This window comes from Chthoniobacterales bacterium (genome assembly GCA_039930045.1).
Classification (GTDB): domain Bacteria; phylum Verrucomicrobiota; class Verrucomicrobiia; order Chthoniobacterales; family DASVRZ01; genus DASVRZ01.
Genome location: JBDSQB010000021.1, coordinates 1 through 56,421, shown reverse-complemented (window position 1 = coordinate 56,421; position 56,421 = coordinate 1). Strand labels below are relative to the sequence as shown.

At 57.5% G+C, this 56,421-nt stretch carries 60 protein-coding genes and 2 tRNA genes; 34 read left to right on the top strand and 28 right to left on the bottom strand.

Translation table 11 applies throughout. From position 1 onward, the window contains the following. Positions 1-204 precede the first annotated feature (204 nt). The 4 genes from ABIT76_15290 (at position 205) to ABIT76_15275 (ending at position 2,332) form a co-directional block, all read left to right on the top strand. Positions 205-546, top strand: a complete 342-nt coding sequence (locus tag ABIT76_15290) for a hypothetical protein (protein MEO7934512.1) — start codon at positions 205-207, stop codon at positions 544-546. Positions 547-759: 213 nt separating this feature from the next. Further along, complete coding sequence (locus tag ABIT76_15285) at positions 760-1,467, top strand: CPBP family intramembrane glutamic endopeptidase (GenBank protein ID MEO7934511.1); 708 nt, start codon at positions 760-762, stop codon at positions 1,465-1,467. A 198-nt stretch (positions 1,468-1,665) separates the two neighbouring features. Further along, entirely contained in the window at positions 1,666-1,938 is a 273-nt protein-coding gene (locus tag ABIT76_15280) for a hypothetical protein (GenBank protein ID MEO7934510.1), read from the top strand. Positions 1,939-2,092: 154 nt separating this feature from the next. Further along, positions 2,093-2,332, top strand: coding sequence for a hypothetical protein (locus ABIT76_15275; GenBank protein MEO7934509.1), 240 nt, complete (start codon positions 2,093-2,095; stop codon positions 2,330-2,332). A gap of 860 nt (positions 2,333-3,192) precedes the next feature. Here ABIT76_15275 and ABIT76_15270 read toward each other — a convergent pair. After that, complete coding sequence (locus ABIT76_15270) at positions 3,193-3,369, bottom strand: hypothetical protein (protein MEO7934508.1); 177 nt, start codon at positions 3,367-3,369, stop codon at positions 3,193-3,195. 173 nt (positions 3,370-3,542) lie between these two features. Between ABIT76_15270 and ABIT76_15265 the strand changes: the two genes are divergently transcribed. From ABIT76_15265 to ABIT76_15220, 10 genes are all read left to right on the top strand, one after another. Continuing rightward, entirely contained in the window at positions 3,543-5,246 is a 1,704-nt protein-coding gene (locus ABIT76_15265) for an ATPase, T2SS/T4P/T4SS family (protein ID MEO7934507.1), read from the top strand. A 15-nt stretch (positions 5,247-5,261) separates the two neighbouring features. Continuing rightward, the gene (locus ABIT76_15260) at positions 5,262-6,341 is read left to right on the top strand and encodes a type IV pilus twitching motility protein PilT (GenBank protein ID MEO7934506.1); all 1,080 of its coding nucleotides are present in this window, start codon (positions 5,262-5,264) and stop codon (positions 6,339-6,341) included. A gap of 95 nt (positions 6,342-6,436) precedes the next feature. Continuing rightward, positions 6,437-8,119 (top strand): GspE/PulE family protein, encoded by a 1,683-nt coding sequence (locus ABIT76_15255; GenBank protein MEO7934505.1) that lies wholly within the window; start codon positions 6,437-6,439, stop codon positions 8,117-8,119. A gap of 77 nt (positions 8,120-8,196) precedes the next feature. Then, positions 8,197-9,480 (top strand): type II secretion system F family protein, encoded by a 1,284-nt coding sequence (locus tag ABIT76_15250; protein MEO7934504.1) that lies wholly within the window; start codon positions 8,197-8,199, stop codon positions 9,478-9,480. After that, on the top strand, positions 9,481-10,068 hold the full coding sequence (locus ABIT76_15245) for a prepilin-type N-terminal cleavage/methylation domain-containing protein (protein MEO7934503.1): 588 nt from the start codon (positions 9,481-9,483) through the stop codon (positions 10,066-10,068). 193 nt (positions 10,069-10,261) lie between these two features. Next, a complete protein-coding gene (locus ABIT76_15240; protein MEO7934502.1) occupies positions 10,262-11,272 on the top strand; it encodes a DNA-directed RNA polymerase subunit alpha in 1,011 nt (336 codons plus the stop codon). Positions 11,273-11,296: 24 nt separating this feature from the next. After that, the gene (gene rplQ / locus ABIT76_15235) at positions 11,297-11,776 is read left to right on the top strand and encodes a 50S ribosomal protein L17 (GenBank protein MEO7934501.1); all 480 of its coding nucleotides are present in this window, start codon (positions 11,297-11,299) and stop codon (positions 11,774-11,776) included. A gap of 173 nt (positions 11,777-11,949) precedes the next feature. Next, positions 11,950-13,491: a glucose-6-phosphate isomerase gene (locus ABIT76_15230; protein ID MEO7934500.1), complete on the top strand. Its 1,542-nt coding sequence runs from the start codon at positions 11,950-11,952 to the stop codon at positions 13,489-13,491. A gap of 23 nt (positions 13,492-13,514) precedes the next feature. Continuing rightward, positions 13,515-16,337 carry a [protein-PII] uridylyltransferase gene (gene glnD / locus ABIT76_15225; GenBank protein MEO7934499.1) on the top strand — a complete coding sequence of 941 codons (2,823 nt, stop codon included), beginning with the start codon at positions 13,515-13,517 and terminating at the stop codon, positions 16,335-16,337. Positions 16,338-16,406: 69 nt separating this feature from the next. Continuing rightward, a complete protein-coding gene (locus ABIT76_15220; GenBank protein MEO7934498.1) occupies positions 16,407-18,950 on the top strand; it encodes an FtsX-like permease family protein in 2,544 nt (847 codons plus the stop codon). A gap of 50 nt (positions 18,951-19,000) precedes the next feature. Here the strand turns inward: ABIT76_15220 and ABIT76_15215 are convergent, their stop codons facing one another. From ABIT76_15215 to ABIT76_15200, 4 genes are all read right to left on the bottom strand, one after another. Then, positions 19,001-19,522: a hypothetical protein gene (locus tag ABIT76_15215; protein ID MEO7934497.1), complete on the bottom strand. Its 522-nt coding sequence runs from the start codon at positions 19,520-19,522 to the stop codon at positions 19,001-19,003. A gap of 225 nt (positions 19,523-19,747) precedes the next feature. Then, entirely contained in the window at positions 19,748-20,314 is a 567-nt protein-coding gene (locus tag ABIT76_15210) for a hypothetical protein (GenBank protein MEO7934496.1), read from the bottom strand. Positions 20,315-20,398: 84 nt separating this feature from the next. Continuing rightward, positions 20,399-21,619, bottom strand: coding sequence for a phospholipase D-like domain-containing protein (locus ABIT76_15205; GenBank protein ID MEO7934495.1), 1,221 nt, complete (start codon positions 21,617-21,619; stop codon positions 20,399-20,401). 325 nt (positions 21,620-21,944) lie between these two features. Next, complete coding sequence (locus ABIT76_15200; GenBank protein MEO7934494.1) at positions 21,945-22,673, bottom strand: hypothetical protein; 729 nt, start codon at positions 22,671-22,673, stop codon at positions 21,945-21,947. Positions 22,674-23,352: 679 nt separating this feature from the next. Here ABIT76_15200 and ABIT76_15195 point away from each other — a divergent pair. Next, positions 23,353-24,393 carry a lipocalin-like domain-containing protein gene (locus tag ABIT76_15195; protein MEO7934493.1) on the top strand — a complete coding sequence of 347 codons (1,041 nt, stop codon included), beginning with the start codon at positions 23,353-23,355 and terminating at the stop codon, positions 24,391-24,393. Positions 24,394-24,413: 20 nt separating this feature from the next. Then, positions 24,414-24,764, top strand: a complete 351-nt coding sequence (locus ABIT76_15190) for a hypothetical protein (protein ID MEO7934492.1) — start codon at positions 24,414-24,416, stop codon at positions 24,762-24,764. Between the two features lies 1 nt (position 24,765). Here the strand turns inward: ABIT76_15190 and upp are convergent, their stop codons facing one another. Next, entirely contained in the window at positions 24,766-25,392 is a 627-nt protein-coding gene (upp, locus tag ABIT76_15185; GenBank protein ID MEO7934491.1) for a uracil phosphoribosyltransferase, read from the bottom strand. A 60-nt stretch (positions 25,393-25,452) separates the two neighbouring features. After that, positions 25,453-25,893, bottom strand: coding sequence for a thioredoxin family protein (locus ABIT76_15180; protein MEO7934490.1), 441 nt, complete (start codon positions 25,891-25,893; stop codon positions 25,453-25,455). 90 nt (positions 25,894-25,983) lie between these two features. Between ABIT76_15180 and ABIT76_15175 the strand changes: the two genes are divergently transcribed. The 15 genes from ABIT76_15175 (at position 25,984) to ABIT76_15105 (ending at position 36,445) form a co-directional block, all read left to right on the top strand. Continuing rightward, positions 25,984-27,912 carry a hypothetical protein gene (locus ABIT76_15175; GenBank protein ID MEO7934489.1) on the top strand — a complete coding sequence of 643 codons (1,929 nt, stop codon included), beginning with the start codon at positions 25,984-25,986 and terminating at the stop codon, positions 27,910-27,912. 14 nt (positions 27,913-27,926) lie between these two features. Further along, positions 27,927-28,373, top strand: a complete 447-nt coding sequence (locus ABIT76_15170) for an Rrf2 family transcriptional regulator (protein MEO7934488.1) — start codon at positions 27,927-27,929, stop codon at positions 28,371-28,373. Then, positions 28,370-29,716, top strand: a complete 1,347-nt coding sequence (locus ABIT76_15165; GenBank protein ID MEO7934487.1) for a replication-associated recombination protein A — start codon at positions 28,370-28,372, stop codon at positions 29,714-29,716. The genes ABIT76_15170 and ABIT76_15165 overlap by 4 nt, the downstream gene beginning before the upstream one ends. Then, a complete protein-coding gene (locus ABIT76_15160; GenBank protein MEO7934486.1) occupies positions 29,713-29,976 on the top strand; it encodes a hypothetical protein in 264 nt (87 codons plus the stop codon). The genes ABIT76_15165 and ABIT76_15160 overlap by 4 nt, the downstream gene beginning before the upstream one ends. 50 nt (positions 29,977-30,026) lie before the next feature. Continuing rightward, positions 30,027-31,220: a metallophosphoesterase gene (locus ABIT76_15155; protein MEO7934485.1), complete on the top strand. Its 1,194-nt coding sequence runs from the start codon at positions 30,027-30,029 to the stop codon at positions 31,218-31,220. Between the two features lie 73 nt (positions 31,221-31,293). Then, positions 31,294-31,704: a VOC family protein gene (locus ABIT76_15150; protein MEO7934484.1), complete on the top strand. Its 411-nt coding sequence runs from the start codon at positions 31,294-31,296 to the stop codon at positions 31,702-31,704. A 12-nt stretch (positions 31,705-31,716) separates the two neighbouring features. Then, positions 31,717-32,256 (top strand): SRPBCC family protein, encoded by a 540-nt coding sequence (locus ABIT76_15145; GenBank protein MEO7934483.1) that lies wholly within the window; start codon positions 31,717-31,719, stop codon positions 32,254-32,256. 23 nt (positions 32,257-32,279) lie between these two features. Beyond that, positions 32,280-32,750, top strand: coding sequence for a VOC family protein (locus ABIT76_15140; protein MEO7934482.1), 471 nt, complete (start codon positions 32,280-32,282; stop codon positions 32,748-32,750). A gap of 24 nt (positions 32,751-32,774) precedes the next feature. After that, a complete protein-coding gene (locus ABIT76_15135; protein ID MEO7934481.1) occupies positions 32,775-33,185 on the top strand; it encodes a YciI family protein in 411 nt (136 codons plus the stop codon). Beyond that, positions 33,182-33,646 (top strand): GyrI-like domain-containing protein, encoded by a 465-nt coding sequence (locus ABIT76_15130; GenBank protein MEO7934480.1) that lies wholly within the window; start codon positions 33,182-33,184, stop codon positions 33,644-33,646. The genes ABIT76_15135 and ABIT76_15130 overlap by 4 nt, the downstream gene beginning before the upstream one ends. Positions 33,647-33,655: 9 nt before the next feature. Continuing rightward, entirely contained in the window at positions 33,656-34,930 is a 1,275-nt protein-coding gene (locus tag ABIT76_15125) for a sigma-70 family RNA polymerase sigma factor (protein ID MEO7934479.1), read from the top strand. 58 nt (positions 34,931-34,988) lie between these two features. Then, a complete protein-coding gene (locus ABIT76_15120) occupies positions 34,989-35,231 on the top strand; it encodes a hypothetical protein (GenBank protein MEO7934478.1) in 243 nt (80 codons plus the stop codon). 16 nt (positions 35,232-35,247) lie between these two features. Beyond that, on the top strand, positions 35,248-35,724 hold the full coding sequence (locus ABIT76_15115) for a hypothetical protein (protein MEO7934477.1): 477 nt from the start codon (positions 35,248-35,250) through the stop codon (positions 35,722-35,724). Between the two features lie 53 nt (positions 35,725-35,777). Beyond that, a complete protein-coding gene (locus ABIT76_15110) occupies positions 35,778-36,242 on the top strand; it encodes an HAD family hydrolase (GenBank protein ID MEO7934476.1) in 465 nt (154 codons plus the stop codon). Further along, positions 36,152-36,445: an HAD-IA family hydrolase gene (locus ABIT76_15105; protein MEO7934475.1), complete on the top strand. Its 294-nt coding sequence runs from the start codon at positions 36,152-36,154 to the stop codon at positions 36,443-36,445. Before ABIT76_15110 ends, ABIT76_15105 begins: the two co-directional genes overlap by 91 nt. Here ABIT76_15105 and ccsA read toward each other — a convergent pair whose 3' ends face one another. From ccsA to ABIT76_15000, 21 genes are all read right to left on the bottom strand, one after another. Then, positions 36,446-38,314: a cytochrome c biogenesis protein CcsA gene (ccsA, locus tag ABIT76_15100; GenBank protein MEO7934474.1), complete on the bottom strand. Its 1,869-nt coding sequence runs from the start codon at positions 38,312-38,314 to the stop codon at positions 36,446-36,448. 226 nt (positions 38,315-38,540) lie between these two features. Continuing rightward, entirely contained in the window at positions 38,541-39,680 is a 1,140-nt protein-coding gene (locus tag ABIT76_15095) for a cytochrome c biogenesis protein ResB (GenBank protein MEO7934473.1), read from the bottom strand. Further along, on the bottom strand, positions 39,673-40,221 hold the full coding sequence (locus tag ABIT76_15090) for a hypothetical protein (protein MEO7934472.1): 549 nt from the start codon (positions 40,219-40,221) through the stop codon (positions 39,673-39,675). Before ABIT76_15090 ends, ABIT76_15095 begins: the two co-directional genes overlap by 8 nt. Then, positions 40,218-40,685 (bottom strand): DUF420 domain-containing protein, encoded by a 468-nt coding sequence (locus tag ABIT76_15085; GenBank protein ID MEO7934471.1) that lies wholly within the window; start codon positions 40,683-40,685, stop codon positions 40,218-40,220. Before ABIT76_15085 ends, ABIT76_15090 begins: the two co-directional genes overlap by 4 nt. Then, entirely contained in the window at positions 40,686-41,309 is a 624-nt protein-coding gene (locus ABIT76_15080; GenBank protein ID MEO7934470.1) for an SCO family protein, read from the bottom strand. An 18-nt stretch (positions 41,310-41,327) separates the two neighbouring features. After that, positions 41,328-42,230: a heme o synthase gene (gene cyoE, locus ABIT76_15075; protein ID MEO7934469.1), complete on the bottom strand. Its 903-nt coding sequence runs from the start codon at positions 42,228-42,230 to the stop codon at positions 41,328-41,330. After that, positions 42,227-43,387 (bottom strand): COX15/CtaA family protein, encoded by a 1,161-nt coding sequence (locus ABIT76_15070; protein MEO7934468.1) that lies wholly within the window; start codon positions 43,385-43,387, stop codon positions 42,227-42,229. The genes cyoE and ABIT76_15070 overlap by 4 nt, the downstream gene beginning before the upstream one ends. Further along, positions 43,285-44,106, bottom strand: a complete 822-nt coding sequence (locus tag ABIT76_15065; GenBank protein MEO7934467.1) for a hypothetical protein — start codon at positions 44,104-44,106, stop codon at positions 43,285-43,287. The genes ABIT76_15070 and ABIT76_15065 overlap by 103 nt, the downstream gene beginning before the upstream one ends. Positions 44,107-44,115: 9 nt before the next feature. Next, positions 44,116-44,262: a hypothetical protein gene (locus ABIT76_15060; protein MEO7934466.1), complete on the bottom strand. Its 147-nt coding sequence runs from the start codon at positions 44,260-44,262 to the stop codon at positions 44,116-44,118. 118 nt (positions 44,263-44,380) lie between these two features. Then, the gene (locus tag ABIT76_15055) at positions 44,381-44,584 is read right to left on the bottom strand and encodes a hypothetical protein (protein ID MEO7934465.1); all 204 of its coding nucleotides are present in this window, start codon (positions 44,582-44,584) and stop codon (positions 44,381-44,383) included. Positions 44,585-44,587: 3 nt separating this feature from the next. Next, complete coding sequence (locus ABIT76_15050; protein MEO7934464.1) at positions 44,588-44,905, bottom strand: hypothetical protein; 318 nt, start codon at positions 44,903-44,905, stop codon at positions 44,588-44,590. Between the two features lie 3 nt (positions 44,906-44,908). After that, the gene (locus tag ABIT76_15045) at positions 44,909-45,763 is read right to left on the bottom strand and encodes a heme-copper oxidase subunit III (GenBank protein ID MEO7934463.1); all 855 of its coding nucleotides are present in this window, start codon (positions 45,761-45,763) and stop codon (positions 44,909-44,911) included. A 25-nt stretch (positions 45,764-45,788) separates the two neighbouring features. Continuing rightward, positions 45,789-47,552, bottom strand: a complete 1,764-nt coding sequence (locus ABIT76_15040) for a cbb3-type cytochrome c oxidase subunit I (protein ID MEO7934462.1) — start codon at positions 47,550-47,552, stop codon at positions 45,789-45,791. A gap of 302 nt (positions 47,553-47,854) precedes the next feature. Continuing rightward, positions 47,855-48,232, bottom strand: a complete 378-nt coding sequence (gene msrB, locus ABIT76_15035; GenBank protein MEO7934461.1) for a peptide-methionine (R)-S-oxide reductase MsrB — start codon at positions 48,230-48,232, stop codon at positions 47,855-47,857. 306 nt (positions 48,233-48,538) lie between these two features. Then, positions 48,539-48,964 (bottom strand): 50S ribosomal protein L11, encoded by a 426-nt coding sequence (gene rplK, locus ABIT76_15030; GenBank protein ID MEO7934460.1) that lies wholly within the window; start codon positions 48,962-48,964, stop codon positions 48,539-48,541. A 113-nt stretch (positions 48,965-49,077) separates the two neighbouring features. Beyond that, the gene (nusG, locus tag ABIT76_15025; protein MEO7934459.1) at positions 49,078-49,647 is read right to left on the bottom strand and encodes a transcription termination/antitermination protein NusG; all 570 of its coding nucleotides are present in this window, start codon (positions 49,645-49,647) and stop codon (positions 49,078-49,080) included. A gap of 19 nt (positions 49,648-49,666) precedes the next feature. Further along, positions 49,667-49,876 carry a preprotein translocase subunit SecE gene (locus ABIT76_15020; protein ID MEO7934458.1) on the bottom strand — a complete coding sequence of 70 codons (210 nt, stop codon included), beginning with the start codon at positions 49,874-49,876 and terminating at the stop codon, positions 49,667-49,669. 47 nt (positions 49,877-49,923) lie between these two features. Further along, positions 49,924-49,996: transfer RNA gene (locus tag ABIT76_15015), tRNA-Trp, on the bottom strand. Positions 49,997-50,065: 69 nt separating this feature from the next. Then, a complete protein-coding gene (gene tuf, locus ABIT76_15010; GenBank protein MEO7934457.1) occupies positions 50,066-51,262 on the bottom strand; it encodes an elongation factor Tu in 1,197 nt (398 codons plus the stop codon). A 138-nt stretch (positions 51,263-51,400) separates the two neighbouring features. Continuing rightward, positions 51,401-51,476, bottom strand: a tRNA-Thr gene (locus tag ABIT76_15005). A 294-nt stretch (positions 51,477-51,770) separates the two neighbouring features. Next, positions 51,771-53,534, bottom strand: coding sequence for a hypothetical protein (locus ABIT76_15000; GenBank protein MEO7934456.1), 1,764 nt, complete (start codon positions 53,532-53,534; stop codon positions 51,771-51,773). 82 nt (positions 53,535-53,616) lie between these two features. On the opposite strand from ABIT76_15000, the gene ABIT76_14995 reads away from it, so the two are divergent. The 3 genes from ABIT76_14995 to ABIT76_14985 form a co-directional block, all read left to right on the top strand. Beyond that, entirely contained in the window at positions 53,617-53,943 is a 327-nt protein-coding gene (locus tag ABIT76_14995) for a hypothetical protein (protein ID MEO7934455.1), read from the top strand. A gap of 49 nt (positions 53,944-53,992) precedes the next feature. Next, on the top strand, positions 53,993-54,727 hold the full coding sequence (locus ABIT76_14990) for a hypothetical protein (protein ID MEO7934454.1): 735 nt from the start codon (positions 53,993-53,995) through the stop codon (positions 54,725-54,727). Positions 54,728-54,915: 188 nt separating this feature from the next. Then, the coding region (locus ABIT76_14985) for a delta-60 repeat domain-containing protein (protein MEO7934453.1) at positions 54,916-56,421 on the top strand (1,506 nt) is incomplete at its 3' end.

The window sequence follows — 56,421 nt, the reverse complement described above, 5'->3', positions numbered from 1 at the left end:
CGTCCAAATGATGCCACCGCAATCGCCTAACCAAGCGCTGCAGCGAACACTCCGGGCGTGTCACGAGCTGTGCTGTCGCACATCTCCCGCCACTTTCCTACGTGTCGCTGAGCTTGTTACGTTAGGCCCATCTCCGCACCTCTTATGAATAGATCGGTTACACCAAAAGCTGCGATTGTGATTTCGCTTCTGTATTCTTTATTTATGCTCATCTATCTGGCTTTCCCGGATCCTTACACGCCGTTTGTTGCCAAGCTTCCGGCCTTATTTTTCATCTACGGCATACTGTCTGCACCATCTTTCCTTTTCTACGGTATTCATCTTCGCAAGCCGCTTGCTGTGGACTACCCATTTCGCGCCACCGTTCTTTCTATTGCTGCTTTTCTATTTCTGCTTTGTTGGGTTGCCTGGACTCCGACGATTATCAAAGCCGCCCGATCGGATGCTTTAGGTGCGCTCTACGCCTTTGTCGTTCCTATATCACAAGTTTTGGTTTGGATTTTGGGTGCTATCTCACTAAAGGTTGCCTCTCGGACTTCTGCCTAGAGATATGACACTTTGGCCTAACCAAGCGATGCAGCGACACTCCGGGCTCGTCACGAGTTCTGCTTACGCAGTCCTCGCGCCGTTCCCTGCGTGTCGCTGATCTTGTTCTCGTTAGGCGACTCAGATAATACGCAATGAAGTATTTCCAGGTCATTTTGACCGTTGCGGCTTGGATGTCGATAGGTTGGCTCTTGCGCCTACCTATTGCTCGGCGTGCCTGTGGTGATTGCGTTCCAGCTATTTATCCATCGCCAGCCGCTACGGACGCTTTGGGTTCGCAACTCCCCGAGGTTCCATCTCGACGCGCTTGGCGTCCTCTTTGCTTTGCTCTTGATGATCTCGCCAGCATACGAGTTAGTCACCACTGCGGCCAGGGCACCGTTGATGATCAAGCTTTACTTGGTCTGTTCCTTAGTTGGGGCAGTTGGTGTTGCTTTCGCTTTGAGGCATATCCGAGCGGCGCTTTCCGGCCGGGCTCTCTGGCCTTTCGGGGCAGCTCTTTTGGTCGGCACACTTACGTTTGCGCTGTGGGCGGTCAGCCACGGTCGTTCCGCATCCATCCCTGCAAACAAGCTATTGCCTTTTCTGAAGATCTTTTTGGGCTATCTGGTGGTTTCCTTCGTCATTGAGGAGGTGGCGTTTCGCGGTGCCTTTGACAGCCACGTTTACCAACCCATCGAAGGCAGACGACACGAGTGGTTATCCGCCGTTTTCATTTCGGCGCTTTGGGGGATATGGCATTTGCCGCTCGTGCCTCTGCATGGGATTGCGGAGTTGGTGGTGGTGGTTCCGATCATAGTCCTTAGCCACTGCCTCGACGGCGTTTTTATTTCCCTTTGCTGGCGGCGTAGCGGCACACTACTGCTTCCTTCGGTTTACCATTCCTTGATCGATGCTTACCGAAACATTCTCAACGGGTAGGGCGGAGGCGCCTAACCAAGCGCTGCAGCGAACACTCCGGGCTTGTCACACGCTGTGCTTGCGCCCATCATGCGTCCATCCCTCTGCTTCGCTGAGCTTTTACTCGTTAGGCCTCTTTCTCCGCATAGCCGAATCCTAGTTGAATCACTTGCCGAATCACTCACTACAACCTACTCTCAGAATTCACATCGTTTTCCTATGTCACCATTTGCGTTGCTTCTTGTCCTTCAGATTCTCGCCTCCATCATTCTTCTCATCCTCGGTGCCGTTCGTTCGGGGCTCGGCACCGCATTTATTTCGGTCATCGTCGCTGCAACCTTGCTCGGCGTCTGCCACAAGATCGGCCAGATAATTCCTCGCTTCAGCGGCGCACTCTTTGTTGTGGCCATTGGCCTCAGCGCGCTGGCGTTGTGCATCGGCTTCATCAAGGTGAAGGCAGTGGCCACACCAATCGCAGGCCCCACTGCCTAACCAAGCGCTGCAGCGAACACTCCGAAGCTGTCACACGACCTGCTTGCGGAGTCCGTCCGCCATCCTCAAAGCGCCGCTGAGCTTGATACGTTAGGCGACTACGCTTAGTCCGGGATACACTCACGCCAGAATCATCCATCACACACCAACAACTATGAAACAGATTATTCATTGGATTCCAGCAGCTTTCTGCGCTTTCCTTTCGCTGATGCCGCTCCTCGCTTCTAGCACCATCCCAGATTCTGGATGGTGGCGACCAGCGTTTTATGCCTTCCTGCCGATGTGCTTCGTCTTCGGCGGTACCGTTTCGTCGCAGTTGCAACGCGAGATTCGCGATCTACGGGCCCAAGTTGCTGAGCTTCAACAAAAGCAGGCTCACCCAACCGTCGCCTAACCAAGCGATGCAGCGAACACTCCGGGCTCGTCACGAGTTCTGCTTGCGCAGCCCTCGTGACGTTCCCTACGTGTCGCTGAGCTTTGACTCGTTAGGCCACATTGAGCATTTGTAGATTTATGAAACCTTTAATCAAGCAGACATTGGCAGCATCCGCGATAGCCACGTTGTGTGTGTGGTTTATTTGGAAGTCGAACGGCGCATCGGACATTAAGACGCGTCTTATCATATTTGCGAGCGCGTTCGCGGCTGTCTATTTTTTGATCAGCCTTTTGATCCACAAAGTAGTTCGGAAGTAGAGATGACCATGTGGCCTAACCCCTATGAAAGGTGTCAAGTTAAGGTTGATGTGAGAGGCGGAGTTGTTGGTTAGTTTTGGTGAGTTAGTTTGGTGTGACCGGAGAGCTGTTACCCCCCCTAGAGGAGGGGTTCGGGGAAATGCCAGCAGGGAATGTAGAATAGGAGAGAAGGCTGGCTATGCGCTACGCGCGCTGTGGTTCCCCGTTCTCTTCCAAGTGCCGCAGGTTTATTTTCATTCTTCTAGTGGTGTGTGGTTTTCAGTGTGTCTTTGTGGCGGCACCCGCTGCGAAAGAGTCTCGTTGGTCTAACAACGGTCTATCCGCGCATGACTCTGTGGTTGGTATGTTAGTCAGCGCAATATGACCTATCCAGTCGGTATCAGCGGATCACGGGCGTTGTTTAATCTATAGCGTCGAACTCTCCTGCCGGATGGTTCAGGTTAGGCTGCAAACTAACGCCACGACCCAAAGGTGGCGCGAAGGTGTATCTAGCGTTTGGTCGATGACTCGATAGGCGATGTTAGGTGGAAAGAGGTTTAATCTCGAAAGGTTAGTTTTTGGTTAGAGGGTGAGGCCGAGTTGTCCTGCGCTGCATTGGCCGGTGTGGAGCCGCCAGAGATGGACGGCCCGTTGCCGCGCAACGGCCACGATGGCTTTCTTGCGTTGGTAAAACAAAGAAGGATTGAAGGGTTGTTGATGGTGGAGGGTGCCCCAAAGGGTGTGCGAGAGTTTGAGCATGATGGCGACGGCGGCCTCTTTCGTTTGTGGAACTGGTCGGACTGGAGATGCTCGGTGAGCTGAGGTGGTCTGCGGCTCAAGGAGGATTTTTTTGCCAATTTGCATTTCGTCCTTCGCATCCGTTGACACGAAGAGGGCCGCTCCGTAGGTTTTGGGCTCAAACCCTCCCCCTTGTGCTCAACGACGAAGATTACGTAGTTCAAATCCTCCAGGATGTCGGTCTGGTTTCCCGCAATCAACTGGAGGCCGCCCGTGATGCCGTGGCCAATGGAGGCAGCATGGTCGAATATCTCGTCGATCAAAAAATCGTCACCGAGGAGGACATTTCCCGCACGCTCGCCGCTCAGTCGAGCATGGAATTTTACGATCTCACCCAGAGTCCGATCCAGCCCGAGGTGATCGCGGAATTGCCAGCGGACATCGCCCGGCGTTACCACGTCATTCCTGTCGCGAAAAACGACCAGATGCTCGTCATCGCCACGAGCAATCCGCTCGGTTTCGAGACCTTCGATTCGCTGATCCATCTGCTCCATCGCGAGATCGAATTTGTCTGCGCGACCGAGGGCCAAATCAAAAACGCCCTCATTCAATACTACGGTTCCGCCGACGACGCTTCGGCCAGCATCGAGGGAAAACTGGGCATCTCCCTCGACGGCGACGACACCGTCTCCACCGTGGGCGAGGGGGCCGAGGGCGATGGCGGCGACGCGCCGATCATTAAGATGGTCACGATGCTCATCGTCGAGGCCTACAAAAACCGGGCGAGCGACATTCACCTCGAGCCCATGGAAAAAAGCTTCCGCGTGCGCTTCCGGGTGGACGGCCAGTTGATGGAAATGCAGAGCCCGCCGAAGAAATTGCAGTCGGCCATCATCAGCCGCCTCAAGATCATGACCGGCTCCATGAGCATTGCGGAAAAGCGCCTGCCGCAGGACGGCCGCATTCAGGTGAAAATGGGCAAGAATCAGATCGATCTGCGCGTTTCCACCGTGCCCACCAACCATGGCGAAAGCGTCGTCATGCGTATTCTCGACAAGTCGAGCCTCACCCTCGGCCTGCCCGAACTTGGCTTCCTCACCGACGACCAGGAGGAAATGGAAGCCCTCATTGCCTTGCCCGACGGCATCGTGCTCGTCACCGGCCCGACGGGTTCTGGCAAGACCACCACGCTCTACGGCTGCCTCAATTACATCAACCGGCCCGACCGAAAAATCATCACCGTCGAGGACCCGGTCGAGTACCAGCTCAATGGCATCAATCAGGTGCAGGTGAACACCGACGTGGGCATGACCTTCCCCGCCGCGCTCCGCTCCATGCTGCGCCAGGCGCCGAATATCATCATGATCGGAGAGATTCGTGACTTGGAAACGGCCAGCATCGCCATCAATGCCTCGCTCACCGGCCACTTGGTTTTCAGCACCTTGCACACCAACGACGCCCCGAGCGCCGTCGCCCGTCTCGTCGATATCGGAGTCAAACCCTTCCTCGTGGCGAGTTCCATTCGAGCCGTGCTCGCCCAGCGTTTGGTGCGGAAACTTTGCCCCGCCTGCAAGACGTATCACACCCTCACCGACGTCGATTATCGCGCCCTGCGCCTCGATCCGCGCCAGGTCACCGACGCGACGGTGATGGAACCTGTGGGTTGTCCCGAATGCCGTCGCCGGGGTTATCGCGGACGCATGGGCATCTTTGAAATCTTCAAAATTGACGACGAAGTCCGCCGCATGGTGAACGACCGCAGCTCCACGATTCAGTTGCGCAAACGCGCCCGCGAACTCGGGATGCGCACCCTGCGCGAGGATGGCGTGCGCAAGGTTTTGGCCGGACTCACGTCCGTCGATGAGGTCGTGACCACCACAATGTCGGACGCAGATTAGGCTCTAACTCCGCTCATGTTTCCCCTCGTCATCGAAGACCTACTGCGAATGGTCTGCGAGCGCGACGCATCGGACTTGCATATCTCTGTGGGCGCGCCGCCCGTCCTGCGGATTCACGGTGAACTCGTGCGGCTCGACCTGCCTTTCGTTAACGCGGAGGACGCCAGCCGGTTCGCCACCGACCTCGCCAACGGTGACCAAGTCGCGCAACTCAACTCGCACTCGACTGTGGATTTTGCCTTTGCCATGGAATCCGGGGACCGCTTTCGATGCAGCATTTTCCGGCAGAAAGGCGTCATCGGTCTCGTTGCGCGCCTCATTCCGAGTCAGATCCGAACCTTGGAGGAAATCGGGCTGCCGCCGAGTGTGGGCGGATTGCTGGATCTGCCGCGCGGCCTCGTGCTCGTCGCCGGTCCGACAGGCTCGGGAAAAACGACGACGCTGGCGTCGATGCTCGACGTGATCAATCGCACGAAGGCGTGTCACATCGTTACCATCGAGGACCCGATCGAGTACTATCATTCGCATCAGCGGGCGATCGTCAACCAGCGTGAGATCGGCGTGGACGTGCCGAATTTCGCCGAGGCCCTGCGCCGCGCCCTGCGGCAGGACCCGGACGTGATTCTCGTCGGCGAAATGCGCGACCTGGAGACGATTGAGGCCGCCATCACCGCCGCCGAGACGGGACATCTGGTGTTTTCCACCGTGCATACCACGGGCTCGGCGCGAACCGTGGACCGGCTGATCGACGCGTTTCCGCCCGAGCAGCAGGAGCAGATTCGAGTGCAACTCAGCATCAACCTGCGCGCGGTGGTTTCCCAATTATTGCTGCCGAAAAAAGACGGCACGGGCCGGGTCGCGGCGTTTGAAGTGATGATCAATACGCCATCCATCGGCGCATTTATCCGCGAGGGAAAAACCTTTCGCATCACGAACGACATCCAGACCGGCGCGAAGCTCGGGATGAACACGCTCGACTCGCACTTGGTCCAGCTCTATCTCGACGGCACGATCAGCCAGGAGGAAATGCTCGGCAAAGCGCAGGACGTGAGCGGCCTGAAACAACTCCTGCAAGGCCGCGTGCCGCAGTGTTAGACGAATCTCAGATTTCTTTGCAAAATGCTTTTCGAGACTGGCAAAAAACCTATTCTGCGGGAAGTTAGTTTTCACCCCTCCGCCAACAGAACATTATGAACGCAAAAATGGTCACCGACATGCTCGTCGAAAACGGCGTCATGACTCGCACCCAGTCGGAGGACATCCTCCAGGAAGCCGCCCAAAGCGGCAAACCCGTCGAGCAATTGCTGGTGGACTTCGGTTATTTTCAGAGTTCCGCAGAATTTCTCACCAAGGTCGCCGAAAACCTCGGCACGGAATATTACGACCTGACGGAAGTGGTCATTCCCCATGAGACATTGCGCCTGCTCCCGGCGGGTCTGGCCCGGCTCCATGGAGCGCTCCCTCTGGGCGAGCAGGACGGTGCGATTTTGGTGGCGCTTTCCGATCCGCTGAATGGCGACACGGTCGAGGAATTGCGCTTTGCGGCAAGTCGCGACATTCGAGTGGTGGTGGCCGATCCGGACAAGGTGGATGAGCTGATTTTAACGAGCTACGGCTCCGATTCGGCGTCCATGAGCGACATCATGGCATCGTTTGGCGGCGAGGAACTGCAACTTCTGGAAAATGTCGGTGCCGGCGGCGGCGAGGCTGAAGCGAATGCAACTCCGATCATCAAGTTCGTCGATTTGATTCTCTATCAGGCGATTCAGGATCGGGCGAGTGACATTCATTTCGAGCCGTTTGAGTATGAATTTAAGATTCGCTACCGGGTGGATGGCGCGCTCTACGAAATGGCACCGCCGCCGCGTCACTTGGCGCTGCCGGTGATTTCGCGTCTGAAAGTGCTGGCGAACTTAAACATCGCCGAACGCCGCCTGCCGCAGGATGGCCGCATTCAAAAGACCATCGCCGGACGCGCGGTGGACATGCGTGTCTCGACTTTGCCCACGCAATTTGGCGAGAGCGTCGTGCTCCGTGTGCTGGACAGATCGTCGGTGAATCTGGACTTGGAAACGCTCGGAATGCCCGATGCGCTCTACCAATACATCCTCAAGACCATCGAGAAACCGAACGGCATTTTCATCGTCACCGGCCCGACGGGTTCTGGAAAAACGACCACGCTCTACTCTTGCCTGCGCCGGATCAACACGATTGATTCCAAACTCCTGACTGCCGAGGACCCTGTCGAATACGACATGGAAGGCATCATGCAAGTGCCAGTAAACGACGCCATCGGACTCAGCTTCGCACGTGTGCTGCGGGCGTTTTTGCGTCAGGACCCGGATCGCATCATGGTCGGGGAAACCCGCGACTTGGAGACGGCGCAGATTTCCATTCAAGCCTCGCTCACCGGTCACTTGGTACTGACCACGTTGCACACCAACGACGCCCCTGGTGCAGTCGCCCGTCTGATAGACATGGGAGTCGAGCCGTTTCTGATTTCTGCCGCGCTCGAAGGCGTGCTGGCGCAGCGTCTCATCCGGAAAATTTGTCCGCAATGCCGCACTCCGTATGAGCCGAGCGAGGCTCTGCTCGCCCAGCTCGGGCTCTCGCCGCACGACATCGGCGACAAGAATTTTTTCTACGGCAAAGGCTGCGATCACTGCAACAATACCGGCTACAAAGGCCGCAAGGGCATCTACGAATTGCTCGATGTCACCGACCCGATTCGCGAAATGATCAACCAGCGCGCGCCGTCGCTCGTCCTACGGCAGAAAGCGATCGAACTCGGCATGGTCACCCTGCGCGAGGATGGCCTGCGAAGCATTTTTGACGGGGAAACTACCATTGAGGAAGTCGTCAAATACACCTAAGAAAAGAACCTTTTCACCATCGACATTCCCGCAGAAAAAGTTACCTTGCACCCAGCTGCTTCACCACCCCCTAGAATATGGCCAGATTTAATTACGTCGCCCTCGATGCCCGCGGACAGGAAAACACCGGAGTCATAGACGCCGCCGACTCCAACGACGCCGTCGCACAACTCCGGCAGTCTGGATATTTCCCCACCAGCGTCCTCGCGGAAGGCTCGGCCGGTGCCTCCAGCAAGGCAGTCAAGAAAACGGCGACGAAAATCGCCCAGACGTCCGCTGCCTCGAAAACTAAAAAGCCGCTCTTCAAAAAGAGCACGATCAAGCCCAAGGTGCTGATGATTTTTACCCGTCAGCTCGCCACGCTGATCGACGCCGGACTTCCACTGTTACGTGGCCTGACGGTGCTCGCCAAACAGGAGCGCGACCCAGTTTTGAAGGCGACCATTACCCAGCTCGCTGACACTGTGCAGGGCGGCAGCACCTTCTCGGAAAGCCTCGCTGGTCACCCGAAAATTTTCAACAAGCTCTACGTCAATATGGTGAAAGCAGGCGAACTCGGCGGCGTGCTCGAACTCGTTCTCATCCGTCTGGCGGAGTTCCAGGAAAAGGCGCAGAAGATCAAAAACAAGGTCGTCGCGGCCATGTTTTATCCGGTCATCGTGCTCTTCATCGCCGTCGCGATCATGGGCTTCCTGCTCGTATTCATCGTGCCGAAGTTCGAGCAGATCTTCCGGGATATGTTGAACGGCAAGCCGCTCCCCGGTCTGACAGTTTTCGTGATCAATTGCAGCAATCTGCTGAAGGATCACATCTTAATCATCATCCCTGCCGTCGTTGGCTTGGTGATTGGCTATAATTTCTTCGCAGGAACTCCAGCAGGAAAAGTCATTCTCGACCGGATCAAACTCAAAATGCCGCTCTTCGGCGACCTGATTCGCAAGACGGCCATCTCCCGTTTTACCCGCACTTTGGGAACGCTCGTCACGAGCGGTGTCCCCATTTTGCAGGCGTTGAACATCACCCGCGAAACCGCCGGCAACCAAGTCATCGCGGACGCCATCAACAAGGTTCACGACTCCGTCAAGGAAGGTGAATCCATCGTGCAGCCCCTCGAGGCGAGCGGCGTGTTTCCACCGATGGTTATCAGTATGATCGACGTCGGCGAGGAAACGGGGCAATTACCCGAAATGCTTCTGAAGATCGCCGAAGTTTACGACGATGAAGTTGATAACGCCGTCACCGGACTCACCTCGCTGTTGGAGCCGATCATGATCGTCTTTTTGGCCGTGGTCGTCGGAACCATCGTCATTGCGCTCTTCCTTCCGCTGATCTCCATCATCAGCACGATGCAAGCGGGTTAAATGCAAATGCACCTTTCATATTGCCGCAACCGGCGTTCTAAGGGTTTCACGCTGGTCGAGTTGCTGACGGTCATGACCATCATTGGCATTTTGGCCGCATTGGTTCTGGGCACCTTTAAATTCGTCCAGGACAAAGCCGCCCGCAGCCGTGCCGAAAGCGAAATCAAAGCCATGGAAGCCGCTTTGGAAAGCTATAAAGCGGACAATGGGGCATATCCACGAGGCGCAGATTCCGATTCTCTGAATCCCACGACGTTAACGCCATCCACTTACATAAATTCCAGCAAAGTTCTTTACCAAGCTCTATCCGGCGATGGCACAAGTGCATTGGGTGGCGCAGCAGCCTCAGACGGGAAACTAGACACAGGAAGTAAACAGTATATGGAGTTCAAACCTAACCAATTGAACACGACTACTTTTTATGTGGTTGACCCTTGGGGAAATAGCTACGGGTATTCGACTATTTATCAAGCTAACTCAGAAAAGGCGACGCCGACTAATCCTTCTCCCGGAAATAATCCAACATTCGATCTTTGGTCCACGGGTGGGTCATCTACCGATGTCTTGAAATGGATAAAAAACTGGTGATTACCAGTTCAGCCTCTCGGAATTGCAGCATTCTTTCCTGAATCTGCAAAAACCATTTGCCAAGGACGCCAATCGCGTCTTTCTTCCACACCCCAGCGCGAAAAAGAAATCGCACCGTTGGTCCCTGGGCCTCAATCATTGGATTGTCGGCCATTTGCGCCAGGGGTAACCCGGTGATTAGAAAATACATCCCATGCCCGTTCGTTTAGGTCGTTTTGAAATGCCGAAATCCCTCACCAAAGATGAGGCGATCTCCACTGATACCTTTGCCAAGTTTGTCGCCGAGCCCTTCGAGGCCGGCTACGGACACACCATCGGCAACTCCCTGCGCCGTGTGCTCCTTTCCTCTCTGGAAGGTGCCGCCATCACCTCCGTGAAACTCAACGGTGCGCTCCACGAATTCGGCACACTCCCCGGCGTCGTCGAGGACGTTACCGACATCGTGCTCAACCTTAAGAAGGTTAAATTTGCCGCGCACGACCACGAAGTCCGCAACCTCACCATTTCCGTCAACAAGGAAGGTGCCATCACCGCCGGCGACATCCAGTCCAGCAATCAATGCGAAGTGCTGAACCGGGACCAAATCATCTGCACGCTCGACAAAAAGCAAAAATTTGAGGCCGAGCTCGAAGTCAAAGTCGGTCGTGGTTTTGCCACTGGCGACGAAAACAAGACCGCCGATCAGGCGATTGGCGTCATCGCGATTGATTCGATTTTCTCTCCCGTCACTCGCGTGAAATATTCCGTCGAGGCGACACGCGTCGGCCAGCGCACCGATTACGACAAACTCGTGATCGAAATCTGGACCGATGGCCGCATCACTCCAGACGACGCCTTGCTGCAAGCTTCCGCGATCCTCCGCAAGCACCTCGATGTGTTTGTTAATTACGACGAGGACGCCGTTGAGTTCGATGAAACTCCGGAAGCCGTCAGCCAGGAAAACAGCCGCCTGAAGAAGCTCCTCAACATGAGCGTCAACGAGATCGAACTCTCCGTTCGCGCCGCGAATTGCCTCAACAACGCCAACATCACCACCGTCGGTCAACTGGCGCAAAAAACCGAGGCCGAGATGCTCAAGTATCGCAACTTTGGCAAGAAATCCCTCAACGAAATCAAAGACAAACTGGTTCAACTCGGACTCGGATTGGGCGTCAAGTTCGAAGCCGGTCTGGTCGATCTGCCGAGCGAAGCCGCCGTTGATTAAACTCACTCTTCCTAGAGAAACACCATGCGCCATCAAGTAAAAACCATTAAGCTCGGCCGCAAGTTCGAGCACCGCAATGCTTTGCTCGCCAATCAGGTTTGCAGCCTCATCGAGCATAGCCGCATCAAAACCACTCTCGCCAAAGCCAAGGCTGTCCGCCCGCTTGCCGAGAAAATGGTTACCCTCGGTAAAAAAGGCTCGCTCCATGCCCGTCGCACCGCCCTTGCCGTGCTGCGCCAGAGCGACATCGTCAAAAAATTGTTTGATGAAGTTGCCCCTCGCGCCGCCACCCGTGCCGGCGGTTACACTCGCATCATCAAGCTCGGCCAGCGCAAGAGCGACTCGGCTCCGGTCGCTTTCCTCGAATGGGTCGATACGGCGGTTGTTGCGGAAGAAACTCCTGTTGTGGAAGCGGCTCCAAAAAAAGCCAAGACTCCCAAAAAGGCCAAGGCTGAAAAGACGGAAGCTCCGGCTGAGACCGAAGCGACTCCGGCTGCTGAATAACTTCTAACTCGAATCACCACTGGCGAGCCTCCCACGGACAACTTCCGTAGGAGGCTCCCTTGTTTTTAGCGCCGGAGGACCAAGTTTAGCGGTTGGCCGAAGACAATAATTTCTCACCGGAGTACCTTTTCATTTGCTCCAAACTCGACCAAACGGTTTACTTTTTTCCACTTATGAACTGGACCCGATTCAACCGCCATTTTCTCCGTTACTCCGACCTCGGCTTCTCCCTCGACATCAGCCGCATGACCTTTGCGGACGATTTTTTTGCCTCCATGAGCGACAAAATCAGCGCCGCCTTTGCCGCGATGAAACGGTTGGAGGAAGGTGAAATTGCCAATCCCGATGAAGGTCGCATGGTCGGCCATTACTGGTTGCGCGACGTCGACATCGCGCCCGACGCCACGCTCAAGCAGGAGATTCTTTCCACGCTGAAATCCATTCGTGCGTTTGCCTCCGAGATTCATGCGGGAGGCAAATTCACCCACGTCCTGCTCGTCGGCATCGGCGGCTCGGCTCTGGGGCCGCAATTTGTGGCCGACGCGCTCGGCTCCCCGGCTGACAAGGCGAAAATTCTTTTCCTCGACAATACCGACCCGGATGGCTTCGACCGCATCTTTGCCCAACTCGCTGGCAAGGCGAGTTCCACTTTGGTTGTCGTCATTTCCAAATCCGGCGGCACCAAGGAAACCCGCAACGGCATGGTTGAAACGGAGGCATTTTTCGCCAAGCAGGACGTCCCATTTGCGCCAAACGCAGTCGCAGTGACCGGCGAAGGCAGCGAGTTGGATCGTTATGCCGTAAAAAATGGCTGGCTGAAGCGTTTCCCAATGTTCGACTGGATTGGCGGGCGCACCTCGGTGATGAGTGCAGTCGGACTCGTCCCTGCGGCGCTTCAGGGGATCGACATCGACGCTTTTCTGGCGGGAGCCGCCGCAATGGATCGCAAGACGCGACTCCCTAATCTCGAATCCAACGCCGCCATGCAACTCGCCCTCATGTGGTATGCGGTGGGCGAGGGGAAGGGCAAAAAAGACATGGTCGTCCTGCCTTACAAAGATCGCCTGATGCTCTTTTCGAAATACCTCCAGCAGCTCCTGATGGAATCGCTCGGCAAGGAGTTGGACCTCGATGGGAACGTCGTTCACCAAGGCATCGCGGTTTATGGAAACAAGGGTTCGACCGACCAGCATGCCTACGTGCAGCAACTGCGCGATGGCGTGAATAATTTCTTTGCGACCTTCATCGAAGTCCGCGAGGCCCGCACCAGCGAGTCGATGCAAGTCGAACCAGGCGTGATCAGCGGGGATTATCTCCAGGGCTTTTTACGTGGGACTCGCACCGCATTGTCCCAGAGCGACCGCCAGTCGATTACCATCAGCATCCCGGCGGTGAATCCATTTACAGTGGGAATGTTGATCGCACTTTACGAGCGCGCGGTCGGCTTTTACGCCTCACTTATCAACATCAACGCTTATCACCAGCCCGGCGTTGAGGCTGGCAAAAAAGCCGCCACGGAAGTGCTCGAACTCCAGAAAAAACTCGTCTCCACCCTTCAGCACAGCGTCGCCACTACAGCGGACGATCTGGCGGCCTTGCTGGGAGCTGACCCGGAATCCACCTATCACGCCCTCGTTCATCTCGCGGCCAATCGCAGCGATCTCACCCAGCAAGCGGGCGCGTCGCCGGCCCAGGATACCTTTACGCTGGCCTGATCTCCCCGGCAGCCTGCCGCAAGATGCCACCCCAAAACGAAGCTCCGAAAACGCGCGCCAGCGTGGCCACAAACGCGCCCAAACGCATCAGCCACCTGGAGAAAGTCCTTGCCCACGCGGAGAAAAAACTCGCCGTCAAAAAGACGCCCAGCAGCAGCGAACTCCTCGCGCTTTACAAGCGTTTCCTGAAAATCGAGGAACACCGGCTGCGGCTGAAACATTACGCCGGAGGCGGCGGACGCGAGATCGCCCGGCTGCGCGTGAACCTGATCGACGTCATCCTCCAGCACCTCGTCAGCTACGCGGTCACCCTCGAGAAACCAGCGAATGTTGCCCAGTTGCCGCTCGCCGTCGTGGCTATTGGCGGTTACGGGCGCGGCGAGTTAAATCCCTATAGCGACATCGATATTTTGTTCCTCCGCCCGAAGGGACAGGCCCCGAAATACGTCACGAACATCATCGAAAAAATCCTCTACCTCCTCTGGGACGTGGGATTCAAAGTCGGCCACGCCACCCGCACCCTGTCCGAGGCGTATGCGCAGGCCAATGCAGACATGATCTCAAAAACGGCACTGCTCGAATCGCGTTATCTGGCGGGCGACGCCACGCTTTACCAGCGGTTCAAAGTCGAGTTTGTCGCAAATTGTGTCGTCCCGTTTCGGGAGGTTTATCTGCAATGGCGCGTGGAAAATCAGAAGGAGCGCCACGAGAAATTTGGCGGCACCGTTTTCGTCCAGGAGCCCAATGTGAAAAGCGGCTGCGGCGGTTTGCGCGACTACCAGAACCTGCTCTGGGTCAGCTATTTCAAGGCTGGTCTCACCTCGCCATTGGACTTGGTCGCCCAGAAAATCATCCCGGAAACGGACCGGCGTCATCTGGAAAAAGCCTACGATTTTCTCCTGCGCGTTCGGACCGAACTTCACTATCTCACGCAGCGTTCCAGCGACGCGCTGACTATTTATTTGCAGGGCCAGGTCGCCAATAAATTCGATTACCCGGAGAAAAACGTCATCGCCCGCAGCGAAGCGTTCATGCGCGACTACTACCAGCACACGCGGACGATTTTTCGCATCGGGGAACTCGTCTTGGAACATTTCGTCGGCATCGAAGAGGAAGCTCCGAAGACACGCGGCGGTTTGCTCGCCCTCCTGCGCAGAAACAAGCCGGCGCGAGTCGAAAAGCTCGACGGATTCATCATCAAAGCGGGCAAGCTCAACCACGAAAGCCGCGAAATCTTCGGGCAGGACCATTTTCGCCTCATCCGCGTCTTCCAATACGCCCAGCAGCGCAACCTCACCTTCAGCCTCGAACTCGCCCAGTTGATTCGCCGCCGCGTGCGTCTGGTCGATCGCACTTTTCAATACTCGCGCGTCGCCCGCGAGACTTTCATCGCCATTCTTTCGCGGAAGGGCGAGGTCGGTCGCATCCTGCGCATGATGCACGAAACGGAGTTTCTCGGGCGCTACATGCCGGAGTTTGGCGGGCTCACCTGCCTGGTGCAGCACGAGTTTTTTCATCGTTACACCGCCGACGAGCACACGCTGGTTTGCATCGAAAAGCTCGACGAGTTGATCGACACCAAGGAGGAAAAATTCCGCGATTACCAGGCGTTGTTCCAGAAATTGGAGGACCCGTTTGTTCTCTATCTCGCGCTTCTTTTACACGACACAGGAAAAGCAAACTCCGCTCGTAATCATGCCGAAACCGGTGCCATCAACGCCGCCCGCGTCGCCGCCCGGCTCCAACTCACCTCGGACCGGCGCAAGGAACTCATCTTCCTGATCGACAGCCACATGGTGCTCTCCGAGGTCGCCCAGCGCCGCAACATCGAGGACGAATCGACCATCGCCGGCTTCGCGGAAATCGTTAAGAACCAAAACAATCTCGACGCCCTCATGCTCCTCACTCTCGCCGACGGCCAGGGCACGAGCGACCAGAGCTGGTCCGATTGGAAAGAGTCGCTCGTCTGGCGCGTTTACCGGTCCACCACGCATTATCTGGCCGACGGCGTCGCCTTTTACGAGGAACGCCGGGCTGAGCGCGCCACGCTCCAGGAGACCGTCACCCGGAAAATGGCGAAAGATTTTGGAGCCGAGATCGAGGCGCATTTTCAGTTCATGCCCGAGCACTATTTTCAGGCGTTTGACGCGGCGGAAATCATCGGGCACATCCGGTTTTTCCGGGAACTCTTCACAGATTTTTCCAAACCTGACGCTGATCCGCGCCTGCCGCGCATTCGCTGGATCGCCCGGCCCGAGCAGGGGCACAGCGAAGTCTGGATTTGCACTTGGGACCGCGCGGACTTGCTCTGGCACATCGCGGGTTCCTTCGCCGTGGTGCCGTTGAACATTCTCAGCGCGGACATTTTTACCCGGAAGGACAACCTCGTGCTCGACGTCTTCCGCGTCTGCGACACCCGCTTCAACGCCGTCACCAACGACAAGGAAATCACCCGCGTGGACAAGACCCTGGCCCAATCCCTCACCATCGAGGACTTCGATTTCGCCCCGCTGATTGCCCGCACCCGGAAAAACAAAATCCACCCGATTCAGGAATACGATTTCCCGACTCGCATCCGCGTCAACAACGAGACCAACCCGCACCACAGCGTCGTCGAAGTCCTTTGTCCCGACCGGCTCGGCCTGCTCTATGACCTCCTGCGCGCGCTCTCGAAGCTGGAAATCAACATCTTCACCAGCCGCATCACGACCGAGAAAGGCGCGGCCATCGACACCTTCTACGTGAGCAACGAGAAGGGCGAAAAAATCACCGACAGGGCTGCCCTCAACCGGCTCATCAAGGCGCTCACCAAAGCCGTCAGCCAGAATCGCGAGAGCAATATCTAACTCGACTCTCGCCTGCGAAACCGCTCCTTGCCATGCGTCTTCGGCAGGCGATGCTGCGTTTCCTAGCTGATGAATTTCCTGACCGCGCTCCGACTTTTCCAGTGGCAGGTCGTGCGTTACGCGCTGCGCCACCGGCTCTTGGCGGCGCTCAATATCGCCAGCATCGCGCTCGGCGTTTCGGTTTATCTCGCCATCCAGATTGCCAACTACAGCGCCGACCGGGCCTTGCGGGCGAGCGTCGATCTCGTCGCGGGAAAGACCAGCCTCGAAGTCCGCGGCGAACTCGACGACGCGCTCTTTCCTAACACTGCCAAAACACCCGGAGTTCTCGCCGCCACGCCACTCGTCGAGGGCTTTCTAACCTTGCCCGATCTTCCGGGGGAATACTTGCGGGTGCTCGGCGTCGATCCTTTCAGCAACCAGCCGTTCTCCACGTTTCAGATCGGCGACGCAAGCAATCTTAGAAAGTTCGACTTTGAAAAATGGCTTTCTGATCCGACTTCCATCGCGATCTCGCGCGACTTCGCCAACAAGTATCACCTCGTCCTCGGCGACCCGCTCGCCACCTTGGTCAACAGCCGCCGCGTCACGCTCCACGTCGCCTTCATCATCGACACCGAGGCCTCGCTCGAAGGCAGCGGCGCGCGCATCGCCGCCATGGACATCGCCTCGGCGCAGGCACTCTTCGGACTCCAGGGAAAACTCACCGGCATCCAGCTCCTCACCGCCGAAAACAACGAGTCCGCCGTCGCCGAACGCATCCGTCCGCTCCTGCCGCCGACCGTCACCGTCGCCCCTCCCGCCCAGCGCAATGGACAGGTCGGCCAGATGCTCCAGGCCTTCCAGCTCAACCTCAGTGCGCTCAGCCTCGTCTCACTTTTGGTCGGCATGTTCCTCGTCTTTAACACCGTCTCCGCCAGCGTCGTTCGCCGCCGCCACGAGATCGGCATCCTCCGTTCCGGCGGCGTCTCGCAAAACCAAATCCGCGCCCTTTTCCTTGGTGAGGCACTTCTTTACGGCGTCATCGGACTCGCCGTCGGCTCTGTCGGTGGCGTCCTCCTTTCCAATCTCCTCGTCGCTGCCGTCGGCAAAACCATCTCCTCGCTCTACATCCTCCTCAGCATCGACCGACTCTTCGTTTCCGCCCCGCAAATCCTCTTCGCCATCGTTGCCGGACTCGGCTCCGTCCTGCTCGCCGCCTGGATTCCGGCCAATGAAGCAGCCCGACTCCCGCCTGTCGCGGCACTCAATCCGGGAGCTCAGATCGAGCGCCGCGTCTCCGGCTGGCTCCCCGTTTTTGGTCTGAGTTTGATCGCACTCGCCGCCATCGCCGCCGCGATTTCCTTGCAACGCTGGCCCTGGCTTGGCTTCGGCTCCGCCTTTTTGCTCCTCACCGGTTGCTCCCTTTTCGCCCCCGCGCTCACCAGCATCGTGGGAAAAATCATGCGAGTTGCAGTCCGATCTTCACTCATCCTCTCGCTCGCCGCGCAAAATCTCCAGCGTTCGCTCCCGCGCATTTCCCTCACCGTCGCCGCGCTCGGTTCTGCCGTCGCCATGATGATCGGCGTCTCCGTGATGATCTTTTCCTTCCGCCAAACCATCAATACTTGGGTCACCCGCAGCCTCGTTGCCGACATTTTCATCGCGCCCGCCTCCAACGAAACCATCGGTCTTTCTGCCTTTCTCCCGCCCGCCGCCGCCACCTGGCTCGCGGAACGTCCCGAGGTCGTCGCCGTCGATACCTTTCGCGAAATGCGGCTCCCCTGGAAAAACAGCACCGTCCGCATGTCCGTCGTGCGCGGCCATAAGCGCGACAATCTCCGCTTCCTCGAGGGCGACCACGCCCGCCGCAACGCGCTCCTTTTTCAGCCGGGCTTCATCCTCATGTCCGAGCCCTTTTCCCGTCGGCACCACCTGCGCGCCGGCGACACCCTCTCCCTCCCGACGCCTGAGGGACCGCGCACCTTCGAGATCGGCGGCACCTACTACGACTACACCAGCGACGAGGGCACCATCCTCATGGCGCGGGAAAACTTCGACCCGCTCTGGAACGACCTCCGCATCCATTCGCTCGCCGTTTACCTGCGCGCGCCCGGCGACTTCGCCGCGCTCACCGACGCCTTCCGCCAGCGCTACGGCACGGAGATGAACTTCTCGATCTACTCCAACTCCACCCTGCGCCAACGCGTCTTCGAGATCTTTGAGCAAACCTTCGCCGTCACCGCGCTCCTCCGCATCATCGCCATCGGAGTCGCCGTCATCGGCATCTTCCTCACCCTCTCCACCCTCGTCACCGAGCGCGTGCGCGAACTCGCCGTCCTCCGCGCCGTCGGGGCGGGTCAGGGACAAATCATCCGCATGATTCTCGCGGAAGGCGCCCTCGTCGGCCTGCTCGCGAGCATTTTGGGCATCCTCACCGGCTGCGGCCTCGCCGTCATCCTCACCTTCGTCGTCAACAAAGCCTTCTTTGGCTGGACCATTCAATTCTCCTGGCCCTACGCCACCCTGCTGAGCACTCCGCTCTGGATCATCCCCGCCGCCCTCCTCAGCGCCCTCCTCCCCGCTTGGCGAGCCAGTCGCCTGCAACTCGCCCCCGCGCTGAGAAACGAATGAAACTCCGCTTGGTTTCTACAAAGAGGCCGTCAACATTTTAGAAGTATGCGTCATACCCGGCAGGCTTTCGTTACGTAATCCAGCAGGGTGCCGGAGAGTAGTTGCACTCGCAGGTCGATAGGTGCCAGCAGACCATCATCCATCAGAATGATGTTGCCACGATGCGTATCAGAGATCACCGCGTTGTTTTCGGGATCGAAGAACGCCACTTCGCCAGTCGTGGTGAAGCGTTTCCAGCCGTGGCTGGTGAAGAACTCCCCGATCTGCTTGAGTGTGGCCGGGGTGCCTCGAATGGCCTGTTGTTCGATGACCATCCGCATCTGCCGACCTTCCTCTACGACGCCGATGAGCTTCACGTGGTCGCCAAATAGTTCGTTGTGTAGGTGCCAGCGCTCCAGATAGTCGATGGGCGAGGCCTGTTCTTCTTCATCCGGGCGATGGAGCACCAACAAGCCGAAAAAATCCGGCCAAGTGACCTTGAGATAGGTGTCTAACTCGGATCGGAACCACACCTGATGCTCGTTGCCCTCATCGTCGGGCGTCCGGCCTAGTTCCGGGATGTCGCTCGGCAAACAGCCGAGTCCTCTTTCAGCCGCGTATTCTCGGAAGAGGCCGACTTCCTGTCTGTAACTGGTTGTACCGCCTTGAACGCGCGCAACTGTTTCACAGCGTCGTCGTAATTCTTCAACGTGTGCTTGGAGCGGGATTCCCGTAATTGGTCGGCCAAGGTCATGCGGCATTGTCGAATCTGTTCAGGGATTGGTCAAGATGCTAGGTTAGACAAACACTCTTCGCTATTAGAAGGGAATGTCGTCATGGTCTGAGGTTTGCTTTTGCTTCCGTTTCGGGGGCGGGGCTTGTTCGTAGAAGTCAAAGCAAGAGAAGTCAATTGTCAGTGGGACTCGCATGTCAGCAATAAATCCTACTAACAACTCAGTCGTCTGGCGAAGGTTAACGGCTATATCTAGCAAGTCATCAACCGAGGTGTCCTCCCACTGATAGACGAGGCCCTTCTTTAGTTTTGCTGTAACTTTGTAGCGAATTCGACGCGCATTCAGGTCGTCACTGGTCTGAATATAGGCAGAATGAATTGCTCGATTCCGACGTTGTTCAGCTTCGGCTGCTTGAGCAATTATCGCGTTCAGTTGCCCGATTAGGATCGGCTTCTGAGTTCGTTCCCGGAAAAGCGCGTTTACCAACGTCAGAAGCTTTGAAAAAGAAAGGTGGGCGGTAACGGTTTGGCCGATCCTTTGATTCTTGCCCATGAGACCCCATGAAAATATTGATAGATAAAACTCCAGACGCTGAAAGTGCCGGGTGATAAGGCCCAAAGCGTAATCCGAGTTCATCGTTATGGTGGACATAATTAAGAGTTTAACGTTTCTGAACTGGGGATGTCAGCCGCTTCTGCTTGCGAGCGATTCCGCAATATCCTATTTGCCAACCGGTCATCCGCTTATAGCTTTTTTGGCCGAGAAGATTGCCGTTTCTCCAAAGCGATGAGCTTGTATCCAAAAGGAGGTCGGCGACCTGCTTCCAAAGAAAGAAAACGCTTGTTGGCCGGTTAAGTTACGGATGAACTTAAAAGGGTTTGTGAGGTGAGAGATAAGGTAAGTTTTCAGTGTTTCGCTGATCCTAGAATATTCCCATGTTGTATCGATGATCATCGGAGCCCATGGATCGTCATCTTCATATGGGGTTAAAATTAATTTCTCCAGATCAACACCCACCGTAGAAAAGGCAAATCCAACCGAGGCAACTGTTCGCCCTTTTTCCACAGGAGCGCGCAAGGCAAGACTGCCATTTCGCTCCAGGCTTCCGTCCGCCGTCCAATCGAATGTGATATCCACTTCCCACGAACATCCGCATAGTGAAAGTCTCTCTCCGGGACGAACTCGACTACCAAAAAACGTCCAGCGGGTTTTAACGAATCGAACAAAGCCCAGCTTTCCGTTATCGGCATTGACCAAAAGATATCTGGAAAAACGTTTCGGGTTCACACCAACACTCGCGAGAAGTTGCTCGAAGTTCTGCTTGTAACTGCACGGGCGGAGAGAATCTGTCCCCGAGCCAAGCGGATTGAAATTGTATGAGCTGTTCGTCATCCTGTGCACTGAAGCACGTAGTCGCGAGGAAGGCGTTGCGTTGAAGAAGGAATCAAATTGCTTCAGAATCTTCTTCATTCTGTCGCTCCTTTCTTTCTTCACGAGCTCAGCCGCGCGCAACGCTTGTTCCCGGCGCAGTTTCTCTAATTGTTCGATGCGACGCTTCTCGCGCTCTCTTTCAATTTGATCGTCGACTTCGTCAGCCGACTCTCTGATTTTTTCGAACTTCTTAATTTCAGGTCCGATCAAGGCTTCGAGGTCGAGAATTTCTTCCAAGCTTACGGGTCGCGCAGAGCGATGAAGGTCGGCAAAAAACTCCTTAACTTCTCCTGATGGAGTTGAACTCCCAGAGACAAAGCTGGCTTCAATATTTCGCCGACGCCCTTTGATAGTTAGGTTTTGGCTTCCTATGGAAAAGTGCACGTCGTCTACCATGATCACTTTAGCGTGCAGATTTGCGACGTGGTAAATGAACACTCCATCTTTGATCAGAGTCTTTAGAATTCGCAGGCTAGACGATCCTGAAATGAAATTAAGTGCGCTGAAGTCCGTGTAGAAACGCACGGCAGCGAAAGTGCAATTTTTGAAGAGTCTCCTCTCCGTTATGTATGGAGATGCTACCAGAACCTCCCCTGCTTTCTGGACGTTCTGGAGCATCCATCGCGGCAAGTTGTCTTTGACAGCATGGCGAGCGCGACGTTGCGATTTCACGGGCCCATTAGAATCAGGAAAATGGCCCGTCAACGAGTAAAAATCCTGTTGCTGAGGTAAAGCGGAAGGTATTCGCCAAAGAGAAGCCGGAGGTAAATGAAAACCGCCGCGTTCGGGCGACGGTTTTCATTCGAGTTAGAGTGGACTCTGAGCAAGCCGTTGTGGTTTTACCAGTTCCTCATACGGGCGTAACGGGCGGAGTGACAGGCGTTGTTGGCGTCTCTTCTTCGCCGGGGCCGTGGCCGGCGTCAACGATGATGCCTGCTTGTTTCCAGGCGGCGATGAATTGTTGGCCCACTGCGGTGCCGTCGAATTGCAGGGCTAGGTCGTCGAGGTCGGCGTTGTCTTCCATAAGGCCAGCGATGCGGGTCTCGATTTCGCGCAGGAGGGTGGAGCGGTTGACGATGGTGCCGCGTGGCTGGTTTTTCAATCCGTCGTAGAGGGTGATGGCTCCGCTGAGCCCGGAAACGCGGGCGGCGGTGACTCCCCGTTTGGAGGCGTCGGGATCGGTGAGCGCCGCGGTGCCGAGGTCGCGGACCATGCTGGTGAAATCGACGAGGGTCTGGGTGCGCAGGCGGCGGATGGCGGTGAGGGAGACGTTGACTTTGGCGCGGTCGGCGAGGTTGCCGGTCTTTTTGAAGTGGACGGTGAGGGCGCGGGCGAGGGTGTAGGCGGTGCTTTCCAAGGCCGTCTCGGCGGCGTCTTTCTCATCGGCGTCGCCAGTGGGGGCTCCGCTGAGCTGGGCGGCGAGGGCGTTGGTGGCGGAATATTCGAGCGTGAGGGCGGCGAGATCGGTCTCAAAGTCGGCCGGGTCCTGGCCCGACCAGACGGGTTTGTATTCGGGGCGGTTGGCGAGGGTGATGCGGGAGCCGATCATGTCGAGTCGGTTGGTGTTGCGGTCTTTCATATTTGAGTTCTGAGTTGGTGTTTTGTTGGTTTGGTTGGCTGCGGTGAATCTGCGGCGGGTGGATGTAAATAGCTGGAAAGAGGGGAGTTACAGGGCAATCAGGCGGCGTTTCGGGTCAATGCTGCGGTGTAACGCGCGATTGTTTGAATGCGAGGAGCGATTGCTTCGACGTAACGGTCGATTGTTTCGCTGTAACGAGGAATTGCTCGGAGGTAAGAGCCAATTGCTTCGCTGTAACGGGCGATTGCTTGAACGTAAGACCCGATTGTTTCGATGTAACGAGGGGTTGCTTGAACGTAACGAGCGGTTGTTTGGGTGTAAGAGGGGAATGCTTTACTGTCAGATCGAATTGTCTGAGGGCCCATGGAGGTTCTTTGTAGAAGAAATGCGCCGGAATGCAACGGTTTTATTAAACCGATGTCGAGCGGTGCTCTGGGGGAGCGCACGCGTTTGCCTCGGTGGGTAATATTGGCGAGGCGATCTACGGTTCGAGTGTTTCCTTTTGCGTCTCGCGAAAGGGCTCGTTTCCGCCACCGGACGAGACGTCCGCTGGGACACGCGAGACGCGTGCGCTCCCGGAAGAAGCCTGCTGCAGGGAGGGAGCTGGTTTGACCCCGAAAATCTCCGCAGCTACCGTGGGCTCTTGAAATGGCTTCTGCTCATCTGTCTGCTTGCGAGCATGGCTCCTGCTTTTGCTTGGGACATCGCGCAGCCGGGGTTGGAGTATCAGTTTCCGCGCGATCATCTCGTTCATCCGGGTTTTAAGACGGAGTGGTGGTATTTTACGGGGCATCTGGAGGCGGAGAATGGGCGGCGCTTCGGGTTTCAAGTGACGTTTTTCCGGCAGGGGGTGAATGAGAAACCAGCGGAGTCGCATTTCGCGGTGCGCGATCTGGCGTTTGCCCACGCGGCAATCTCGGACATCGAAGGGAAGCAATTTCACTTCAGCCAGGAGGTGAGCCGGATGAATTTCGGCGAGGCGGGTTTCGGCGGACCGGAACGCGTGGCGTGGATCAAGAATTGGAACCTCGTGCTGACTCCCAATTCGTCCGCTGGAGGCTGGCAATTCTCCGCGCAACCGGGCGGACAATCCATTTCCCTCACCGCCGAACCCCAGAAACCGCCGGTGATTCATGGTCGCGACGGCATTAGCCAGAAGGCGGCGGGCGAGGGGCACGCCTCGTATTATTATTCCCAGACCCGACTCAAACTCGCGGGCCAGCTCGTGCTCGATGGAAAGAAAATCGACGTCACAGGTCTCGGCTGGTTTGACCACGAATGGGCCACCAACCAGCTCGCTGCCGATCAAGTCGGCTGGAACTGGTTTGGCCTCCATCTCGACGACGGACGCGACTTGATGCTCTACCAAATGCGCCGAACCGACGGCAGCATCGACCCGGCGTCGAGCGGGACTTTGGTGAGCACGGGCGGCGAGGCGCTGCACCTCACTCAGCAGGATTTCGTTCTCACTCCGCTCCAGCGCACCTGGACCAGCCCCGCGACCAAGGCCACCTATCCGCTAGACTGGAGTGTGAGCATTCTCTCCGCGAAACTCGCCTTCACCACCCGCGCCCAGTTGCCGGACCAAGAGATGAATCTTGCGCCGGTCGTCTATTGGGAGGGTGCCACGGAACTGCAACTCGGCTCGCAAAAAACAGGCACGGGTTACATGGAACTCACCGGCTACGGCGAGGCGCTGAAGGCTTTGCGCGGGCAGTGATTTCCGCTAGGCTCGGTGCCATGTTTGAATCCAAAACGGCTCCGCTGGCTCCACGTTCGGAGTTTCTCCGCCGTTTCCGCAACAGCCTGAGCATCGGGTTGGGTCTGATCGCGCTCTCGCTCTTTATCGGGATGGCCGGTTACCACGTTTTCGAGCGGATGACGTGGCTGGATTCATTTGAAAATGCCTCGATGATTCTCTCTGGAATGGGGCCGCTCTATGCGATGAAGACGGTGTCGGGGAAGCTCTTCGCGGGACTTTACGCGATCTACAGCGGCGTCGCGCTGCTGACGAATGTGAGCATTATCTTCGCCCCGGTCCTGCACCGGTTGTTCCATAAATTCCACCTCTCCGACTTGGAGCAGGACTAAACTAGAGGGTGCCGAAGTAGCGGTCGCCAGCGTCGCCGAGTCCGGGCGTGATGTAGCCTTTGTCGGTGAGGCCATCGTCGATGGCACCGACGAAGATGGGCACATCGGGATGCGCCGCGGTGAGGGCGGCGAGGCCTTCGGGGCAACTGATGAGGCAGCCGAATCGAATGGAAGTCGCCCCTTGTTTTTTGAGGAGATGAATCGCGGCGACGGCGCTGTTGCCGGTGGCGAGCATGGGGTCCACGAGGAGGACTTCGCCCCTGGCGATGGTGGAGGGCAGGCGGAAATAGTAGTGCTGCGGCTCGAGTGTTTCCTCGTTGCGATACATGCCGATGTGTCCGATCGCGGCGTCGGGCAGCATCCGCGCCATGCCATCGACCATGCCGAGGCCAGCGCGGAGAATCGGGACGAGGATGAGCGGTTTCGCGAGACGCGCGCCGGTCGTGGAGGTGAGCGGCGTTTCCACAGTGACGACTTCGAGCGGCAAGCTGCGGGTCATCTCGAAGAGGAGCAGCGCGGCGATCTCCCGCAGGTGCTCGGCAAACTGGTGTGGCGGCGTGGTTTTATCCCGAAGCTGGGTGACGCGGGCCTGCAGGATGGGGTGATCGATTACGGTGACGCCAGTCATGCAAAAAGGCTTAACAGATCGGGCGTCGGCTGTCTGCGATCTTGATGCGCGCAGGCAAACTTATTTGCCCTTGAGCTTGTTTAGCTCGGCGATGAACGCCTCGGGACCGCCCTCCATGTAGCCGAGCTGGCCGACTTTCTGGCCGTCCTTGTTCAGGACCACGATGGTGGGATAACCTTCGATATTATACTGCGTGGAGAGCTTTTCGTTTTGCTCCTTGAGCTTCTTGGTTTGCGGTTTGGCGCGGGGAAAATCGATTTCGACGAGCACCAGATTGTCCTTGGCGTAATCCTTGAAGGCCTTTTCGGAGAAGACTTCCTTGTCGAGTTTGATGCACCAGCCGCACCAGTCGGAGCCGGTGAAATCGAGGAGAACGAGCTTCGACTCCGACTTCGCTTTGGCGAGACCCTTGTCGTAGTCATCATCCCAGCCCGCCTTGCCCGCCAGGGACAGGACGCTGGTGCAAAGGAGAAAAGCGAGGGCGAGCAGGGAGTTTTTCATAGTGGAGCAAGGTTGTCCCCGGCAGCGAATTGTCAAGGACGGCCGCAGCCGGTGCTGGCGCATTTTTTGGCGGCAGTTTAGTCTCCGGCAGTGACCCGGTTTTTCATTCGTCTGCTCAATTACACGCTGCTGGCGTGCTTCTTCGGGTTCATCTGGGGCGGCTGGTATTTGTCGAAACAAGGCTTCGGTCGCAAGTGGCGCAAGAAGCTTTCCGAGGAATTTGCCAAGCGGGGCGTCGAGCTGACCGCGAAACGTCTCACCCTCGATCCCTTGCGCGGACTCGTCGCCCGCAACGTCCGCGTCTATCGCGACAGCTATCATCGCGAAACCATCGCCATCATCGACGAGCTGCGGCTCGACATCAATTACACCCGGCTCCTGCGCAAGGAACCCTTCCTCGACGCCCTCATTCTCTCCGAGGCCGAGGTCATGCTCGACGTCGATCCGAGGCGGGCAAACTCCGGGGAATTTGCCATTCACCACCTCGCGGCGCAGCTCTATTTCGAGCAGGACAAACTCGACATCCGCCGACTGGAAGGCGAGGGGCTCGGCCTGAATTTCTCCATTCGCGGCGTGGTCGCGCACCGGCCCGATTGGCAGTCGTCCTCCGCTTCGAGCGATCTCTGGCAGCCGCTCCAGGCCATTCCGCAGGACTGGCTGCAAAAGCTCGCCGAGATCAAGTTTGGCAAAAACCCGGGCCGACTCGACCTGTGTTTTCGCGGCAATCTTTCCCAGAAACACTGGCTGCAATCGGCGGACGGCCACCTCGAATTGCCCGACCTGCACTGGCGCGGACTTAGGGCTCGCGACATTTCCATCGCCGCCGATTTTACGGATCATCTGCTCACGGTCCGGCGCCTCGGCTGGCGCGACGATCACGGCGCGATCGCGGTCAGCGGCGACTGGCATCCCGGCGTCGAGGGGCATCTACGGGTGGACTCGCAGGTGAATGCGCCGGCGATTTTCTACGAGTTGAACCTTTTCCCGGAGCTGTCGGCGGCGGCCAAAATCCAGCTCACGGGCGACGTAACCTGGAGCGAGGCGAAGTTTTTTAACTGGCAGATCGTGGGAAAAATGGACGCGCGGAAGCTGGTCTGGCGCGATGTGCCGTGGAGTAGCGCGCAGATGGAATTCTCTGTGACGCCGCATCGCTGGTTCGTGCGCGACGCCCATTGGCAGCAGAAAGACGGCGAAGTCACCGGCCAGTTTTTGCACGACGACACCCAATTTACAGCCGAGTTAGACTCGACTGTGGACCCGCGTCTACTCGCGCGCAGCCTGGGAAAAAGCGATGCGCTGCCGCTGGCGGAGTTTGATTTCGCCGTCAATCCGCTGCTGAAAATGAAGATCACCACCGCACCCGGCGGCGGCTTGCAGACCGATGGCGAAGTCGTCTTTGGCCGGACGAATTTTCGCGGCGTTGCCTTCACCAGCGCACAGGCGAGTTTCAGTCAACTCGGAGCAAACGTCGCGCTGAGTCAGATTCAAATCACACGGCCCGAAGGCCAGTTGACCGGCGAGTCGTTTTGGAACCAAACCACCGGCGAACTCGCCCTCTGGAGCGTGAAAAATTCCGTCGATCTGGTCGCGCTCGGGTTGTGGTTGGATGGCCCGCTGGCAGAGGCCGTAGAAACGATGCAACTCCCGCGCGGCACCACGTTTCAAGCAGACGGACGCCTCCGCTGGACGCGCGGGGAGCTGTCCGAGATAGCGATGCAAGTCCGCTCACCGGAAGTCGCGGTATTTGAGCTGCCGATCCTCGCCAGCCTCGCAAAAACGCTGCCGGATCATCAGCCAGCATTCCAGGTGCAGGCCGGAGTCACATTGGAAAATCACCGGCTCCAGCTCGATTCATTCACCGGAACGGCAGGCGACCGCCAGCTCAGCGGACACGCCACATGGAGTCTGACCGAGCGAAAATTCGCCGGTCTGCTCGACGACACCGGCACCACCTGGAACGCCGATGCGCCGTGGCATCAAGTGCAGTGGCGCGAGAGTGGCGGCGCGGCGAATCCGTAGTTAATGTGTCAGCCATGCGCATCTCCCGAAAATCCGAATACGCCCTGCGCGCTCTGCTTGCCATGAGCCGGGTGCCAGTCGGACGCGTGCATCAGATTTTCGAGTTGTCGCGCACGGAAAACATCCCCGTGAAGTTCCTCGAGCAGATTCTGCTCTCGCTGCGCAACGGCGGTTTTCTGGCCAGCAAACGCGGCGTCGGCGGCGGCGTCACCTTGTTAAAAAAACCCGAGGACATTTTGCTCGGCGACGTCATTTCGCTGCTCGACGGGCCCATCGCGCCGGTGCCGTGCGCATTGGCCAAGCCCAGCGAAAGCTGCAACTGCCCCCACCCGGAAACCTGCGAGCTGCGGATTTTCATGACCGGCCTGCGCGAGCAACTCGACGAGTCGCTTTGCCAAAAATCAATCGCCGATCTGCTGGCGCTCTCGCCGAAAAACGTCGCTCTCGCCTTCGATATATGAGCGACCTTTTTGAGTCAGAGCCGACTCAAAGTCCGCTCACGTCCGCTGCCCCATTGGCCGCCCGGATGCGTCCGCGCGATCTTTCGGAATACGTCGGGCAGCAGCACATTCTCGGTCCGGGCAAACTGCTCCGCCGCGCCATCGAGGCGGACCGCATTTCCTCGATCCTGCTTTACGGTCCGCCGGGAACGGGAAAAACGACGCTCGCGCAGATCATTGCTGCGGCGACGAGTTCGAAATTTGAGCGACTGAGCGGCGTCGAAAGCACCGTGGCCGACATCCGCCGAGTCGTGGCCACCGCCGCCAATCGCCTCGAAAACAATGGAACTCGAACCATTCTTTTCGTGGACGAGATCCATCGTTTCAACAAGGCGCAGCAGGACGTGCTCCTGCCCGATGTGGAGAGCGGAATCATTCGCCTGATCGGCGCGACGACGCACAATCCGTTTTTCTACGTCAACAGCCCGCTCGTCTCGCGCTCGCAGGTTTTCCAGCTCGAAGCCATCCCGCAAGACGACCTCATCGTTCTGATGCAACGCGCCATCGCCGACCCGGAACGCGGCTTTGGCGGACAAAAAATAGAGGCGAGTTCCAGTGCATTGGAGTTTCTCGCCGAGGCCAGCGACGGCGACGCCCGCAAATGCCTGAACTCGCTGGAAATCGCCCTGCTGACCACGCCGCCAGATGCTAGCGGGACGATTCATTTCGACCTCGCTGTCGCGCAGGAATCCATCCAGCGCAAAGCCGTCGTCTATGACGCCGACGAGGACGGGCACTACGACACGATCAGCGCGTTTATCAAGTCGATGCGCGGCTCCGATCCCGACGCGACGCTTTATTGGCTGGCAAAAATGCTCTACGCCGGGGAGGACATCCGTTTCATCGCACGGCGCATCGTGATCTGCGCCAGCGAAGACATCGGGCTGGCCGACAGTCAGGCGCTGGTCGTGGCCGTCGCGGCGCAGCAGGCGGTGGAATTTGTGGGAATGCCGGAAGCTCGGATTCCGCTGGCGCACGCGGCGGTTTACCTGGCGACCGCGCCCAAAAGCAACCGGAGTTACATGGGAATCGAGGCCGCCACGAAGGACATCAAAGAAGGTCGCACCCTCGCCGTGCCGCGTCATTTGCGCGATGCGAATCACAAAAAATCCGCCGCCGCATTCGGGCATAAAGGTTATCAATACGCCCACGATTTCGAGGGCGGCTACGTGCCCCAAGCCTATCTGCCTGAGGGCCGCCGCTATTACGAACCCAGCGAGCACGGACACGAGAAACGCGTGAAGGAGCGGCTCGACTTCTGGCGCGCGCAGTTTGAGGCGGCTCAGAAAAAGCCGGCTGAGTGACACCGTTCCGCAGCAGAAAAGTCACCATTCTGTTGCTGGCAGAAAAGGCAAACGACAGCTTCGTTTCCGCCATGCAAAAAGCCTCGCCCATTCCGCTCAGAAACTCCTCGGGACATCTCGCTGGCGGTCGCCGCCCACTCCTCGGCGCTGGCCAAAAACCGCCGCTCGAAGGCAGGCCCGTCGTCAAAGGCTACCGCCCTGCGCCGCTCCTGCGCCCGCGCGACAGCGAGCCGACAGCCCAGATCGTTTATCGTCGCTGAGCTGACTCCGCTCGTTGGCGAAAGCCGGTGCGCGTGCCAGAGTAGCGGCCATGTCCGCCTTTCTCGCCATCCTCGGCCTGCTCATTGTTCTCGACCTCGTCTGGTGGCGGCTCTCCCATCGCTGGCTGCGTGGAAAAACCCACTGGCGCGTCTTCAATGCCGTCTTTCTCCTCGCCCAGATTTTGGGCTTCGGCTTCCTCATCACTGGACGCGTCGCGGGTATTCGCTGGAACCTGCCCACGCCATGGATGGCCTCGATTTACCTCTGGCATCTGCTGATTCTGCCACTGTTGCTAGTCATCGGAATCGTCGCTCTGCCGGTGTTGCTTTTCGTTTTCTGGAAACGCCGGAAGTCGCCACGAGTTGGGCTACATTCGACTGAAACTCCCGTCGTCCAGACGCGGCGACAGTTTCTTTTGACCGCCGCTGTGGTCGCGCCGCCGCTCGTGAACATCGCCCTCACCGGCTTTTCCCAAGGCCAGCTCGAGCAATTCCGCGTGCGCGAAATGACCCTCCGCCTCGCCGATCTCCCGCCCGCGCTCGACGGCGTCACCATTTGTCACGTCACCGATTTGCATGTCGGTCCATTCACCTCCGAGCGCGTCATCCGCCGCGTTGTGGACAAGGTGAACTCGCTCCGTGCCGACCTCGTGCTCTTCACCGGCGACCTCATTAACAGCAAACTCAGAGAGCTGCCCGTCGGCATCGATTTCCTCCGCGCGCTCGATGGACCGGTCGTCAGCATCGAGGGAAATCATGACCTTTTCGAGGGACGCGCCGCTTTTGAAAACGCCGTCCGCGCCGCCGGTTTGCGCCTGCTCATCAATGAAGCCGAAGTCCTCCCCGTGCGCGGCGTTCCCGTGCAACTCCTCGGCCTGCGCTGGGGCGGCCCGGGAGAAAACGCCCGCGCTTCGGGCGACGATCTCATTGGCGAATCCATGCGCGAGCTGCTCACTTTGCGCGATCCGGCGGCGTTTCCCATTCTGCTCGCGCATCACCCACACGCCTTCGATCCGGCCATTGCAGCCCGGCTCCCGCTCACGCTCTCCGGCCATACGCATGGAGGTCAGCTCATGCTCAACCCGCAGGTCGGCGCGGGGCCGCTCATGTTTCGCTACTGGTCCGGTCACTACCAGCGGGGTGCGAGTCAGATGGTCGTCGGAAACGGCGTCGGCAACTGGTTCCCGCTGCGAACCGCCGCTCCCGCGGAAATCATTCACCTGACCCTTCGTCGGCAGGCTTGAGAAAATATTTTACCGAAGAGTGTCCTCCGCGCCGCTTCCCGTTCGTCATCTCCTTGAAGCCTGCTAACCAAACATGGACACTCAAATTTTCATCAACCTGCCCGTTCGCGATCTGCCGAAATCGCTCAACTTCTTCCACTCGCTCGGATTTTCCCACAACTCGCAATTCACCGACGACACGGCGGCCTGTATCGTCATCAGCCCGGTGATTCACGTCATGCTGCTCACGGAGGCGAAGTTCCGCGAGTTTGCTCCGCGCGGCATTTGCGACACGTCGCAGGCCAACGAGGTGCTGATTTGCCTGACCTGCGAGAGTCGTGATAAAGTGGACGAACTCGTCCGCCAGGCACTCGCCGCTGGTGGTTCGAGCCACGAACCTCCCACCGATTACGGCTTTATGTATCAGCACAGTTTCCTAGACTTGGACAACCACGGCTGGGCGCTGATGTATATGGAACCCGGCGCAAAAATTTGTAACTCCTAACACTCTACTAACATGCTAACCAAAATCCTCCTCATCGTCGCCGTGCTCCTCATCGGCTTTTGCATCGTCGCAGCCCTTCAGCCAGCGCACTTCAACTACACTCGCAGCATCACCATCGCCGCGCCGCCGTCTGCCTTGTTTGCGCAAGTTAACAACCTGCACAACTTCCAAAACTGGAACCCGTGGGCCAAGGTCGATCCCAATGCAAAAATGATTTACAGCGGCCCGGATGCTGGCGTCGGCGCGTCCTATCAATGGGTCGGCAACAAGGATGTGGGTGAGGGTGTTATGACCATCACCGAGAGCCGTCCCAACGAACTCGTCCGCTGCCGGATGGATTTCAAGAAACCGATGGAGGCAACTAACATGGCGGAGTTTACCTTCAAACCTGAGGGCGACAAAACAGTCGTCACCTGGGGCATGTCCGGTACTAACAAATTCGTTGGCAAAGCCTTTGGCCTGATCGTCAACTGCGACAAAATGGTCGGCACCCAGTTTGATAAAGGTCTCGCCACCTTGAAGTCGATGACTGAGAAAAACTCCACGAACTAACAATAAACTAACAAACAACTAACATGAGCACAGACACACCCGAATACCCATCGTTGATCGCCTATCTGAAGGTGAACGACGCCACTGCCGCCATCGAATTTTACAAGAAGGCCTTCGGCGCGACCGAGCGCCAGCGCCTCACCAATCCCGAGACCGGCAAGATTGGCCATTGCGAGTTAGACCTGAATGGCAGTCTCATCATGCTCGCCGACGAGCAGCCCGGCTTCGGAAAATCCGCCACCACGCTCGGCGGCACGCCTGTGACTTTTTGCCTCACGGTGGAAAACACCGACGCCGCTATCGAGCGCGCCATCGCCGCCGGGGCGACGAGTCAGATGCCGGTGATGGATATGTTTTATGGCTTTCGCTGCGGATCGATTCGCGATCCGTTTGGCCACGAATGGATGCTCCAGCACCCGATTGAAAATGTCTCGCACGACGAGTTGCAGAAACGCTGGTCGCAGATGGTTCAGAAAGACTGCCCCGGCACCTAACTAACATTCCTATCTAACTCGACTATGAATCCACAAACTCCTACTGGCGAATATCTCCTGCTGATCCGTGGCACGCACTGGAGCCACGGCATGTCGCCCGCCGAATTGCAGAAGGTGATGGTCGATTTTTATTCCTGGGTCGATGACCTCTCGCAACGCGGCGTGCATCGCGGCGCACAGCCTTTGATGGAAGAGGGAAAAATCGTTACCGGTGGGAAAAATGGAGCCGTCACCGATGGCGTATTCGCTGAATCGAAAGAAGCCATCGGGGGGTATTTTCTGCTCGCGGTGGCTAACATCGAGGAAGCCGTCGCGCTCGCCCAGGCCTGCCCGATTGTGGCATGTGGCGCACAGATCGAAGTGCGGCCCGTTGCCGATGTTTGCCCGGTCATGCCGAGAATGGACTCCGAGTTGAATCTTACGGCCGCGTTATGATCTCCGCTCCCGAGATCGTCCAGACCACGCGGCAGCTCACGGCCACGCTGCACATCACCGTTTCCTGCGACGAAATCCAGAGCGTCATGGGTCCCGGCATTCAGGAATTGCTGGCGCTGATGGCTGACCAAAATGTCACTCCCAGCGGCCCGTGGTTTACGCATCATTTTGCTCGACCCGGAGACGTCTTCGACTTCGATATTTGCATGCCCGTCGAGACGCCTGTGACTGCCGCTGGTCGGATGCTGCCCGGCGAATGGCCGGCGATGCGCGTCGCCCGCACCATTTACAGCGGCCCGTTTGAGGGGCTCGCCGAGGCCTGGCCCGAATTTCTGGATTGGATCGAGGCGGGCGGCCACCGGCAGGCTCCCGATTTGTGGGAACGCTACCTCGTCGGCCCCGAATCGACCGACGATCCCACGGCCTGGCGCACGGAGCTGAATCGTCCCTTACTCGACTGAAAACCGGCCATGGCTGAAACGCCTGCGCATCCGTTGGCCGGGCAGGTGGCCGACCATCTTTTCCGCCACGACGGCGCCCGCATCGTCGCCCTGCTCACCAGCCATCTCGGCGTCCGGCATTTGCAACTCGCCGAGGACGTCGTGCAGGAGGCCCTCATTCGCGCCTTGCAGACCTGGCCCTATCGCGGAGTTCCGGCGAACCCCACCGGCTGGCTCATGCAGACGGCGAAACATCTCGCGCTCGACCAGTTGCGCCGCGAGCAGAGATGGCAGGAAAAGGAACCCAGCATCGCCCACGAACACGAACGCTGGCTGCCCGCGCCGGTCGCCGGGGAAACCAACCACGAGACGTTCGCCGACGACGTGCTGCGGCTGATGTTCGTGTGTTTCCATCCGCAACTCTCCACCGAGGCGCAGACCGCGCTCGCCCTGCGCACCCTCGGCGGCCTGAGTCCTGCGGAAATCGCAGCCGCGTTTCTGACCACCGAGGCTGCCATTAGCAAGCGACTCGTCCGTGCCCGGCACCGCATTCGCGAGCTAGCGCTGCCCTTCGCCGTGCCCGAGCCGGGCGAATTGCCCGCGCGCCTCACCGGTGTGCTGGGGACGCTTTATTTGCTTTTCAACGAAGGCTACAAGGCCTCCGCTGGCGACCGGCTAGTGCGCGAGGAACTTTGCCACGAGGCGATCCGGCTCGCGCTCCTCCTCGCGCAGCACCCGGCCACGCGCGAACCCCGCACCCATGCCCTGCTCGCGCTGATGTTTCTCAACGCTGCCCGCCTGCCCGCCCGCACCGACGACGCGGGAAATCTCCTCCGGCTCCACGAGCAAAACCGCGCCGCGTGGGATGCGTCGATGATCCAGCGCGGCATCCAGCATCTCGCCCTCGCCACCACCGGCGACGCCCTCAGCGAATACCATCTCGAAGCCGGCATCGCCGCCTGCCACAGCACCGCTCCCGACGATGCCAGCACCAACTGGCCCCGCATCCTCCAGCTCTACGATCAACTCCTCAAGCTCACAGCGTCGCCCGTCGCCGCCATGAACCGCGCCGTCGCCATCGCTCGCGTCCATGGACCGCAAGCCGGGCTCGATGCGTTAAACGCCATCACCAACCGGAGTTCCATCGAAATGGTTCACCTTTTCCATGCCATTCGCGGAGCCCTCGCCGCCGAACTCGGCAACCCCGTCGAAGCGCTGACCCATTTCCGCCAGGCCGGCAACCTCGCCGCCCTCCCTGCCGAACGCGACTTCATCGCCAGACGCATCCGCGAATGCGGCGGGTGAGTTTTGGTCGTTTTGCACGTTCGAAGGCTCGACTGACACGCTCGAAGGTTCGATTGACATGCTCGAAGGCTCGATTGACACGCTCGAAGGCTCGACTGACACGCTCGAAGGCTCGATTGACACGCTCGAAGGCCCGATTGACACGCTCGAAGGCCCGACTGACACGCTCGAAGGCCCGACTGACACCCTCGAAGGTTCAACTGACACGCGCGAAGGCTTGATTGACACGCGTCGTCATCGGATTGTCACACGTCGGCGTTACTTTCTCACGGATTTGGATTTCCTTTTGCGGTCGAGTTAGACACCTTTCTCGCGCCATGCGCCGATTGTTGATTCCCCATTCCTGTTTTCAGCGGAGTTCCATTCTTATCATGGTGCTGCTGGCCGCCCTTCCGCACCTCCGGGCTGAGGGCGATCCCGTCATTCCCAAGCTCGTGATCGAGCCGAGCGCGACGACGACTTCGATGGCGAAATGCGAGCTGACGGTCGGTGCTCTCGAATGCAAAAAGCAGGTGCTCAACGGCAGTTACGCGATCAAGGTCATCCCGTTTTCCTTCAAAAACGACCACGGCAGCCTCATGCTCGCCATGTCCGACGAGAACGCGCAGAAGATGGCGCACGGGGAGACGATCGAGTTTAGCGGCGTCGCCACCAGCGCGAAGGACGGCAAGACGAAGGCGATCAAGGGCAGAACCAAACCCGCCACCGGCGAGGCGGGTGCCGTGAGTTTCGTGGTCACGACCGAGGACGGCGATCTGCTTTTTAACTCGGCTTATCAAGTCGTGAAGAAGTAGCCGCCGGGGCGTTCCCTGAAGTCCGGCCCGGCTGCCGGGTGCGTTGTTCTGGCATGTTGAAAGCCGTTATTTTCGATGTCGATGGAACGCTGGTGGATTCGGTGGACGCCCACGCGAAAGCCTGGACGGAGGCGCTGGAGCAGGCGGGAGTGGACTGCGATTTTGCCAGCGTGCGGCATCAGATCGGCAAAGGGGGCGACCAGCTTTTGAAGGAGTTTCTCTCGGATGAGGAGATTGAGCGGCGGGGCAAAGAACTGGAGGAGGCGCGCAAGGAGATTTTCACCACAAACTACCTCGAGGGCATTCAGGGTTTCCCGAAAGTGCGGGAGCTTTTTCAGCGTTTGCTGGCGGACAAGAAGCAGGTGGTGCTCGCGTCGTCGGCGGTTGAGGACGAACTCGCCGCCTACAAGGAAAAGGCGCGGACTTGGTGCAGGACGAAACCTCGAAGGACGACGCGAAGAAATCGAAGCCGCACCCGGATATTTTCGAGGCTGCGCTGGGCAAACTCGACGGGGTGAAGGCCTCCGAGGTGTTTGTCATTGGCGATTCGCCGTGGGACGCGATTGCGGCGGAGCGTGCGGGTTTGCAGACGATCGGGTTTCTCAGCGGCGGTTTTGCGGAGGAGGAATTGCGCGAGGCGGGTTGCGTGGCGATCTACGACGGTCCCGCCGATCTGCTGGAGCAATACGACGATTCGCCGCTGGCGGAACCGAAGGTCTAATCAGACCGCGACTAGTGCGGGCGCGGTCTTTTTCGAGAACGAGCGCCAGTATTTCAGCGGAACGAGCGCGATGGCGATGAGGATGAGCTGGCTGATGTCGTAGCCGATGAGCCACTTGTAGGCGGCGTCCATGAAGCCATAACTGTGCAACCCGACTCCGAGCATGTTCACGCCGAACCAACTGAAACTCGTAACGATGTTGCCCGCGACGGCCAAAACCATCAGCCCGCGCTCACGGATGAGGCCGCCCCAGCGGGCGTGGAGGATGAGGGCGTTCCAGATGACGATGAGGAGCGCGCCGTTTTCCTTCGGGTCCCAGCCCCAGAATCGTCCCCAACTCTGATCGGCCCAGATGCCGCCGAGGATGGTGCCAACGAAGCTGAAGAGCGTGGCAAAACAGACGATGCCATAGACCATCGTCGCGCCGGATTTTAGCATCGGTCGGTCGAGTGACCGGGTGAAAACGCCGCGCAAAATGAAGACGGTGGCGAGGAAGCCCGCGAGGAAGGTGGCCGAATAACCGAGCGTGACGACGACGACGTGGGTCGCCAGCCAGATGTTTGTATCGAGCACGGCGCGCAACATTTCCATGGTGTCGCCATCGACGGAAAGGTGGTGCGCGATGAGCAGCGTGACGAATCCCATGGCGGCGGCAACGACGGAGGCGATGGCGTTGCGGTTGATTTTTTCGAGGATGAGGCAGAGCAGGACCGCGCCCCAGCCGACGAAGATCGCGCTGGAGTAGAGGTTGGTGACGGGCGGGCGGCCTTGCAGCCACATGCGGGCGATGAGGCCGAAGGTGTGGATGGCAAACGTGAGCCAGAGCAGCCAGTAGGCACCGCGTCCGATTTCCTCGGGCCAGACGAGCCACGAGACGAAAGCGAGGATGAAGATGAGCACGTAAAGCTCCATCGCGAGGTAGAACGGCTGGACTTGATTGAAGAAGGTCTCGAAGCCGATCTTGCGCGTGGCGGCGGCGTAATCGTGGCTGATGAGCGCGGTTTGTTTCGCGAGAATCGTATTGAACTCGGCTGGTTTTTCGGCGCGATAGGCGGAGATCAGGCTGGCGTAGTTTTGGACGGCGGGCGCGATTTCGCCGCCCTGAATGACGCTGATGAGCGCCTCGCCGATGTGCTGCCAGTCGTGCGCCGTGGCGTCGCCGGGCGTGCGCGGAATGGCGGAAACGTAGGCCGCCTGGGCCAAACGCTGATGCCGCTGGGCGAAGTCGAGGAGCTTGGCAAAGGCGACGCGCTGATCGTCGGTGAGCGGAGTTCCAGCCTTCTCGGCGTCCATCGCGGCGAGGCCGGGCGCGAGAATGTTTTTGAAGTCGGCCAGCTCGCGTCCGAAGTCAGGGCTGTCTTCCATTTGGATGGCGTTCTTCAGTCGCAAGTAGAGGAGGAGGCGCTCGCGGAGTTTGAGGATTTCGCGCTGATACGGCGTGCGCTGGGCAGCTTCCATTTTACTGGCGAGGGCGGATTGTTCCTCGATTTTGCCGAGATTGGATTTGAGGTCGGCGAAGGAAAACATCTTCTTGGCATCGTCGCGCCAGCCGAAAAGATCGCGTACATCGGGGTTAGTGATGGAAAAAACGGGGAGCTGGTCGGAGCGCTCGGGCCGCATGAGAGTGTCCATCAGCCAGTTGAGGGCGAGCGTGGTTTCCTTGCCGTTGCGGACGATTTGTTTGCCGCTGATCGCGAGCAGCGAGGTGCGGGCGAGGGTGTCCATCGGCTTCACGCGACCGCCAACGAGCACGGGCAACTTTCCGAACTCAGTGCGATGGAACTCGTCTGTGTTTTTCGGCGGACGCAACGCGGCCACGGCGATGAGAATGCCGATGGCTAGGAGTAGGTGCGGGAGCCAGCGTTTCATGAGTTGGCGGAGCAGTTGTCCGGGAGCGCACGCGTTTGCCTCGGTGGAAAAGGATTGGCGAGGCCATCTATCGGTTCGCGTGTTCTTTTTGGCGTCTCGCCGAAAAGCTGGTCAGGAACAGGCAAAGGGAGGTTTGCGCCATACCCAGCGCAGATGCCGTTCCGCGAGACACGGAACGGAACACGCGAGACGCGTGCGCTCCCGGAAGAAGCTGGACCATTGCGTTTCATGCCGTCCTCCGTTTGCGCGAGAAATTCACCAGATGGATCGAGAACTGGACGAGCAGTCCAAGCCCGACCAGCGTGCAGGCGATGTAAGGCAGGAGCCAGCTCGGGTTGCGGACGACTTGCAGGATGCTCGTGGTGTCGTTGTTGTCGAAGGCGAGTTGGTAGTAGGTGTTGCCCTCGTAACGCAGCGGGTGGTTCATGTAAATCAGCGCGTCGCGTTTTTCGCCAGTGGCCGGATCGCTGATACTAACACGGCTGGAAAAATCCTTCGGGATGTCGGTGCCGGCGTAAATCTTGTGCGTGAAGTCGTTCAGCTTAATGGAAAACGGCTTGTAGAAACGCCGTGCGCGCAGGTCGATGTGCCAGGTTTTTCCGTCAACGGTGAACGTCTTCGGCGAGCGCAGGCGTTCGGAAAGAATAAAGGTCTGCGTCTGTTCGGGCGTAATGATTTTCACCTCAGCGCTCGGCATATTCGGCTGCTCCGAGGTGGTGGCAAGCGCGATGGGAACGAGCACTGCCATTGGGCCGACTTCCAGGCGCGGGATGTTAGGAGAAGAAACCTGATCCTTGGCGACTGCGGTCGAGTTGCGGAAGTATTGACTAACCTCGACGCGAAACGGCAGCGACGGATGTGTAATCGGCGCGCGCGATGTTAGCAAACCCTCCGGAATGCTAACTACGTGATCCGACTTGGAGTCCGATGTGTCGGTGAGGACGAGTTCCTTTTCGGTGAAAGACTCGGAGTAGTTTTTCGTCTGGCCTTCATCGAGCCGCATCTGCGCTTCCTTCGCAAACAGACTGGTGAAAAGTTGCCCGAGCAAGAGCAGGATCACACCCAGATGGAGGAAGTAGATGCCAGATTTTTTCCAGGAGAACTTGAAGCGCACGGCCTGCGCGGCGAGCAGGTTGAGCAGCGTGACACCGCCCAGCAAATAGCCGCCGGGCAGCACGGGAATGTGACGAATGGTTCCGGGGATAGTCCAGAAGACGAAGAAGCTATCGAAGTATTTTTTCTGTGCGCCGTAGATGCCGAGATGGACCTGCTCGATGGTGCCAAAGAAGACGAGCAGCATGGCGAAGGCGAAGCACACGATGGTGAGCTTCAGCGACGTGAATGGCAGCAGGATTTTCCTAACCATCGTTCGTGGATTTGTGATTCGACTGAAACTCGAATGAGTTGGCCAGCGCCTCGAAGCTGGCCTTTTGCGCGGCGACGGAGGCTTTGTCGCCAGTGAGTTTGAGGAACCAGCTCTGGTCGTCGCGCAGATAGATGGCCCCCAGCATCGCCTTGTCCTCGGTGGTCGAGGTGAGTTCGACGATCTGCACGGGTTGTCCATTCACCGAAGTCGTGACCACGTCGGACTCGGCAGATAACGCTGGAAGTCCCATCTGGCCGCGCCAGCGATTGAGGTTGGACAGCAATCCGCCGGCGGTTCCGGGGAAGGTGACGACGGAGACATCGACCTTGGAATTTTCCACGGTGAAACTGGCCGCGCGCATTCCGGACGGCGGGAGTTCCTTCCAACCGGCGGGCGTTTTCCAGTTGGGTTTCATGCCAATGGAAGCTGGTGCGGGAAGCTGCGGCGCGGACTCCATCTCCTTGGCGATGGAGTAGGTTTTGATTTCGCGATCCTCGCAGCCGGCAAGACAAACCGCTAGTAGGAGAGCGAGCTTTTTCACTGCTGCTGAGCGGTTTGCAAGGCGCGGCGCTTGAGCACTTCGTCGGCCGGATACCACTGGTAAAGCATGAAGTAAACGATGACGCCGGTGACAGAAACGTAGAGCCAGAGCGGCATCGTGATGCGGCCCATGCGGCGGTGCCGATCGAAGCGTGCGCGCAGAGCCGGGATGACGGTCATGAGGATGAGTGGCACGATGGCAATGGCCAGGACGACGTGGGTTAGGAGCAGAACGTAGTAAACGATTTTGATCGGACCCGGATAAGTGAATCGCACGCTGAGCGCGTGAAAGTGGTAAATGAGGTAGCAGGTTAGAAATGCAGCCGATGTTAACAGCGCCGTGATCATGCAGGCGATGTGCTGCGCCTTCCGCTCGTTGCGAATGAACCACCAGCCAAGCGCGATGAAGACGGTGCTCGCCGCGTTTAGAGAGGCGTTGATCGGCGGAAGGTCGTAAACCGTCATCTAGTTGGGCGAAGTGAGATAATGCTCAACGGCGGCAACGACCTTGGTGGCGGCGTCTTCGTCGGTGCCGTTGATGTAGGTGCGAATTGTGCCGCTTTTGTCCACGATGGCGAACTTGGTGTCGTGGATAAATTTGTCCTCCAGTTTTCCGCTGCCGTCGCCGGTATCGACAGCGCTGAGGAGGAAGCCTTTTTCGGCAAGGTCGTAGAGGTTCTGCTTCGATCCAGTGAGGAAAAGCCAGTTGGGTCCGGCACTAAATTTCTCGGCGTATTTCGCGAGCACGGTCGGCGTGTCGATCTCGGGATTGACGGTAAAAGATACGAATCTAACTCCAGTGGTTTTCTCCAGCCGGCTCTGGATTTCTCGCATCTGGGCGCTCATTTTCAGGCACGGTCCGGGGCAGCTCGTGAAGATGAAATCGGCGACCCAGACTTTGCCGAGCAGCTCGGTTTTGGAAACGGTGGTGCCGTTGTGAGCGGCGAAGGAGAAGGCGGGCAGGGGCCGCTCAAAGGCGACTGTGGGCGAGACGGTCTTGTTGTGCTGGATTTCGTTGTAAGCCAAGTAGCCGGTGAAGCCGCCGACGCCGATCGCCGAGGCGATGAAGAAGATCCAGTAGGAGCGCATTTTCATGGAAGTGGGCGGTCAGCGCCGGGTGAAAACGAGGAGCCCGAGGAGGATTGGCAGGTAAATGATGGACGCAAAAAAGAGGCGACGGGCGTTGGCTGCATTGCGCTCTAACTGGAATCGAAACGCGCAATAAAGGAAGCCGAGTCCGAGGGCGATGGCACCGGCCAGCGAGATGACGTTATTGATTTTCAGGAACCAGGGCAGCGTCGTCGAGGCGATGAGGAGCAGTGTGTAGGCGAGGGCTTTCCAAGCCGTTTCGTGGCCCGAGGCGTCGCGTCCGGAGATCATGACGAAGCCGCCTTGCAAATAATCCTCCCGGTAGAGCCAGGAAATGGCGAGGAAATGGGGGAGCTGCCAGAGGAAAAGGATGACGAAGAGTGTGATGGCGACGGCGTCGAGACGATTGGCGGTCGCGGCGTAGCCAATGACTGGCGGCAGCGCTCCTGGAATGGCGCCGATGAGGGTGTTGAGGCTGCTGATTTTTTTCAGCGGCGTGTAAATCACGATGTAAGAAAGGATCGTGGCGATGGCAACTTCAGCGGAGAGGGGATTTACGGTGATCCAGAGCCATGCCACTCCGATGGCGCAACCGAGCAGACCGATGACGGCCGCCGCTTGCGGGGTCATCTCGCCAGTCGGGAGCGGGCGGGTGCGGGTGCGGTGCATTTTGGCGTCGGCTTCACGCTCGATGAATTGGTTGAGCGCGGCGGCTCCGGCGGCGGAAAGCGCGGTGCCAAACATGCAATTTAGGAGCAGCCAGTAATTCACCGGGCCGCGTCCGAGCCCCATGCAAAAACCGACGAGCGTGGTGACGAGGACTAGAAAGGTCAGCCGCGCCTTGACCAAATCGGAAAGGAGAGCCGCCAGTGACCGCCGCGCCAGGGCAGCAGCCTCCGGGTCTGCTGGGAGCGCGTTCATCCAGCTATTTCCGCCAAGTTGGGGGGAGTTTCAACCGACTTGCGCGTAGAGCCGGGCCTTTTCGCATCCCAACACGCCCGATAGCCGATGATCGTGATGAGACCGCTGAGAATGAAAATGCTGGCTCCTATGGCGACGTGGGCGGTGGCGATGTCGGCAGCTTTGTTGCTCCAGATAGTCCACGCGCCGAGGGTGATTTGAATGGCGATGAGGACAGGGAACAGCATGGCCCAATTTTTAAGAACTCCGCCGCTTTTGAATAGCCTGTAACTAAACCAGAGCACGGCTACGGCTAGAAAATAGGCGATGAGTCGATGGATGAATTGGAGCGCGATCAGCGTGGAAGTCGTTTCGGGAATGTTGTGCGCGATGCGGTCGGTGTTGATTTCCTCCAGGGTTTGCGGGTCGAGCGGCGGCAGGATCTGACCGTAAGCCGTCGGAAAATCGGGAATGGAGAGGCCGGTGTGCGAGTGCCGCATCGTCGCAGCGACGGCCATGTTGATAAAGATCAAACTCGTGAGAAAGAGCCCAATGCGAGCGAAACTTTTCGCAGGATCGCTGGCGAGTCTGGTTGTTTTCCACCAATTCGATGTGACCAATGCGATGAAACTCGTCAGCAACAGGAACGATTGGGCGAGGCAGCCGTGGAAGATGCCAATTTCAGCGCGGTTCAAGGCGACGCGCTGGCCACCGAGGACGCCTTGGAGAATGACGGCAAAAACGGCGATGACTCCGACGTGTTTCAGCCAGGCGCGTTTCTCAGAAATCCAGAGCCAGATGCAGAGGGTGACAGTGAGAAAACCGACGGTTGAGGCGATCAGCCGGTGCAGGTGCTCGTGAAAAATTCCCCCGACCCATTTTGAGAATGGGAAAAGGAACATGTTGTAGCCGTAGGTCGTCGGCCAGTCGGGGACGGACATGCCGACGCCCTTGCTCGTGACCAATCCGCCGGAGCAGATCAGAATGAAAGTGGCCACGGCCAGCAGAACGCTGAAACGGTGGAGAAATTTTGAACTCATTCGATCCATCAGCAACTGCTGCCGATTGGGAAAATTTACAGCGTCGCTGGTTTTTCCGGTGCGATTGACGCGGTGGCCGGAGAGAGGCTGCGGAGTTGCGCCGAGACCGGAAGCTTCGGCACCGCCGCCTGAATCCAACCGTCGAAATCAGCCTGCGACTCGACTGTCACCGTCGCCTTCATGGAGTAGTGACCGGAGCCGCAAAGCTGGCCGCAAATAACCTCGTATTCGCCTTCTTTGTTGGGCGTAAACCAGATCGGAACCAAGGAGCCGGGAATGGCGTCGTGGGCGATGCGCATGTTGGGCATGGCAAAATTATGGATCACATCCTTAGACGAGACTTCGACAATTACGGGGCGATTCACCGGGAGTTGCATGGTGCCGGTGGTGACGATGTCGTCCTTCGCCGCCGGATCGTTTTTATCGAGGCCCAGCTGATTCGCAGCGCCGATCAGTTGCAAATCTCTTTTTCCATAAACACCATCCGCACCGGGATACCAGAAGTTCCAGGCGAATTGCTGGCCGTAAACGCGCACCATGGTCGCACCCTTCTTGGGGAATTCATTCACCCGCGAAGACCAGATCGGGAGTGCGAAACCGAGCAAAAGGACGGCCTCAACCAGAACGACAGAGACTTCAATGTGAGTCGAGATCTTGGTTTTTACCCCGTGGTAATTTGCCTTGGGATTGCGGGATTTATGGAAACGGAAGAGGACGTAGGTGAAGAAGGTGAACCAGCCGATAAAGAGTGTCGCCATTAGCCAGTGGGCCATTTCCAGCATGTTGTCGATCAGTGGCGCATGCTCCGATGCAGCCTGTGGCAAACCGAGTAATTCGTTGATGAGAGCGAGAAACATAGCGATGAATTAGTGAAAAATAGGCTGTTCTTCCATGAAGAGTTCAGCTTGTGGACGAGGTTCTTTTTGTTTCGCCACGAGGTAAATGACGAAGCTGGCGACGCCGCAGAGGACGACGCCAATGGTGCCGAGCAGGAAGAGAATGGCGATGGTCATTCCGCGGGACTCGGGGGATTCCGGTGCGGCGAAACAGACGGGGCACGCCTGAAGGCTGGCCTGAAAAGCCAGCAGACTGAGAAAAGCGAATATGAATTTTCGAGCCGAGAAAGCCATTTCAGACGATGATGCTGCGCGATTTTTTGAGGAACCAGACCCCGTAGAAAATCATCACAACAGTGAGTAGAGAAAAGCCCAAGCCAAATGCGAGTGCCGCCACTTCCATGCTGCTGCGGTAGGCAAACCAGCCGATCAGCGAGCAGGCAATGCTCAGGACGATGGCAATGATAATGAAGAGGAAGTGGAAGGCTTTTAGCGACATGGCTTATAAATGAATACGATCTTCAAACGCCAGCAGGCTGACCAAAATCAGGTCGGCACAGAAGAAAAGCGCCAGGAAGAGCGCGCGGTAAACGGATTCTTTTTCCGATCTGAGATGCATCGTGAACCAGACGATCATGGCGGCATTGCAGGCGGCCAGAAGCAAGGCGACGAGCACATTGCCATGGGTCAGGAACGAGAAAACCACTGTCAGACAAGTGAAAACGGCCGAGAGCAAGCCGACTTTCACGTAAAGACCCACGTGGACTTCTTCCGCTTCCTTGGCGGCGAGTTCTTGATTTTCCGAATGAGGTGCAGACATAGTTTATAAAAGGTAAAACAACGGGAACGCAAATATCCAGACCAAGTCCACGAAGTGCCAGAACAAGCCGGCGCATTCGACACGGTTGGTCAGGTATTCGGGATTGGTTTTGTAAAGTGCTGCGCCCGGCCCGAGGAAATATAGGAAGACGACCAAGCCGCCCACGATATGCAGCGCGTGCAGACCGGTGATGGTAAAGTAGATCGCGAAAAAGGAGCTGTGCTTCGGTGAGAAAACCGTGGCCCAACGGACATCAGCTTTTTCGACCGTGACTTCTTTTTCACTGCGCGGTTGCTGGATGAAAGTCGGGTAATCGTTCTTCGGATTCGTGGGGTCGGCATTCACGGCATCCACCATGATTTTGTATTCCGTGGCCGTCTCTTCGTGCAAATGTCCGGTGATTTCGGAACGTGGTGGCAGGTTTTTGCCAGCGAGGTAGTTATTGCCCAGATAATCATCATACTTGGCCAGGGCTTCGGGTTTGATGTAAGCGCCGAAATGCTCAAACTTCTGCGGATATTCGTAGCCCAGTTTGATGACAAGGAACACCGTGCCCAGGATGATCGTCAGCGCCATCCAGAGGCGGTATTGATTAAACTTGCGCATTTTCAACGCCGCCCAAGACATCACCACAGTCACCGAGGAGGCGATCAGGATGAAAGTGTTGGCGGTGCCGACGGGGACATTTAGCAAACCATGCGGCCACATGCCGGGTTCCGCTCCCATGCGCAGAAAAAGATAGGCGGAAAAAAGCCCGCCGAAGAGCATGACTTCCGAGGCGAGAAAGAGCCAGATGCCGATTTTGCCGCTATACAAACCCGTGTCTGGACGGGCACTGACCGTGTAAGGAATTTCCATGAAGAGTTAAATTAAAGTCGGATGATCAGATGTTGGGCTCCCATTGCGGGGAAAAGTCGCGAGGAGCACCGGGGACGCTGTATTCGTTCGGGCCACGGTAAACCGTGACTGGCTTGAGGAAGTTGCCGTGTGGCGGAGGCGTGGGCGTGTTCCATTCCAAAGTGGTGGCGTCCCATGGATTGTCGCCCACTTTTTTGCCACGGAAAAAGCTCCAGACGAAGTTGAAGATGAAGGGAACTTGGAACACGAGCAGGCCGACCGCTGCCCACCAAATGGCATTGTTAAAATGGAGTAGTGGCTTGGCGAGTTCGTAGGTGGCACCGCCATCGTACCAGCGGCGATGCATACCGCCGATACCCTGGAGAAACATGGGCATGAAGATTCCATTCATGCAGATGATGGAGCCGAAGAAATGAATTTTCCCCAGGAACTCGCTCATTTTTCGCCCGGTGACTTTAGGATACCAGAAATAGACGCCCGCAAAGAGCGCGAAAATGGTACCCGGAGCCACAACGTAATGGAAGTGGCCGATGACGTAGTAGGTGTCGTGGAGTTGCAGTGCAAGCGAGTTAAAGGCCAGCGGGATGCCAGTCAAACCGCCGATGCCAAACATCGGGAGGAAGCCGCACGCAAAACACATCGGAGTGTTGAAACGAATGGAACCGCCCCAGAGTGACATCAACAGCGCGGTCACGATGACGACCGAAGGAACCGAGATCATGACGGTCGTCGTCTGGAAGAAAGCGGCCACTTTTTGGCCCATTCCAGTCAGATACATATGGTGCGCCCAGACCATGAACGAGAGGATGCCCACGCCAATGGCGGAGAAGACCACCGCCTTGTAGCTCCACAACGGCTTGCGCGTGTTGTTGGCAATAATCTCGGAAATAATGCCGAGCGCGGGAAGGATCAAGACATACACTTCGGGGTGCGCCAGGAACCAGAAAAGGTGCTGCCACAGCAAGGTGCTTCCGCCACCGCTGCGTGGGAAGGGCAGGCCATTGACAATGAGGCCGCTCGGCGAAAAGAGGCTGGATTCAAACACACGATCCATGAACTGCATGATGGCGGCGGATTCCAAAGGCGGGAAAGCTAGGAGCAGCAGATAAGCGGTGATGAATTGCACCCAAACCAGAACCGGCAGGCGCATCCAAGTCATGCCAGGCGCACGGAGCTGGATGACGGTGGTGATGATGTTAATCGAACCGAAAAGTGAGGAGGTGATCAGGAATACCATCGACAAAATCCACATTGTCTGGCCGGTGAAGAGAACAGGCCAGCCTGGTTGAATGCCGACCATGCCTGGATGATCCGCGATAATCGACAGCGGCGGATACGAGGTCCAGCCGCTTTTGGCAGGTCCGCCCGGAACGAAAAAGCTGGCCAGCATGAGCACGCCGCCGACAAAGCCGATCCAGAAGCTCAGCATGTTCATCTTTGGAAAGCTCATGTCCGGCGCGCCGATTTGCAGTGGCACGAGATAGTTTCCAAAGGCTCCGAAGGCGATCGGCACTACGCCTAAAAACACCATGATCGTGCCGTGCATCGCGCCCATGGAATTATAGAAGTCCGGCAACATTGCGCCGTCGGGCGTCATGAAGGCCGCCCCGATTCTGTGGCCCAACCATTTGCCAATGACTGGGATCGGCACGCCATTGTTGGCCAACTGCCAACGCATAAGCATCATCAGCAAAAAACCGAGAAGCAAGAACAGCAACCCGGTGACCAAGTATTGGACGCCGATGACTTTGTGATCCAGCGAGAAGACGTATTTCGAGATGAAACTCATCTCATGATGCTCATGACCGCCATGCTCATCATGGTCGTGTCCGGCTAGGTTAGATGGGCCGCCGGCTAATGCGGCTTCGTTCGCTGGGTTGTTCATGCAGTTTCGAGAGTGAGAAAGGTAAAAGTATTAGGGAAACTTATCTTGGGAAATTTTTATCAGCGCGGATAGGCAAAGGCAAAGAGATCTTTAGGAAAATTCTTCGCAGAGCAAAGCGGATTATCCGAAAACTTGCAATGCTTCCGTCGAGTATTTTTTGCCCATGATTTTGCACTGGCGACGGGCAAAGAGCCACCCGGCCTCAGCTACTTCTCCGGCTCGAATTGGAGCGAGGCAGAGTTCATGCAATAGCGCAGGCCAGTCGGAGCTGGACCGTCGTCAAAGACGTGACCCAGATGGCTGCCGCACTTGGCGCAGACAGATTCAGTGCGGATCATGCCGTGGGTGCGATCCACGATTTCACTCACACTCGACTCGTTGGCCGGGGCATAAAAACTCGGCCAACCGGTGCCGGAATCGTATTTGGCAGAGGAATCGAAGAGCAATTCGCCACAGGCGACGCAATAATATTTGCCTGGCTTTTTGTTGTCCCAATACGCGTTGCGGAATGGAGGCTCGGTTCCTCCCTGACGTGCCACACGGTATTGTTCGGGCGTCAATTTGTCGGCGTATTCGTCTTGCATGGGACGAAAATACCGCACGCCTGCCAGAAAGCAAAAATGACGGTCACGAGGACCGCCATTTTCGCCTTCGCTGGCAGGAAGCATGGATTCTAGCGGGTCCCTCTGTTTGCACAGGACTTCTAGCCAGCTTACGTCGGCAGGGAATTGCTTCCCTAAAATCATTTATGAGAATCAAATAAGCAAATGCCGGGCCAAGGCGACGACTTTCTTGGTTCTGCATCAGTAATAGGAATAAAAAAGCCGGAATCATTGCTGATTCCGGCTTTCCGGCGTGCCGCAGTGGACACGTCTAGTGGGAATTGGTGTTTAGCCTTCGATCTCGATGCCCATCTGGCGAGCGGTTCCAGCGATGATGCGGAAACCAGCTTCTTCAGTGCGCGCGTTGAGGTCCTTGGACTTAATCTTCACGATGTCCATGATTTGCTTCTTGGTCAGCGTGGCGACTTTGACTTTATTCGGCTCCTTGGAACCGGAGGCAATGTTGGCCGCTTTCTTCAAAAGCACACCAGCGGGCGGGCTTTTTGTAATGAAAGTGAAGGATTTATCCTTATAAACCGTGATGACGACCGGGAGAATGTCTCCGGCCTGCTTCTGGGTGGCGGCGTTAAATTCTTTGCAGAACGCCATGATGTTGACGCCTTGCTGACCGAGGGCGGGACCGACGGGTGGAGCGGGGTTGGCCGCACCAGCAGGGATTTGGAGTTTGATTTGACCGACGACTTCTTTTGCCATTTTAGATTAGATGAATGGAATGCAACTCCGATGAGGCGGCAGAGCGGTTTTTCCGGGTTTTGAGTTTGTGCGTAAAATGAGTTGAGCTGAAAATGAGCGGAGTTCCAATGGAATCAGGCGCGTTCGACCTGCCAGTATTCGAGTTCCACTGGAGTGGAGCGGCCGAAAATGCTGACGGAAACGCGGATCTTGCCGCGTTCGGGGTCGATTTCCTCGACGATGCCGGCCTGATTTTGGAATGGACCGTCGGCGACTTTGACCGATTCGCCGATCTCGAAGCTGACCTTGGGTTTAACCTTTTCGTCAGCGGCGCGGGCTTGGGAGAGAATATTTTCCACGTCCTTCGGAGAGATGGGGAGGGGACGATCCTTGTTTCCGGCGAAGCCAATGACGCCGGTGGTGTCTTTAATAAAATACCAAGTGCGGGCGACGAGCTGGTTGTTTTCGTCGAGCAAATGCATGTTGGCGATCACGTAGCCCGGCATGAGTTTGCGCGTGGTCTCGGTCTTTTTACCGCGCTTGATCTCGGAGACGCGTTCCGTCGGAACAATGATCTCGTAAATGAGATCGCTCATTTCGTCGGTTTTGATGCGTTTGTTCAGGTTGTCGGCCACTTTGTTTTCCTGACCGGAAAGCACTTGGACGGCATACCATTGATCTTTGGGAGCGATAGCGAGAGGCATGAAAATTGGGGAGGAAAGATTACTTCGTCAACCAGCCGACGACAACGAGCAAAATATAATCCCAGAAGGCGATAAACGCGCTGAGAAGGAGGATGCCGATGACGGTGACCGAAGTGGAATCGATGATTTCTTTGTAACGTTTCGCGCCTTTTTCCTTGGTGTCCCAAGGCCACGAGGCTTTGGCGAGTTCAGTGCGAACTTCGCTGATAAATTTACCGGGGCTGGCCATGAATGAAAAGGTGGGCTGCGAAAACTAAGGTTTGGAGAGGAGCGGAGCACGGCAGGAGGGACTCGAACCCCCAACACGCGGTTTTGGAGACCGCTGCTCTACCAATTGAACTACTGCCGTATGTTCGCTGTGAAAAGTTTAGCCCCGCCAGCGGAGTTTAATTCCGATGGCGGGGAAATAAAACTAACTTTATTCGGTGATGATGTCGGCGATACGACCGGCACCGACGGTTTTGCCACCTTCGCGAATGGCGAAGCGGAGAGTCTTCTCCATGGCGACCGGGGTGATGAGTTCGATTTCGACCGAGACGTTGTCACCAGGCATCACCATTTCGACTCCTTCAGGGAGCTTGACGGTGCCGGTCACGTCCGTGGTGCGGAAGTAAAACTGCGGACGGTAGTTCGAGAAGAATGGCGTGTGACGGCCACCTTCTTCTTTCGAGAGAACGTAGATCTCCGATTTGAATTTCTTGTAAGGCTTGATCGAACCTGGCTTGGCGATGACCTGGCCGCGCTCGATGTTTTCCTTTTTGATGCCGCGAAGCAAGATGCCGACGTTGTCGCCCGCACGAGCCTCGTCGAGGAGCTTGCGGAACATTTCGATGTCGGTGACGGTCGTCTTGGCCGTAGGGTTGATGCCCACGATCTCGACTTCTTCCATCTTCTTGAGGATACCGCGCTCGACACGACCAGTGGCGACAGTGCCGCGACCTTCAATGTTGAACACGTCTTCGATTGGCATCAGGAACGGCATGTCGATCGCACGCTCTGGAAGCGGGATGTATTCGTCCACGGCGTCCATCAGATCCATGATGCACTTGCCTTCTGGCGAAGTGGGGTCGCCGGAAGCGAGAGCTTTCGTGGCGCTGCCTTTGACGACGGGAATGGTGTCGCCCGGGAATTCGTAGCTGGAAAGGAGTTCGCGCACTTCCATTTCGACGAGTTCGAGGAGCTCTGGGTCATCGACCATGTCGCACTTGTTCAAGAAAACGACGAGCGCTGGAACGCCGACCTGACGTGCGAGCAGAATGTGCTCACGAGTCTGGGGCATCGGGCCGTCGGCTGCGGAAACAACGAGAATGCCACCGTCCATTTGGGCGGCGCCGGTGATCATGTTCTTCACATAATCGGCGTGTCCGGGACAATCGACGTGAGCGTAGTGACGCTTGTCGGTCTGGTATTCCACGTGAGCGGTATTGATGGTGATGCCGCGCTCTTTTTCTTCGGGCGCTGCATCGATTTCCGCGTATTTCTTAGCTTCCGCGAACCCTTTTTTGGAAAGAATCGTGGTGATTGCTGCGGTGAGGGTGGTCTTGCCGTGGTCAACGTGGCCGATGGTGCCGATGTTAACGTGGGGTTTGCTTCTGTCGAATTTGTCCTTGGCCATGGAATTGTCTCCCAAGTGTTACTTGGAAAGTCAGTTAATAGTTATTGTTTGTTTTACGGGTTGGTTGTTATGCAAATTGCTTGGTCGCCCGATTTGCCGGCGCGCTTCATTCGGATTTAACTCGAACGAAAACGAATATGGAGCCCTCAACCGGGCTTGAACCGGTGACCTCATCCTTACCAAGGATGTGCTCTACCAACTGAGCTATGAGGGCGTATGTCGCGACCATCGCTGGTCGTGTCGCTTCCCGATCTCTTGCGAAACCGATAAGGCCGAAGCCATATTTGTGGGCGCCGCTTTCGGAACGAGGGGGTAAAAAACCCCAACCGAATCCACTTTTGCAAGCGTCAAACGATCAGGGCGGTCCACTCCCGTCTTTCTAAAGGCGAGTCGGAAAGGTAACGAGTCGCGCTGGAGTGTCAAAGATAATTTATGGAAAACCGGGAAAGCGGCCCATTTCCGAGCTTTTTGCCGCGTCTCTCAAGGATTTCAGACCCAAAAATCAGCCTTACTTCGCGTTGTTGATCTGCTGCTGATACGAATCGAAGTCCTCTTTCGACAAGCCCGTCTGCCGAGCCAGCCATTGCTGGGCCGACGCTTTGTCGTTGCGCGACCAGGTGTAAAGAACGTTCTGCGTCGCATTCCGGCGCTGATTGTCATCGGAAACGGACGTCGCCCAGGTCGCTGCCGTCGCCGGGTCAAACTCCGCGATGTTGCCCGTGAACGTCGAGATCATCGTGTCGCGCGTTTTCCCGGCGGGCAACTTGTTCAACCATGCCGAGGTGTTTTCCGGATTGTCTCGTGACCAATTCGACACCGCATTCCGCAGCGCGTTTTCCCGCGAATCGCCCTCTGGCATCTGGCTCAACCACGAAATCGCCTTCTCCGGCTCCGACTCCGACCACTGGCTGGCAATCCGCTCGATGGCTTGCTTCTGCGCTTCCGGACTCTTGATCGCGCTGACCTGCGCCGCCGCTTTCTCCGGCTCATATTGCGCCCACTGGCCGAGCAGATTGGCCGTGAAATTTTTCTCCACCTCGGGATTATTCTGCGCCCGGGCCCACGCCAGCGCCGCCGCCGGATCGTTGCGGCCCCAACTGTAGGTGAGCGATTGCAGATAATTCTGAAACTTGTTGTCGCCCTGCAGCCGCATCACGTAATCCGCTGCCAGACGCGGCTCATTCTGCGCCCACTGCGAGAGTGCGTTCGTCATCGCATTTTCCCGCGTCCCGCCCTGCGGCAACTTCTCCACCCAAGCCAGCGCGGCCGTCGCATCCTGCTGCGCCCATTGCGAGGCGAGATTGCCCACCATCTCGCGCTGCACCTGACCGGGAGGAAATTTCCCCACATATTCCGCCGCCGCCAACGGATCAGTCCGGGCCCAATTGGAAACAATACTGCGCATCGCCTGCTGCTGAAGATTGCCGCCGGGGAGCGACTCCGCCCAGGCAGCCGCGGCTTTCGGATCGGTGTTGCTCCAGTTGCTCGCCACCACGCCGATGGCCTGCTGACGAAACTGGGTTCCCGGCAAACTCGCCGCGCGCCGGGCCGCATCCGCCGGATTCCGGCTGGTAAGCGTTCCAAAAACCGACCAGGCCCAATTGTAACCGTCCGACGCCAGCTTCGGCATCGCCAGCACCATCTTCAACGCGGCATCCGGGTCCTTGTCGGCAATCGCCCCGATCACCCCGCTGATCGCATTGCGCCGCGCACTGCCCTCGGGCAGAGAAAACGCCCACGCCTTCGCCGCATTCAGATCCGACTCCGCCCAGACACTGGCGATGTTGCCGTAAAAATTTTCCCGCGAGTCCCGGTCCTTCTGCGTGTCCGCATAACGGATCGCCTCCTTCGGCGACAGCTCCGCCAGGCGTCCGATCAAGCTGTGCATCAGCGAGCGGCGGACGTTCGTCTGCGGCAACCCTTCGACTTGCTGGAGGGCGGTCATCACTCCCGAGCGATCCAGACTTTGGGCAAAACGCCGGGCATTTTCCCAAAGCTTGCGACTTCCATTGAGGCGGAGAATCTCCAGCAACGACATCACCCGGTCCTGCTTCGCGATTTCCTGGCCCGGCGTCACATCCGCGATGGCACGAGACGACCCCGGATCATTGCTCAATTCCAGCGCACGACCGGGAGCCGAAGCCCCACCCGCCGACCTCTCCACGACGGGAGTTCCATGGTTATCAGACTTCGCCGACCCGGTCAGCCGCCCGAGCACCCCGCCCACAATCAAAGCGCCCGCGACAAGACCCGCGATTTTTGGGGAGATCATGCCCCAGTTTCCTAGCTCCCCCTTCGCCCCCTGACGAGGAGAATCCGTTGCCCACAAAGCGGCAGCCAGATTTGGAAATATTATGCGCCATCGCCATTATATTATTGTCGCATGGACCTTTTTCCTCTTTTCTCCTTTTGAGGAAACGCCCAAAGCGCCACTCAGTGACCTGAAAAACGAAGACGGCCACTCCAAAACTTCACCCGGTTCCTGCAAAACTCTTCTCGGCCCCTCCCAAAACCCATCCGGCTCCTCCAAAAAGACACCCAGCCGCTCCGATTTCACTTTAACTCGCCTCAAAATTTCACCCAGCCGCCTCCATAATCCACCCAGTCATTCCAAACAGACATCCGGCTTGGATAAAAAGAGACAAAGTCATCCCAAAAAGAGCGTCGGTTCAAAAATCTGACCAAAAACAACCAAACTCGCATCCATTCATCCTTAAACTCCAACACATCATGCCCGAAGACACCACACCACCACCAGCACCCCAACCCGACGGTCCCACCCCCGCGCCCCTCAACGCCGCCCAACTTGCCTCGCTCTCAAAGACCGAGCAAATCTGCCGCATCGCCCTCAAGCCCGACTACCTCGCCCAGCTCACCGCCGATGCCGCCGAGCCACCCGCCGAGGACGACCTCACCGAAGCCGAGATCCAGGCACTCCTCACCGACTGCGCCACCGTGCGCGACTTCAGCAGCCGCGCCGCCGCCGCCACCACCGCCAAGACCGACTACACCGACGAAGAGATCGACGCCCGCGCCGCCCTCATGGAGATCATCCGCTTCATCCAGGCCCGCGCCCGCGTCAAACACCACGCCCAGCGCCCCACCGTCCTCCTCGATTACGGCATCGGCATCGACCTCCTCGTCAGCCGCTCCATCCTCGAACAATACGCCACCGCCATTCACCTGAAGACGGCCACCGACATCCTCAGCAAAGTCACCGCCGCCAAACGTCAGGCCCTCCTCGACGCGCTCGCCGCCTATCGCGCCGCGCAAACCAATCAAACCGGCGGCCAAAGCACCGCCACCCAACTCCGCACCAGCCGCGACACCCTGCTCGACCAGACCGTCGCCGGACGCATGAAAATCCAATTCAGCGCCGACGCCGAATGGCCCCACACAGACCCCGCCAACCACGGCATCCGCATGGAATTCCAACTCCCCGCCAACCGCCCCTTCATCGGGTAGATCGGTTGCGCATCGGCTCTTCATCGCAACGATGATTCCCAGCTACTACTTTTCCAAACGCAACAATTTCAAAGCGCTACCATGTTTTGCAACGCCCGCAGCCGCCGAGGTCAGACGGCCAAGAAGTGGTAGACCAATTTTTGTTTGCTCCACTTTGCTTTCTCCGCGATCCACACGAGATTCTCGCCATGCAGACTGTGAGCATCGCTAAAAGCTACCGCCAAGCCTCGTTTCACGTTTCAGACATACATAGTCTTGTGAGGAGTCGTCTGCGGAAATTAACCTTGCATACTAACAGCGCGAGGTTAGGTGCCGCACTACTTTTCACTGTCTGCCGCGTTCTACACGCCGCATCGGGCGACCTCGACACTGCCTTTGGCGGCACAGGCAAGGTAGTTACCGATTCTGGCATGAGTATTGGTAGTGGCAGCTACAAAGGAGTAGCGATTCAATCCGTTGATAGCAAGATTGTCGCAGCTGGCGATGCCTATAACGGACATGGCAATGATTTCTCAGTGACGCGCTACAATGCCGATGGAACATTGGACGCGACTTTTAATGGTAATGGCAGGGTAAATACTCCGATCTTTACCACGAGCAACGATACTTTTGTTGGCGGTATAGCCCTCCAAACTGGGGACGCTAAAATCGTTGTTGCAGGAACTACCTACACATCCACTTCCGGCGATTTTGTAGTGGTTCGTTATAACCCAAACGGCACACTTGATACTACTTTTAACGTCGTCGGCAAAGTCATCACTGACATCGGCGGCGGTAACGACCAAGTCAACAGTGTTGTGATCCAGCCTGCGGACGGCAAAATTTTAGTTGGTGGCCATTCGTTCTCTGGCACTTTTAATGATTTTGCCTTGATACGCTACAATCCTGACGGCACGCTCGACCCCACTTTTAATAGCACTGGCAAAGTAACCACTCCGGTAAACAATGGGAGTATCTATGGCATGGCTCTCCAGCCTACCGATGGCAAAATAGTTGCCGTAGGATACTCCTCCAATGGCGGCTATTCGGGCCATGTTATCTTCCTTGCGCGCTACAATCCGGACGGGTCGCTCGACACCACTTTTAATGACACAGGTAAAGTCAGCACCTCCATTGGCAGCGACGACAGTAGTTCCAGCGTGGTCATTCAGCCTGCCGACGGCAAAATCGTCGTTGCGGGGTATGCTTATAACGGTAACGATTTTGATGTCGTCTTGGCTCGCTACAATCCGAATGGAACCTTGGATACTACCTTCAATGGCACGGGTATATTAACGACAAACATTAGTAACGACTTTGGTTCCAGCGTTGCTATTCAGCCTGTAGACGGGAAGATTTACGTCGCAGGAATTTCCAGATCCTCCACCTATAACTCTAACTTCCTAGTTGTCTGCTATAACTCGGATGGCACTCTGGACACCACTTTTAGCAGCACTGGAAAAGTGATTACGGATTTCAGCGGTAGCGATGACTACGGCAATAGCATGGTTATACAACCAAGTGACGGAAAGATCGTCGTAGCGGGCAGTTCCTCGAATGGAACGGTTGGTCATTTCGCAGTCGCTCGTTACCTAGTCGACCGGACACCGACACCGACACCGACACCGACACCGACACCGACACCGACACCGACACCGACACCGACACCGACACCGACACCGACACCGACACCGACACCGACACCGACACCGACA

What these genes read in the sequence shown, in the direction of transcription:
- ABIT76_14990 (MEO7934454.1), top strand. Translation starts at nt 53,993, where the DNA reads ATGCCCGAAGACACCACACCACCACCAGCACCCCAACCCGACGGTCCC.
- ABIT76_15060 (MEO7934466.1), bottom strand. Translation starts at nt 44,262, where the DNA reads ATGACCATCGCCATTCTCTTCCTGCTCGGCACCATTGGCGTCGTCCTC.
- ABIT76_14995 (MEO7934455.1), top strand. Translation starts at nt 53,617, where the DNA reads ATGCGCCATCGCCATTATATTATTGTCGCATGGACCTTTTTCCTCTTT.
- ABIT76_15190 (MEO7934492.1), top strand. Translation starts at nt 24,414, where the DNA reads ATGTTTGAATCCAAAACGGCTCCGCTGGCTCCACGTTCGGAGTTTCTC.
- ABIT76_15140 (MEO7934482.1), top strand. Translation starts at nt 32,280, where the DNA reads ATGAGCACAGACACACCCGAATACCCATCGTTGATCGCCTATCTGAAG.
- ABIT76_15110 (MEO7934476.1), top strand. Translation starts at nt 35,778, where the DNA reads ATGTTGAAAGCCGTTATTTTCGATGTCGATGGAACGCTGGTGGATTCG.
- ABIT76_15200 (MEO7934494.1), bottom strand. Translation starts at nt 22,673, where the DNA reads ATGAAAGACCGCAACACCAACCGACTCGACATGATCGGCTCCCGCATC.
- ABIT76_15045 (MEO7934463.1), bottom strand. Translation starts at nt 45,763, where the DNA reads ATGGAAATTCCTTACACGGTCAGTGCCCGTCCAGACACGGGTTTGTAT.
- ABIT76_15125 (MEO7934479.1), top strand. Translation starts at nt 33,656, where the DNA reads ATGGCTGAAACGCCTGCGCATCCGTTGGCCGGGCAGGTGGCCGACCAT.
- ABIT76_15040 (MEO7934462.1), bottom strand. Translation starts at nt 47,552, where the DNA reads ATGAGTTTCATCTCGAAATACGTCTTCTCGCTGGATCACAAAGTCATC.
- ccsA (MEO7934474.1), bottom strand. Translation starts at nt 38,314, where the DNA reads ATGAAACGCTGGCTCCCGCACCTACTCCTAGCCATCGGCATTCTCATC.
- ABIT76_15085 (MEO7934471.1), bottom strand. Translation starts at nt 40,685, where the DNA reads ATGACGGTTTACGACCTTCCGCCGATCAACGCCTCTCTAAACGCGGCG.
- ABIT76_15250 (MEO7934504.1), top strand. Translation starts at nt 8,197, where the DNA reads ATGGCCAGATTTAATTACGTCGCCCTCGATGCCCGCGGACAGGAAAAC.
- ABIT76_15080 (MEO7934470.1), bottom strand. Translation starts at nt 41,309, where the DNA reads ATGCGCTCCTACTGGATCTTCTTCATCGCCTCGGCGATCGGCGTCGGC.
- ABIT76_15165 (MEO7934487.1), top strand. Translation starts at nt 28,370, where the DNA reads ATGAGCGACCTTTTTGAGTCAGAGCCGACTCAAAGTCCGCTCACGTCC.
- ABIT76_15155 (MEO7934485.1), top strand. Translation starts at nt 30,027, where the DNA reads ATGTCCGCCTTTCTCGCCATCCTCGGCCTGCTCATTGTTCTCGACCTC.
- msrB (MEO7934461.1), bottom strand. Translation starts at nt 48,232, where the DNA reads ATGCAAGACGAATACGCCGACAAATTGACGCCCGAACAATACCGTGTG.
- upp (MEO7934491.1), bottom strand. Translation starts at nt 25,392, where the DNA reads ATGACTGGCGTCACCGTAATCGATCACCCCATCCTGCAGGCCCGCGTC.
- ABIT76_15260 (MEO7934506.1), top strand. Translation starts at nt 5,262, where the DNA reads ATGTTTCCCCTCGTCATCGAAGACCTACTGCGAATGGTCTGCGAGCGC.
- glnD (MEO7934499.1), top strand. Translation starts at nt 13,515, where the DNA reads ATGCCACCCCAAAACGAAGCTCCGAAAACGCGCGCCAGCGTGGCCACA.
- cyoE (MEO7934469.1), bottom strand. Translation starts at nt 42,230, where the DNA reads ATGAACGCGCTCCCAGCAGACCCGGAGGCTGCTGCCCTGGCGCGGCGG.
- ABIT76_15150 (MEO7934484.1), top strand. Translation starts at nt 31,294, where the DNA reads ATGGACACTCAAATTTTCATCAACCTGCCCGTTCGCGATCTGCCGAAA.
- ABIT76_15230 (MEO7934500.1), top strand. Translation starts at nt 11,950, where the DNA reads ATGAACTGGACCCGATTCAACCGCCATTTTCTCCGTTACTCCGACCTC.
- ABIT76_15055 (MEO7934465.1), bottom strand. Translation starts at nt 44,584, where the DNA reads ATGTCGCTAAAAGCCTTCCACTTCCTCTTCATTATCATTGCCATCGTC.
- tuf (MEO7934457.1), bottom strand. Translation starts at nt 51,262, where the DNA reads ATGGCCAAGGACAAATTCGACAGAAGCAAACCCCACGTTAACATCGGC.
- ABIT76_15245 (MEO7934503.1), top strand. Translation starts at nt 9,481, where the DNA reads ATGCAAATGCACCTTTCATATTGCCGCAACCGGCGTTCTAAGGGTTTC.
- ABIT76_15115 (MEO7934477.1), top strand. Translation starts at nt 35,248, where the DNA reads ATGCGCCGATTGTTGATTCCCCATTCCTGTTTTCAGCGGAGTTCCATT.
- ABIT76_15130 (MEO7934480.1), top strand. Translation starts at nt 33,182, where the DNA reads ATGATCTCCGCTCCCGAGATCGTCCAGACCACGCGGCAGCTCACGGCC.
- ABIT76_15220 (MEO7934498.1), top strand. Translation starts at nt 16,407, where the DNA reads ATGAATTTCCTGACCGCGCTCCGACTTTTCCAGTGGCAGGTCGTGCGT.
- ABIT76_15240 (MEO7934502.1), top strand. Translation starts at nt 10,262, where the DNA reads ATGCCCGTTCGTTTAGGTCGTTTTGAAATGCCGAAATCCCTCACCAAA.
- ABIT76_15145 (MEO7934483.1), top strand. Translation starts at nt 31,717, where the DNA reads ATGCTAACCAAAATCCTCCTCATCGTCGCCGTGCTCCTCATCGGCTTT.
- ABIT76_15290 (MEO7934512.1), top strand. Translation starts at nt 205, where the DNA reads ATGCTCATCTATCTGGCTTTCCCGGATCCTTACACGCCGTTTGTTGCC.
- ABIT76_15020 (MEO7934458.1), bottom strand. Translation starts at nt 49,876, where the DNA reads ATGGCCAGCCCCGGTAAATTTATCAGCGAAGTTCGCACTGAACTCGCC.
- nusG (MEO7934459.1), bottom strand. Translation starts at nt 49,647, where the DNA reads ATGCCTCTCGCTATCGCTCCCAAAGATCAATGGTATGCCGTCCAAGTG.
- rplK (MEO7934460.1), bottom strand. Translation starts at nt 48,964, where the DNA reads ATGGCAAAAGAAGTCGTCGGTCAAATCAAACTCCAAATCCCTGCTGGT.
- ABIT76_15210 (MEO7934496.1), bottom strand. Translation starts at nt 20,314, where the DNA reads ATGTCCACCATAACGATGAACTCGGATTACGCTTTGGGCCTTATCACC.
- ABIT76_15255 (MEO7934505.1), top strand. Translation starts at nt 6,437, where the DNA reads ATGAACGCAAAAATGGTCACCGACATGCTCGTCGAAAACGGCGTCATG.
- ABIT76_15195 (MEO7934493.1), top strand. Translation starts at nt 23,353, where the DNA reads ATGGCTCCTGCTTTTGCTTGGGACATCGCGCAGCCGGGGTTGGAGTAT.
- ABIT76_15050 (MEO7934464.1), bottom strand. Translation starts at nt 44,905, where the DNA reads ATGTCTGCACCTCATTCGGAAAATCAAGAACTCGCCGCCAAGGAAGCG.
- ABIT76_15280 (MEO7934510.1), top strand. Translation starts at nt 1,666, where the DNA reads ATGTCACCATTTGCGTTGCTTCTTGTCCTTCAGATTCTCGCCTCCATC.
- ABIT76_15120 (MEO7934478.1), top strand. Translation starts at nt 34,989, where the DNA reads ATGCTCGAAGGCTCGATTGACACGCTCGAAGGCTCGACTGACACGCTC.
- rplQ (MEO7934501.1), top strand. Translation starts at nt 11,297, where the DNA reads ATGCGCCATCAAGTAAAAACCATTAAGCTCGGCCGCAAGTTCGAGCAC.
- ABIT76_15095 (MEO7934473.1), bottom strand. Translation starts at nt 39,680, where the DNA reads ATGGTTAGGAAAATCCTGCTGCCATTCACGTCGCTGAAGCTCACCATC.
- ABIT76_15270 (MEO7934508.1), bottom strand. Translation starts at nt 3,369, where the DNA reads ATGCTCAAACTCTCGCACACCCTTTGGGGCACCCTCCACCATCAACAA.
- ABIT76_15180 (MEO7934490.1), bottom strand. Translation starts at nt 25,893, where the DNA reads ATGAAAAACTCCCTGCTCGCCCTCGCTTTTCTCCTTTGCACCAGCGTC.
- ABIT76_15065 (MEO7934467.1), bottom strand. Translation starts at nt 44,106, where the DNA reads ATGTTTCTCGCTCTCATCAACGAATTACTCGGTTTGCCACAGGCTGCA.
- ABIT76_15170 (MEO7934488.1), top strand. Translation starts at nt 27,927, where the DNA reads ATGCGCATCTCCCGAAAATCCGAATACGCCCTGCGCGCTCTGCTTGCC.
- ABIT76_15275 (MEO7934509.1), top strand. Translation starts at nt 2,093, where the DNA reads ATGAAACAGATTATTCATTGGATTCCAGCAGCTTTCTGCGCTTTCCTT.
- ABIT76_15135 (MEO7934481.1), top strand. Translation starts at nt 32,775, where the DNA reads ATGAATCCACAAACTCCTACTGGCGAATATCTCCTGCTGATCCGTGGC.
- ABIT76_15000 (MEO7934456.1), bottom strand. Translation starts at nt 53,534, where the DNA reads ATGATCTCCCCAAAAATCGCGGGTCTTGTCGCGGGCGCTTTGATTGTG.